The sequence below is a fragment of the Roseibium sp. MMSF_3412 genome (assembly GCF_030733265.1).
In the GTDB taxonomy this organism is placed as follows: Bacteria; Pseudomonadota; Alphaproteobacteria; order Rhizobiales; family Stappiaceae; genus Roseibium.
In genome coordinates this window covers 518082-559401 of the sequence record NZ_JASHJI010000002.1, presented here as the reverse complement: position 1 = coordinate 559401, position 41320 = coordinate 518082, and the positions used below count along the sequence as shown (strand labels likewise).

40 protein-coding genes and 1 pseudogene (1 of these 41 running past the window's edge) are annotated in these 41320 nt (G+C 59.9%); 9 read left to right on the top strand and 32 right to left on the bottom strand.

Annotated elements, in window-relative coordinates; genetic code table 11:
• Positions 1-131 (bottom strand): annotated as a pseudogene (locus RBB49_RS06215) (LacI family transcriptional regulator); the annotation flags it as partial.
• Positions 132-303: 172 nt separating this feature from the next.
• Between RBB49_RS06215 and RBB49_RS06210 the strand changes: the two are divergent.
• Positions 304-1311, top strand: a complete 1008-nt coding sequence (locus RBB49_RS06210) for a LacI family DNA-binding transcriptional regulator (RefSeq protein WP_306141834.1) — start codon at positions 304-306, stop codon at positions 1309-1311.
• Between the two features lie 19 nt (positions 1312-1330).
• On the opposite strand, the gene RBB49_RS06205 is transcribed toward RBB49_RS06210, so the two are convergent.
• The 3 genes from RBB49_RS06205 to RBB49_RS06195 all read right to left on the bottom strand — a co-directional run bounded on the left by RBB49_RS06205 (position 1331) and on the right by RBB49_RS06195 (position 4574).
• The gene (locus RBB49_RS06205) at positions 1331-2470 is read right to left on the bottom strand and encodes a Gfo/Idh/MocA family protein (protein ID WP_306141833.1); all 1140 of its coding nucleotides are present in this window, start codon (positions 2468-2470) and stop codon (positions 1331-1333) included.
• Positions 2467-3369, bottom strand: coding sequence for a TIM barrel protein (locus RBB49_RS06200; protein WP_306141832.1), 903 nt, complete (start codon positions 3367-3369; stop codon positions 2467-2469). The genes RBB49_RS06205 and RBB49_RS06200 overlap by 4 nt, the downstream gene beginning before the upstream one ends.
• Before the next feature lie 68 nt (positions 3370-3437).
• Positions 3438-4574, bottom strand: coding sequence for a Gfo/Idh/MocA family protein (locus tag RBB49_RS06195; protein WP_306141831.1), 1137 nt, complete (start codon positions 4572-4574; stop codon positions 3438-3440).
• A 103-nt stretch (positions 4575-4677) separates the two neighbouring features.
• Here RBB49_RS06195 and iolD point away from each other — a divergent pair, with 103 nt between their 5' ends.
• Genes iolD through RBB49_RS06175 form a run of 4 tightly spaced genes read left to right on the top strand, consistent with a single transcriptional unit; the run spans position 4678 to position 9220 of the window.
• Positions 4678-6558 carry a 3D-(3,5/4)-trihydroxycyclohexane-1,2-dione acylhydrolase (decyclizing) gene (iolD, locus tag RBB49_RS06190; protein WP_306141830.1) on the top strand — a complete coding sequence of 627 codons (1881 nt, stop codon included), beginning with the start codon at positions 4678-4680 and terminating at the stop codon, positions 6556-6558.
• A gap of 2 nt (positions 6559-6560) precedes the next feature.
• A complete protein-coding gene (gene iolC / locus RBB49_RS06185) occupies positions 6561-7535 on the top strand; it encodes a 5-dehydro-2-deoxygluconokinase (RefSeq protein WP_306141829.1) in 975 nt (324 codons plus the stop codon).
• A gap of 12 nt (positions 7536-7547) precedes the next feature.
• Positions 7548-8390, top strand: a complete 843-nt coding sequence (locus tag RBB49_RS06180) for a 5-deoxy-glucuronate isomerase (RefSeq protein WP_306141828.1) — start codon at positions 7548-7550, stop codon at positions 8388-8390.
• On the top strand, positions 8387-9220 hold the full coding sequence (locus RBB49_RS06175) for a class II fructose-bisphosphate aldolase (protein WP_306141827.1): 834 nt from the start codon (positions 8387-8389) through the stop codon (positions 9218-9220). The genes RBB49_RS06180 and RBB49_RS06175 overlap by 4 nt, the downstream gene beginning before the upstream one ends.
• A 13-nt stretch (positions 9221-9233) precedes the next feature.
• Here the strand turns inward: RBB49_RS06175 and RBB49_RS06170 are convergent, their stop codons facing one another.
• From RBB49_RS06170 to RBB49_RS06105, 14 genes are all read right to left on the bottom strand, one after another.
• On the bottom strand, positions 9234-9629 hold the full coding sequence (locus tag RBB49_RS06170; RefSeq protein ID WP_306141826.1) for a RidA family protein: 396 nt from the start codon (positions 9627-9629) through the stop codon (positions 9234-9236).
• A 24-nt stretch (positions 9630-9653) separates the two neighbouring features.
• Complete coding sequence (locus RBB49_RS06165; protein ID WP_306141825.1) at positions 9654-10340, bottom strand: ABC transporter ATP-binding protein; 687 nt, start codon at positions 10338-10340, stop codon at positions 9654-9656.
• Positions 10337-11086, bottom strand: a complete 750-nt coding sequence (locus tag RBB49_RS06160; protein WP_306141824.1) for an ABC transporter ATP-binding protein — start codon at positions 11084-11086, stop codon at positions 10337-10339. The genes RBB49_RS06165 and RBB49_RS06160 overlap by 4 nt, the downstream gene beginning before the upstream one ends.
• On the bottom strand, positions 11079-12062 hold the full coding sequence (locus tag RBB49_RS06155; RefSeq protein WP_306141823.1) for a branched-chain amino acid ABC transporter permease: 984 nt from the start codon (positions 12060-12062) through the stop codon (positions 11079-11081). Before RBB49_RS06155 ends, RBB49_RS06160 begins: the two co-directional genes overlap by 8 nt.
• The gene (locus RBB49_RS06150; protein ID WP_306141822.1) at positions 12059-12979 is read right to left on the bottom strand and encodes a branched-chain amino acid ABC transporter permease; all 921 of its coding nucleotides are present in this window, start codon (positions 12977-12979) and stop codon (positions 12059-12061) included. The genes RBB49_RS06155 and RBB49_RS06150 overlap by 4 nt, the downstream gene beginning before the upstream one ends.
• 59 nt (positions 12980-13038) lie before the next feature.
• Positions 13039-14175: an ABC transporter substrate-binding protein gene (locus tag RBB49_RS06145; RefSeq protein ID WP_306141821.1), complete on the bottom strand. Its 1137-nt coding sequence runs from the start codon at positions 14173-14175 to the stop codon at positions 13039-13041.
• Between the two features lie 136 nt (positions 14176-14311).
• On the bottom strand, positions 14312-15940 hold the full coding sequence (locus RBB49_RS06140; protein WP_306141820.1) for an AMP-binding protein: 1629 nt from the start codon (positions 15938-15940) through the stop codon (positions 14312-14314).
• Between the two features lie 110 nt (positions 15941-16050).
• A complete protein-coding gene (locus tag RBB49_RS06135) occupies positions 16051-16503 on the bottom strand; it encodes a cupin domain-containing protein (RefSeq protein WP_306141819.1) in 453 nt (150 codons plus the stop codon).
• A gap of 27 nt (positions 16504-16530) precedes the next feature.
• Positions 16531-17676, bottom strand: coding sequence for an acyl-CoA dehydrogenase family protein (locus tag RBB49_RS06130; RefSeq protein ID WP_306141818.1), 1146 nt, complete (start codon positions 17674-17676; stop codon positions 16531-16533).
• Complete coding sequence (locus tag RBB49_RS06125; RefSeq protein ID WP_306141817.1) at positions 17676-18476, bottom strand: enoyl-CoA hydratase family protein; 801 nt, start codon at positions 18474-18476, stop codon at positions 17676-17678. The genes RBB49_RS06130 and RBB49_RS06125 overlap by 1 nt, the downstream gene beginning before the upstream one ends.
• Positions 18469-18939: a MarR family winged helix-turn-helix transcriptional regulator gene (locus RBB49_RS06120; RefSeq protein WP_306141816.1), complete on the bottom strand. Its 471-nt coding sequence runs from the start codon at positions 18937-18939 to the stop codon at positions 18469-18471. Before RBB49_RS06120 ends, RBB49_RS06125 begins: the two co-directional genes overlap by 8 nt.
• The gene (locus RBB49_RS06115; RefSeq protein WP_306141815.1) at positions 18936-19679 is read right to left on the bottom strand and encodes an SDR family NAD(P)-dependent oxidoreductase; all 744 of its coding nucleotides are present in this window, start codon (positions 19677-19679) and stop codon (positions 18936-18938) included. The genes RBB49_RS06120 and RBB49_RS06115 overlap by 4 nt, the downstream gene beginning before the upstream one ends.
• A complete protein-coding gene (locus RBB49_RS06110) occupies positions 19676-21973 on the bottom strand; it encodes a bifunctional salicylyl-CoA 5-hydroxylase/oxidoreductase (RefSeq protein WP_306141814.1) in 2298 nt (765 codons plus the stop codon). The genes RBB49_RS06115 and RBB49_RS06110 overlap by 4 nt, the downstream gene beginning before the upstream one ends.
• A gap of 142 nt (positions 21974-22115) precedes the next feature.
• Complete coding sequence (locus RBB49_RS06105; protein WP_306141813.1) at positions 22116-23021, bottom strand: LysR substrate-binding domain-containing protein; 906 nt, start codon at positions 23019-23021, stop codon at positions 22116-22118.
• A 104-nt stretch (positions 23022-23125) separates the two neighbouring features.
• Between RBB49_RS06105 and RBB49_RS06100 the strand changes: the two genes are divergently transcribed.
• Both RBB49_RS06100 and RBB49_RS06095 read left to right on the top strand, forming a co-directional pair.
• Positions 23126-24187 carry a saccharopine dehydrogenase family protein gene (locus RBB49_RS06100; protein WP_306141844.1) on the top strand — a complete coding sequence of 354 codons (1062 nt, stop codon included), beginning with the start codon at positions 23126-23128 and terminating at the stop codon, positions 24185-24187.
• A gap of 21 nt (positions 24188-24208) precedes the next feature.
• The gene (locus tag RBB49_RS06095; protein ID WP_306141812.1) at positions 24209-25708 is read left to right on the top strand and encodes an aldehyde dehydrogenase family protein; all 1500 of its coding nucleotides are present in this window, start codon (positions 24209-24211) and stop codon (positions 25706-25708) included.
• A gap of 56 nt (positions 25709-25764) precedes the next feature.
• Here RBB49_RS06095 and RBB49_RS06090 read toward each other — a convergent pair whose 3' ends face one another.
• The 13 genes from RBB49_RS06090 to RBB49_RS06030 form a co-directional block, all read right to left on the bottom strand.
• A complete protein-coding gene (locus RBB49_RS06090; RefSeq protein WP_306141811.1) occupies positions 25765-26178 on the bottom strand; it encodes a hypothetical protein in 414 nt (137 codons plus the stop codon).
• Positions 26179-26260: 82 nt separating this feature from the next.
• Complete coding sequence (locus RBB49_RS06085; protein WP_306141810.1) at positions 26261-26746, bottom strand: hypothetical protein; 486 nt, start codon at positions 26744-26746, stop codon at positions 26261-26263.
• Between the two features lie 23 nt (positions 26747-26769).
• The gene (locus RBB49_RS06080; protein WP_306141809.1) at positions 26770-27975 is read right to left on the bottom strand and encodes a hypothetical protein; all 1206 of its coding nucleotides are present in this window, start codon (positions 27973-27975) and stop codon (positions 26770-26772) included.
• 157 nt (positions 27976-28132) lie between these two features.
• Positions 28133-28894 (bottom strand): TfuA-like protein, encoded by a 762-nt coding sequence (locus RBB49_RS06075; protein WP_306141808.1) that lies wholly within the window; start codon positions 28892-28894, stop codon positions 28133-28135.
• Positions 28891-30045, bottom strand: a complete 1155-nt coding sequence (locus RBB49_RS06070) for a YcaO-like family protein (RefSeq protein WP_306141807.1) — start codon at positions 30043-30045, stop codon at positions 28891-28893. Before RBB49_RS06070 ends, RBB49_RS06075 begins: the two co-directional genes overlap by 4 nt.
• Complete coding sequence (locus tag RBB49_RS06065) at positions 30042-33191, bottom strand: AAA family ATPase (protein ID WP_306141805.1); 3150 nt, start codon at positions 33189-33191, stop codon at positions 30042-30044. Before RBB49_RS06065 ends, RBB49_RS06070 begins: the two co-directional genes overlap by 4 nt.
• A 627-nt stretch (positions 33192-33818) precedes the next feature.
• On the bottom strand, positions 33819-34748 hold the full coding sequence (locus tag RBB49_RS06060) for an alpha/beta fold hydrolase (protein WP_306141804.1): 930 nt from the start codon (positions 34746-34748) through the stop codon (positions 33819-33821).
• Between the two features lie 32 nt (positions 34749-34780).
• A complete protein-coding gene (locus RBB49_RS06055) occupies positions 34781-35671 on the bottom strand; it encodes an NmrA family NAD(P)-binding protein (protein WP_306141803.1) in 891 nt (296 codons plus the stop codon).
• 28 nt (positions 35672-35699) lie between these two features.
• On the bottom strand, positions 35700-36644 hold the full coding sequence (locus RBB49_RS06050) for a pyridoxamine 5'-phosphate oxidase family protein (protein WP_306141802.1): 945 nt from the start codon (positions 36642-36644) through the stop codon (positions 35700-35702).
• A 23-nt stretch (positions 36645-36667) separates the two neighbouring features.
• On the bottom strand, positions 36668-37066 hold the full coding sequence (locus RBB49_RS06045) for a nuclear transport factor 2 family protein (RefSeq protein ID WP_306141801.1): 399 nt from the start codon (positions 37064-37066) through the stop codon (positions 36668-36670).
• Between the two features lie 39 nt (positions 37067-37105).
• Positions 37106-37543: a hypothetical protein gene (locus RBB49_RS06040; protein ID WP_306141800.1), complete on the bottom strand. Its 438-nt coding sequence runs from the start codon at positions 37541-37543 to the stop codon at positions 37106-37108.
• Positions 37544-37553: 10 nt separating this feature from the next.
• Entirely contained in the window at positions 37554-37949 is a 396-nt protein-coding gene (locus tag RBB49_RS06035; protein ID WP_306141799.1) for a nuclear transport factor 2 family protein, read from the bottom strand.
• Positions 37946-38257, bottom strand: a complete 312-nt coding sequence (locus tag RBB49_RS06030) for a hypothetical protein (protein WP_306141798.1) — start codon at positions 38255-38257, stop codon at positions 37946-37948. Before RBB49_RS06030 ends, RBB49_RS06035 begins: the two co-directional genes overlap by 4 nt.
• A 105-nt stretch (positions 38258-38362) precedes the next feature.
• Here RBB49_RS06030 and RBB49_RS06025 point away from each other — a divergent pair, with 105 nt between their 5' ends.
• A complete protein-coding gene (locus RBB49_RS06025) occupies positions 38363-39259 on the top strand; it encodes a LysR family transcriptional regulator (protein ID WP_306141797.1) in 897 nt (298 codons plus the stop codon).
• A gap of 129 nt (positions 39260-39388) precedes the next feature.
• Here RBB49_RS06025 and RBB49_RS06020 read toward each other — a convergent pair whose 3' ends face one another.
• Positions 39389-40714 (bottom strand): adenylate/guanylate cyclase domain-containing protein, encoded by a 1326-nt coding sequence (locus RBB49_RS06020; RefSeq protein WP_306141796.1) that lies wholly within the window; start codon positions 40712-40714, stop codon positions 39389-39391.
• Positions 40715-41105: 391 nt separating this feature from the next.
• On the opposite strand from RBB49_RS06020, the gene RBB49_RS06015 reads away from it, so the two are divergent.
• A protein-coding gene (locus tag RBB49_RS06015) for a D-alanyl-D-alanine carboxypeptidase/D-alanyl-D-alanine-endopeptidase (protein ID WP_306141795.1) crosses the window boundary here: on the top strand, positions 41106-41320 show its 5' portion. 973 nt of this gene lie beyond the right edge of the window; 215 of the gene's 1188 nt are visible here — the first part of the coding sequence; it begins with the start codon at positions 41106-41108; its stop codon lies beyond the right edge, outside the window.

Below are 41320 nucleotides of genomic sequence, written 5' to 3'. Positions count from 1 at the left end.
CCGTTCTTAACAACTGACCAGAACGCATCATTCGCCTGACCATGTGACACAACAATGATGTCCGTCGCAAATGCGGGCGAAGACACTGCCAGAGCACCTGCCACGAGGGCACTTTTCACGATATTCTTCATGTAATTCCTCCCAAGTTCTCGGCTCGACGTCACACTTTCTCCAAAGCGGGACGTGCCTGTTGTCAAACAATCACAATCTCAAAAACTTTGCAACCGGTTGCAAAAAAATTGACGCATCAGGTCATTCGTGTAGGTTCGATGCTCAGATGAACGATCTGGTTGGACAAAGGGCTTGGCGGTAACACTCAAGGAAGTCGCGGAACTGGCGGGGGTTTCCCGTTCTGCTGTGTCCCGAACCTTCACCGACGGCGCCAGCGTGTCGGCGCGTACGCGGGAAAAGGTGGAGAAGGCGGCCAAGACGCTCGGATACAAACCATCCCTGATTGCCCGAAGCCTTGCGACAAACAGGACCAAACTGATCGGGCTCGTTGCGAACAATTTTCAGAACCCCGCGTTTCTCGACGTGTTCGACCTGTTCACCAGCGAATTGCAGAAACGCGAACTCAGACCGCTTCTCGTCAATCTGTCGGCGGAAACTTCGCCCAAAAAGGTCGTCGAACTGCTGCGTCAATACAGCGTCGACGGTGTCATCGTCGCCACGTCCACCCTGCCGACAAGTTTCGCGATCGCCTTCCAGACGGCGGGTATCCCGGTCATCCACACATTCGGCAAGTTCCAGGCGAATGCCAATGTGCATGTCGTCGGGATCGACAATGACTATTGCGGCGCCATGGCGGCGCGGACGTTCTCGGAGCGCGGGTACAGCACCGTCGCCCTGCTCGGAGGGCCGGAGACCGCGACATCCACCCAGGACCGGTCCGCCGGGTTTCAGCGCACGGCCGCCGAGCTCGGATTGAAGGTCGCGAAGGTCTGCTTCGCGGAGAACTACACCTACAAGGCCGGGCGGGATGCGATGCGGGACGTGCTTAAGGATCCGGAGGTCGAAGCGGTATTCTGCGGTGACGACCTCATCTGCATGGGCGCCATGGATGCTGCCCGCGACGCGGGAAAATCCATACCGGAAGATATCGGTTTCCTGGGCTTCAACGATATCGGCATGGCCGGCTGGGACGCTTATGCACTCACCACCATCAGGCAGCCTATCCGTGACATCATCATGAGTTCCGTCGAACTGGTCGTCGGCATGGTGGAAAATCCGGGCCGGAGCCCGGAAATCCGTCTGTTTCCCTGCTCGGTAATCGAGCGCGGTTCCTTGCGGCCGCTACCGGAAGCCGGCTAGCCGCGCAGGAGACCGCCTGTCAGAGCCCGACCCAGGCTCCTTTCGAGCTGGCCGAGCGAGCGGCAGCCTCGATTGCCCGCATGGACCACAATCCGTCGGTTGCCGTCGGGAAATCCAGCGCGAGCGGATCGGGTTCCTCACCGCGTTGTTCCGCCCGAAGGACATCGGCGAGATCGTGATAGATGTTGGCGAACGCCACCGGCATGCCTTCCGCATGTCCGATCGGTATCCGGGAGGCCCGGACGGCCTGGGGAGACAGGGACGCATCCCCGCGCTCCAGAACCTGGGTGCGGCCATTCAAGGGTGTCCAGTGCAACTGCTCGGGATGCTGCTGCTGCCAGGACAGGCCGCCCTTTTCACCGAAGACCTGCAGGGTCAGGCCGTGCATGCGCCCGACCGCAATGGCGCTGGTCCAGAGCCGGCAAAGGGCGCCGTCGGACAAACGGATGTTGATCATGGCATCGTCTTCCAGCTGCCTGTCCCCGACCATGGAGGCGAAATCCGCCGACAGCTCGGCGGGTGTCTGTCCTGAGACGAAACAGGCCATGTGGAAGGCATGTATGCCGGCATCGGCAAACACGGCCGACGTTCCGGCCTGAGCCGGATCGTAGCGCCAGCGTATCCTCGGATTGTCGGCCTCGTCCGCATCGGCGTGAAAGCCATGGGCAAACTCCGCCTTGATGAGCCGCACCTTGCCGAGTTCACCCCCGTCGATCATCGCCTTCATCTGGCGCACAAGCGGATAGCCGCTGTAGCCGTAATTGACCGCGCAGATGCGACCTGTTCGCTTCGATACCGCCACGATATCTTCGGCTTCCGCGGCGGTCATAGTCAGTGGTTTTTCGCACAAAACGTGAAAGCCGGCTTCCAGAAAGGCGCGCGAGATCTCGTAATGGGTCGCATTGGGGGTTGCGACCGTGACCAGATCAAGCCGATCCGGCCGGGCGCGTTCGGCTTCGAGCATTTCCCGCCAGTTGCCGTAGGCGCGATCGTCGGCGATGCCAAGCTCCGTGGCAAAGGCCTTGCCGCGCGCCGGATCAATGTCCAGCGCGCCGGCTGTCAGGTGAAAATGTCCGTCGAGCGCTGCGCTGATACGGTGGGCCGGGCCGATCTGGGAGCCCTGTCCGCCGCCGATCATGCCCCATCTGAGTTTGCTCATGCTGCGACCTCAAATCCTATGGAATGGAGAAAACTACGGTTTTCACGGGCGTCGTCCAGCGGCGACTGCGCCTTTTCGGGGTCGCAGTCCTGCTCAACCGTGCACCAACCTTCAAAACCGGAGGCCTCCAGCTTCGCCTTGACGGCCGGAAAATCAACCGACCCCTTGCCGAGATTGCAGAAGATTCCGTCGCCGCAAGCATCGTAGAAATCCGTGCGGTTGGCGACGGTACGGGCGCGGACATCCGGGTCTATATCCTTGAAATGCATATAGGAAATCCGATCCATGTGGCGATCCATGAAGGCCAGCGGATCGAAGTCGGCATAGAGGCTGTGGCCGGTGTCGAGACAGATCTTCAAAAGGCTTTCATCAACTTCCTGCAGCAGGCGCTCGACTTCGTCCTCGAAGTCCATGAAGCCGCCGGCATGGGGGTGGATAGCCGTGATCAGGCCGTACTCTTCCGTGCCCATCCTGGCGATGTCCCGGATCTTGGCGCAGTAGCCGCTCCATTCGGAAGCGGACATCTGCTCGGCCTCCGCCGGGCGTCCCGCAGTCGGCGCGCGGCGCGGCGAGATGCTGTCGATCAGGACAAGGTGCCTGGCACCGTGGGCCTTGAGTGCCTCGCAGGTGCGCACGGACCCGTCCTTGACATCGTCCCATTTGGCGGGCTCGTGAAAGGGGCGGAACACCACGCCGCCGATCAGTTCCAGATCCCGTTCGGCGAGCGCGTCGCCAAGCTCGGCAGGGTCTTCGGGCATGAAGCCGACCGGGCCGAGTTCGATGCCCTTGTAACCGGCATCCCGGCATTGATCGAGCACCGTCAGCCAGGGCGGATTGCGCGGATCATCTGCGAATTCAACGCCCCAGGAACAGGGTGCGTTTCCGATCTTGATTGTCATGTGATGCATCCAGAAAAGACAGTCCGGTTCTTAGGGTGCGGCGTCATAAATGAGACCGTACCCCAGACCTAGACGTCGTCGAGTTTGATCCAGTTTTTGGATTCGTGCGATTGCCAGGCTGCTTCAACAACCTGATTTACATAAAGGCCGTCCTCGAAGGCTGGCCAGATAGTCTGTCCTGTTTCAATGGCTGTCAGAAAATCCTTGGCCTCAATGATGATCTGGTCCTGATAGCCGGTTCCGTGTCCCGCACCCAGGCAGAAATTGACATAGTCGGGATGATGCGGACCGGTCAGGATCTTGCGGAACCCTTCCCGGGACGGGTTCTGCCCGCCTTCATAGAGCCAGAGCGCGTTCTGATCTTCCTGGTCGAAGCGGATGGCGCCTTTTGTTCCGAAGATCTCGTAGGCATAGCCCATCTTTCTGCCCCAGGCGGTGCGGCTGATATAGAGCGAACCGAGCGCGCCGGAGGCAAAGCGGCACATGATCTGGGCCTGGTCGTCGTTGGTGACCGGAACCATGCCGTTCTCGGAAGGGCGCTCCTTCACGACCGTGTCGATCTCGGCCAGCAGGCGATCGATCGGACCGGCAAGTGCCTGGGAACCATTGATGATGTGGGGCGCGAGGTCGCCCATGTTGCCGTTGGCGCGTCCCTGGGCACGCCATGTCCCCGGCAGATCCGGGTCGGCGAAAAAGTCTTCGGTGTGTTCACCGCGAAGATAGGTGACGTCGCCGATCTCGCCGGCTTCGATAATCTCGCGTGCTAGCTGGGAGGCGGGCGTTCTGATGTAGTTGAACCCGACCATGTTGATGCAGCCGGATACCCTGGCTGCCGCCGTCATGTCCCGGCTCTGCTGCAGGTTTTCGCCAAGCGGTTTCTCACAGAAAACCGGCTTGCCAAGCTCGAACGCCGCCGTTGCGATCTCCAGATGGGTTTTCTGGGGAGATGCAATCACGATCGCTTCTACCTTCGGGTCCTGCACGAGCACGCGCCAGTCGGCGGTCGACCGTTTGAAATCGAGTTCGCGCGCCTTGTCGGCGGCACCGTCCGGTGTGGTCGTACAGACCATTTCAAGGACGGGCCGCAGCCGTGTGTCGAACACGGCGCCCACGGCGTGCATGGCGACGGCATGGGCTTTTCCCATGTAGCCGCCCCCGACGATGCCGATGCCAATCTCGCGCGTTTCCATTCGTTTTTGATCCATTTTTGCAACCGCTTGCAAAACAGCTAAACACCCATTAGCTTTCACAGTCAAGAGCCCCTCGGGGCGCAGACAAAAAATCCGTTTCGGGAGGTTAAAGAGGCCCATGGTCCAGAAAACGGTGCGCCTGACGATGGCGCAGGCTCTTGTACGCTATCTGGCTGCACAATACGTCGAAATCGACGGGCGGAAGTTGCGGTTCTGTGCCGGCGGATTCGGCATTTTCGGGCATGGCAACGTGACCTGCCTCGGCGAAGCGCTTTACGAGCACAGGCAAGAGCTGCCGCTGTGGCGCGGACAGAACGAACAGTCCATGGCGATGGCCGCCGTCGGCTATGCCAAGCAGCAGCTGCGCCGCCGTTTCATGTTCGCAACCTCTTCGGCGGGACCTGGAACAACCAACCTGCTGACCTCGGCGGGGATCGCGCACACCAACCGCCTGCCGCTGCTGATGCTGGCTGGCGACGCTTTCGTCACGCGCCTGCCGGACCCGGTGCTGCAGCAGGTTGAGCATCCGTCCAATCCGGGTCTTTCGGTCAATGACGCCTTCAAGAGCGTGACCCGTTTCTGGGACCGCATCACGCACCCGGCACAGCTGCTGCAGTCGCTCCCGGCGGCAATCAATACACTCATCGATCCGGCCGATTGCGGCCCGGTGTTCCTCGGGCTGCCGCAGGACGTGCAGGGATGGGCCTATGACTATCCGGAGCAGTTCTTCGCGGAAAAGACGCACCACCTCCGGCGGCAACTCCCCGACACGCGGGAACTCGCTGCCGCGGCGGAAGCGCTCAAGAGCGCGGAACGCCCGCTGATCATTGCAGGTGGCGGTGTGCAGTATTCACAGGCAACAGCCGAGATGCAGGAATTTGCGCGCAAGCACAGTATTCCCGTTGTTGAAACGATTGCCGGGCGGGCCAACTTCGTTCATGACGACGCACTGAACTGCGGCCCGGTCGGTGTCACCGGGTCGAACTCGGCCAACAATCTGGCGAAGGAAGCCGACGTCATCCTTGCCGTTGGAACGCGTCTTCAGGACTTCACCACCGGGTCATGGACGGCGTTCGCGGCAGATGCCCGGATCGTTTCGGTCAATGTCGGACGGCACGATGCGGCCAAACACATGTCGCTGCCGGTCGTAGGAGATGCGAAACTGTCGCTTCCGGTGCTCTCCGAGGCGCTTGGTTCCTTTGCGGCGCCGGGAATTTGGGTTGAGCAGGCCGCCAGAGAACGCGCGGACTGGGCGGCCTATGTCGACGAAAACACTTCCCCGGTGACAAAGGACGGCAGCAACCGGCCGATGTCCTATGCCCAGGTTATCGGTGCGGTCAACGACGTCTGCGACCCGGACGACCGCGTCGTTGCGGCGGCAGGCGGGCTGCCGGCGGAAGTCACCGCCAACTGGCGCACGAAATCCCTCGGCAGCGTCGACGTCGAGTTCGGCTTTTCCTGCATGGGTTACGAGATATCCGGAGGCTGGGGCGCAAGGCTCGGTCACATGGAAGACCATCCGGACAAGGACACGATCATCTTTGTCGGAGACGGCTCCTACATGCTGCTCAATTCCGACATCTACTCCTCGGTGCTCTCCGGTGCGAAGATGATCGTCGTCGTCTGCGACAATGGCGGCTTCGCGGTGATCAACAAGCTGCAGAACAACACCGGCAACGAATCCTACAACAACCTCATTGCCGACTGTAAGCTGGCGGTCGAACCATTTGCCGTCGACTTCGAGGCGCATGCGCGCGCCATGGGAGCGAACGCGGAAACGGTCTACTCGATCAGCGAACTCAAGGAAGCATTCGGACGCGCCAAGCAGTCCGACCGAACCTATGTCATTTCCCTGAAAGTGGATGCCTTCGAAGGCTGGACACAGGAAGGCCATACGTGGTGGGAAGTCGGCACACCCGAAGTCTCCAACAGTGAACGGGTGCGCAAGGCGCACGTGGACTGGGAAGCCGGGCGCGCTCCGCAGAGAAAAGGCGTCTGACCGTGTCAGCCTACCTGAACGAGAAGTCGAGGTTTCTGGTGCTCGGGCGCGCGGGGATGGATTTTTACGCCGATCCGCCGGGCACAGAAGCAGAGCATGCCACGCAGTTCACCACCGCGCTTGGCGGGTCGTCCGGAAACATTGCCGCGGGGATCGCTCGGCATGGTCTTTCCGTCGATCTGCTGACCTGCGTTTCCGACGATTCCATTGGCCGGTTCGTTCTGAACCAGCTGAAGCATTACCGGATCGGAACCGATCATGTGCGCGTCCTGAGCGGCGAATCCCGCACCTCTCTCGCCGTCACCGAAACCCGGATCGAAAACACGCAGAACACGCTTTACCGCAACAATGCCTCGGACCTTCTGATGAGTGTCGATCAGGTGCTCTCAGTTCCGTTTGCTGACTACGAAGCGCTGATCGTCACAGGCACGGCGCTTGCCGGCAATCCGTCGCGCGAGGCAACCTTGCGCGCGCTGGAACATGCGCGCCGGGCAGGTGCGCTGGTCGTGATCGATCTGGACTACAGACCCTATTCCTGGCCAAGCGCGCTTGAGGCTGCCGAGATCTATCGCGCCGCGATCGAAACGGCGGATTTTGTTGTTGGAAACGATGACGAGTTTGCGGTCGTTGCCAACGGGACTCATGAAGACGGGCAGAAGCTTGCGAGCGGGCTCGGAACGGGTGACAAGGTCATCGTCTACAAGCTCGGTGAGCGCGGTTCCGTCGTCTATTCGGCCGAAGGAAGTTTCGAAACGGGCATTTTCCCCGTTGAAGCCATCAAGCCAATGGGCGCAGGTGATGCCTTCATGGCTTCGTTCATGGCGTCGCTTGCAACCCGGCATTCGCTGAAGGAGGCCGTTCTGAGGGGATCGGCTGCAGCGGCGATGGTGGTATCGAAATTCGGCTGTGCGCCAGCCATGCCGACACCAGCCGAGCTTGAAACCTTTCTTTCCAATCACTCAGCCCCACAGTCCTGAGGAGATAACTCCATGCACTTTCCTCCCTATGACAATGAGAACAAGGCCATAATCGACGTCGAGGACAGCCGGGTTCCGCTCAACTATTTCAACATCGTCAAGCTGAGCCGGGGGCAGGCCTTCGAATATGCCGTGCCCGGATATGAGACCGCGATCGTACCGGCGACCGGCAGCGTTGATGTGGAAGTTGAAGGGGTCGCATTTTCCGCGCTCGGAAACCGTGGGGCCGATGTCTGGGACGGCGAGCCGGAAGGCGCCTACGTGCCGAGCGGTGCCAAGGCGCGTATGGTGTGCGTGAGCGATGAGGCGGAGGTCTTCATTGCCGGGGCCAAATACGACAAGGTGCTTGAGCCGTTCGACGTGCGCGCGAGCGACATCGATCTTGTCCAGTACGGATCGGACGACACCAAGACACACCGGAAGATCAAGCATATCCTCGGAACCAAGTATCACGACAAGGTCGGGCGTCTGCTTGTCTCGGAGCTGTTCACGGTCGGGCAGGGCGGATGGTCGGGCTTTCCTCCGCACAAGCACGACACGGACCGGATCCCGGAAGAAAGCCGGCACGACGAAACCTACAATTTCCGCTTCCGCCCGAAAAAGGGCTTCGGCATGCAACTGGTGCAGCGCGAGGACGGCGAAGTGGGCGACGCCTACCATATCGTCGACGGCTCGACGATCGTGCTGGACAAGGGCTATCACCCCTGCGTGGTCGCGCCGGGTTACGAGATGTATTACTTCACCATTCTCGGCGGTTTGTCGCAGCGCTCCCTGGTGCAGTACTTTCAGCCCGACCACGCCTGGCAGATCGAGACCATTCCCGGCATCAAGGACATGATAGCGAAGTTCAAATGACCGCTGCGACGCTCGCCGAGGTTCTCAAACCTGCTCTCAGCGAAGGCTACGCGCTTGCCGGGCTCGTGGTGCTCGGATGGGAAGACGCGGTTGCCTTCGTCGAAGCCGCCGATGAGGCCGGGTGTCCGGTCATTCTCCAGGCGGGTCCCGGATGCCGCACGCATACGCCGGTCCCGGTGATCGGCAGGATGATGCGCCACCTTGCCGATCAGGCTAGCGTTCCGGTGGTCTGCCACCTCGATCACGGCTACACGATCAATGAGTGCCGGGAGGGGATCGATCACGGGTTTACTTCCGTGATGTTCGACGGCTCCAAACTGCCGATATCCGAGAACATCGAATTGACGGCGGGGCTCGTTCGCGAAGCACACGCGGCCAACGTCTCGGTCGAAGGCGAGGTCGGCTATGTGGGCTATGCCGAGGGCGCGGCGTCGGCCTTCACCGATCCGGAAGAAGTGGCGCGGTTCGACCGGGAGAGCGGTGCGGATGCGATCGCGGTGTCGGTCGGCAACGTCCATTTGCAGACAGAAAAGACTGACGGCATCGACTTTGATGCGGTCAGGGCGATCGAAGAGGTGACGTCGAAGCCGCTCGTCCTGCATGGCGGCAGCGGAATTCTGCCTGAAGTCCGCCGGCGGCTGGCGCGCGAAACGCGGGTGTGCAAGTTCAATCTGGGAACCGAGTTGCGGCAGACATTCGGCCGGGCGCTCAGGCAAACGCTTGCGGACCGGCCCGAGGTGTTTGACCGGCTGGCGATCCTGAAATCGACCATGCCGGCAATGCGGGACAGTGTCTCAGATATCCTGAAAACAATCACGCTCAGGGATTAAGCATCAATTCCGTTCAGTCGAGCTGGGCGGTTGCCTCGATCTCGATCAGGGCCTCGTCCTCGATCAGGCCGGCGACGATCACGACGGACATGGCCGGAAAGTGACGCCCGAAGACCCGTCTGTAGGCCTGGCCGACGTCTTTCTGACGCGCCAGGTATTCGCGCTTGTCCGTGATGAACCACGTCAGGCGCACAATGTCCGTCACCTCGCCGCCGGCTTCAGTGACGATCTCGGCGATGTTTTTGAGCGTCTGTTCCATCTGGCCGATGAAATCGTGCGTTTCGAACACCTGGTCCCTGTTCCAGCCGATCTGACCGCCGATGTGCAATGTCCGGCCCTTGGTCAGCATACCATTTGCGTATCCCTTGGCAGGTGCCCAACCTTCTGGCTGAATGTGTTTCGATGGCATGGCTTCAGACTTTCCTTGGATGTTTCAGACGCCGATATAGGTGGTTGTTATGTCGTCGGTGAGTTCATGGATCGTGCCGTCCCAGACGGACTTGCCCCGTTCCAGAATTGTGGCGCTGTCGCAGACGTCGCGGAGTTCGCGGATCGACTTGTCGATGACGAGGATCGAAAGACCGGTTTCCGCCTTCAGCTTGCGGATCACGGACCAGATTTCCTGGCGGATGATCGGGGCCAGACCTTCCGTTGCCTCGTCCAGGATGAGCAGCCTTGGATTTGTCATCAGGGCGCGGCCGATGGCCAGCATCTGCTGTTCGCCACCTGACAGCGAGGAGGCGTTCTGGTTGCGCCGTTCACCGAGCCTCGGGAACATCTCCACGACCCGTTCAAAGGTCCAGTCGCCCGGCCGGGCTGCCGCGATCAGGTTTTCATGAACCGTCAGATTGCCGAAGCAGCGGCGGCCTTCGGGAACGAGACCGAGACCCAGACGGGCGGCGCGATGGCTGGGAAGCCGTGTCAGGTCCGTGCCGTTGAAAGTGAGCGTGCCGTTCGCGGCAAGCATGCGGCAGATGCATTTCACCGTCGTGCTCTTGCCCATGCCGTTGCGTCCAAGGAGCGCGCGAACCTCGCCCTCGCCGATGCTGAGATCGACACCGAACAGGGCCTGGCTGGCGCCGTAGGACGCCGTGACGTTGGAGGTGGTCAAAAGGCTCATGCATCTTCTCCGAGATAGGCTTCCCGAACGGCGGCATCTGCGCGGATTTCCTCGACGGTCCCGGTGGCAATGACTTCGCCATAGACAAGAACGCTGATCCTGTCGGCAAGGGCGAATACCGCATCCATGTCGTGTTCGACAAGGAGGATGGGTGCCTCGGCACGCAGTTCATCCAGAAACCCGGTCAGGCGCTTGGAGCCTTCCGAGCCCATGCCGGCCATCGGTTCGTCCATGACGAAGGCCCTGGGCTGTTTCGTCAGGGCCACGGCGACTTCCAGCTGGCGGCGCTGGCCGTGACTGAGTTCCGCGGTCCGGGTGAGGGCGTGATCCTGCAGACCGACGCGGTGCAGGGCCTCCTCGGCCCTGGTGCGAAGATCCTTGTCCTTCAGAACGTCGCCCCAGAACCGCCAAGGATTCGCCGTAGCGCCAAGCGCACCGAGAACCGCGTTCTGCAGAACCGTGTCTTCCATCGCCAGCGAGGAAATCTGGAACGTGCGTCCGAGCCCCAGTTGTGCGCGCTCGCGCGTCGCCAGCCCCGTGACGTCTTCGCCGCGCAGATAAACGGCCCCGGAATCCGGTTTCAGCGTTCCGCAGATCTGACCGATCAGGGTGGTTTTGCCGGCTCCGTTCGGCCCGATGATGGCGTGGATTTCCCCGACCTTCAGGTCGAGCGATATGTTCCGGCTGGCGCGCAGGGCGCCGAAGCTCTTGCAGATATCGCGGGTTTGGAGAACCGGGTCAGTCATGAACGGCCTCCTTCCCGGAGGCAAGTCCGATCAGGCCGCCCCGGCCAAAGAGCACGATCAGCAGAAGCAGGATGCCGAGATAGATGTGCCAGTAGTCGCTGAGGCCGCCGAGCCAGTGTTCGAGCGCGACAAAGGCGAGCGCGCCGACGACCGGTCCATAGAGACGTCCGACACCGCCCAGGATGAGGAAGATCATGATTTCGCCGCTGGTCTGCCAGCTGAACATGGTTGGGCTGACGAAGCGGTTGAGATCTGCAAAAAGCGCTCCGGCGAGGCCTGTGATGGCACCGGATATGACAAAGGCAACGAGCTTCAGCCGGGTCGGGTCGAGACCGACTGTTTCCACGCGGACGGGGGCTTGCCGTGCGGCGTTGAGGGCGAGCCCGAACGGGGACTTCGACAATCTCCAGGTGAACAGCAGCACGAGGCACAGGATCACGAAGCACAGGCCGTAGAACTGGATCGGCGCGAGTGTGTTCAGGCCGGGGAAGCCGTTGCGTACATAGATCGACAATCCGTCTTCGCCGCCATATTCCGCCCAGGAAATTGTGAAGAAGAAGAACATCTGTCCGAAGGCCAGCGTGATCATGATGAAATAGACGCCAGCCGTTCTGAGCGACAGGGCACCGATGACCAGCGCTGCGAGCGAGGACACGAGGACGGCGACCAGCCAGATGATGGGCATCGACTTCGTGCCGTCGATCAGGACCGGCCACTCGGCCAAGGCCGTGTAGGTCTGCGCGTGGTAGGCGAGAATGCCCATCGCGTAGCCGCCGATACCGAAAAAGACGGCATGGCCGAGGCTGACGAGCCCTCCGATGCCGAGGGCGATGTTGAGCCCGATCGCGGCGATTGCGAAGATCGCGGCGCGGGTCATCAGCGTGATCGTGAACGGTTCGTCCGCAAACAGCGCCCAGGCCGGAATGAGAACAAAAAGCCCGAGCGTCAGCGCATTCAGATAGGTTTCCCGGATCATGCGCGCGCTCCGAACAGGCCTGCAGGGCGCAGGATCAGAACCGCTGCCATGAGAATATAGATCGCCATGGAAGCGAGCGAGGAGCCGACGGATGTCGCCGTGGAGGGGTCGAGGAAAAGCTTCAGTGCCTCAGGCAGGAAAATGCCGCCGAGCGTGTCTGTCAGTCCGACGAGAACAGCTCCGACAAGTGCGCCCTTGATCGAACCGATGCCGCCAATGACGATGACGACAAAGGCCAGGATGAGCACCGGCTCGCCCATGCCGACCTGGACCGACTGGATCGCCCCGACCAAGGCTCCGGCGAGACCTGCAAGCGCCGCGCCGAGCGCGAAGACGATGGTGTAGAGCCTGGCGATATCGATGCCGAGTGCGGCTATCATTTCCCGGTCGTTTTCACCGGCCCTGATCTGGATGCCGAGGCGGGTCCTGGAAATGAGCATGTAAAGTCCGAGAGCGACCAGAAGACCGATGACGATCAGCGTCAGCCGGTAAAGCGGATACTCGATGCCACCGGGAAGGGTCACGGGGCCGGAGAGAAAATCCGGCACATCGAGGAACAGAGGGAACGATCCGAAAACCCATCTGGTGCCTTCGGAGAAGATCAGGATCAGCGCGAAGGTTGCCAGCACCTGGTCGAGATGGTCCTTGTCGTAAAGCCTGCGAATGACCACGAGTTCCACGAGCGCGCCAGCAGCGGCAGCGCCGGCCAGAGCGGCAACAAGACCCAGCAGAAACGATCCGGTTGCGGCAGCAACGGCTGCCGCGCAAAAGGCCCCGATCATGTAGAGCGAGCCATGCGCAAGATTGATCAGGCCCATGACGCCGAAGATCAACGTCAGGCCGGCCGCCATCAAAAAGAGCATGATGCCGAATTGCAGGCCGTTCAGAACCTGCTCTATGAGCAATAGAAATGACATGAAAACACAGCCCCCATACCGCCCCGGCTCAAGGCCGGGACGGCATTGTTGGAGATCACTTACATGCTGCAATCGCCTGCATAGGCGTCGGCATGATCGGTGAGCGCGGCTGCGAGGATCTTGTTGGTGAAGACGTCACCTTCCTTGATGACCTCGCGGACATAGATGTCCTGAACCGGGTGGTGGTTCGGACCGAACTTGAAGTCGCCGCGCGTTGAAGCGAAGTCGGCTTCCTTCAGGGCCGCGCGGAAGGCATCTGCGTCCTTGACGTCAGCCTTGGCCATTGCCGAGAGCAGGAGGTTCGCCGTGTCGAAACCTTGCGAAGCGTAAAGGGACGGCAAGCGGCCATACTCGGCCTGGAACGCTTCGACAAAGGCCTTGTTGGTCGGGTTGTCGATGTCCTTGTTCCACTGGCTGGTGTTCTTCACGCCAAGCGCGGCATCGCCGACAGCCTGAAGGATGCCCTGGTCGAAGGAGAATGCCGGGCCAACCACCGGAAGATCGATGCCGCTGTCCGCATATTGCTTGAGGAAGGAAATCCCCATGCCACCGGGCAGGAAGAAGAAGACACTGTCCGCGCCGGACGCCCGGATCTGGGCCAACTCCGCAGCGTAGTCCGTCTGGCCGAGCTTGGTGTAGAGTTCACCGGCCAGCTCTCCGTCATAGAAACGCTTGTAGCCTGTCAGGGCGTCCTTTCCTGCCGGATAGTTGGGCGCGAGAATGAAGCTGTTCTTGTAGCCGGTGTCCTTGGCGTAGGCACCGGCGGCCTCATGCAGGTTGTCGTTCTGCCAGGCGACATTGAAATAGTTCGGGTGGCATCCCTTGCCGGCGAGTGCAGACGGTCCGGCATTCGGCGACAGGTAGAATTTGCCTTGTGCGGTCACGGACGGGACAACGGCCATGGCGAGGTTCGACCAGATGATGCCGGTGAGAACGTCGACCTTTTCCGACTGCACCATCTTGTCGGCGAGCTGGACGGCAATGTCCGGCTTGCGCTGGTCGTCTTCCACGATCACTTCAAGGTCCGGACTGCCTGCCTGTTTCACGGCCAGCAGAAAGCCGTCACGTACGTCAATTCCGAGGCCGGCACCGCCCCCGGAAAGGGTTGTGATCATGCCGACCTTCACAGGCTCGGCGTGAGCCCCCGTGATACCGATGGCGAGAGCGGCGGCGGCCGCCAAAGTTACCATTTTCATTGCTTGCTCCTGTTGGTCTTTCGACCGCTGTTACCTAGTTTCTGGATCTCCGGCGTTCTCCAAGACGTGCCGGAGCTTGGGGTTTTGTTGTTTTTTGCTTCGTCCGCGCACCCCATTGGCGGATGAACTTTCGCGCCTACGAGTCCTGTCGCAAGCGGAAGCGCTGAATTTTTCCTGTTTCCGTTTTCGGCAGCGTCTCGGTGAAGACGACCGAGCGCGGGTACTTGTAAGGCGCGATCGTTGCCTTGACGTGGTCCTGCAAGGCCTTCTTCGTCGCTTCGTCAGGATTCGTTCCCGCGGTCAAGACGACATGCGCCTCGACGATGGAACCGCGTTCTGAATCCGCGACGCCAATTACGGCACATTCCTGAACCTGCGGATGCGCGAGCAAGGCGGCTTCCACCTCCGGACCGGCAATGTTGTAGCCGGATGAAATGATCATGTCGTCGTTGCGTGCGGCAAAATGCAGGTGGCCGTCCTCGCTCATGGAGAAGCTGTCCCCGGTGATGTTCCAGCCGTTCCGGACATAATCGCGCTGCCGGTCATCGGCCAGGTAGCGGCACCCGGTGGGGCCGCGTACCGCAAGGCGTCCGACATCGCCGGGCGCCACCGGTTCCCCATCCGCCCCGATGATCTTGACTTCGTACCCGGTCACGGGTTTGCCGGTGCAGGCGGGCTTGTGATCGCTAAAGCGGTTGGAGACGAAAATGTGCAGCATCTCCGTTGCACCGATCCCGTCCAGCATCGGCTTGCCGGTCTTTTCCATCCAGGCGTCATAGACGGGAGCGGGCAGTGTTTCTCCCGCAGACACTGCTGCCCGCAGCGAGGACAGGTCCGCGCCTTCCTCCATCGCCTGAAGCATCACGCGGTAAGCGGTCGGCGCGGTGAAGCAGACCGTTGCTTTGTATTTCTGGATGATCTCGATCATGTTGGGCGGCGTTGCGCTTTCCAGAAGGGTTGCCGCTGCACCGAACCTGAGCGGAAACACCGCCAGCCCGCCAAGGCCGAACGTGAAGGCAAGCGGCGGCGAGCCAACGAAAACATCGTCAGGTGTCACGCCGAGCACTTCGTTTGCGTAGCCGTCAGCGATGATCAGAAGATCGCGGTGGAAATGCATCGTCGCCTTCGGCGTGCCCGTGGAGCCGGAGGTAAAGCCGAGCAGGGCAACATCGTCACGGCCGGTCGCGACCGCGTCGTAAAGCACGGGCTTTTCCAGGGCGAGCCTGTCCAGTTCGGCATCGTGGTTGGACGTGCCGTCAAAGCCGATCACCTTTTTCAGGAAGGTGGAGGTCTTGGCGCAGGCGACAAGCTCGTCCATCAGCCGCGTGTCACACAGCGCGAATTCAACTTCCGCCTTGTCGACAATCTTGGACAGTTCGCCCGCACGGAGCATCGGCATGGTGTTGACGACAACGGCGCCTGCCTTGGTCGCGGCCAGCCAGCAGGCGACCATCGCCGGGTTGTTTGCCGACCGGATCAGCACGCGATTGCCTGGCTTCACGCCGAGATCTTCTGTCAACGCGTGCGCAAGGCGATTGGTCCAGTCAGCGAGTTCCTTGTAGGTCCGGCGGCGGCCGTTTCCGATCAGGGCGGTGTGGTCTCCGAACCCTTTCTCGACCATCCTGTCCGTCAGTTCGACAGCGGCGTTGAGGGTTTCAGGATAGTCGAACCCGTCCAGCAGGAAGTCCGGCCACTGGTCCGCAGGCGGAAGATTGTCGCGTGCAAAGGTGTCCACATGCGCGGAGGGCGAGAGTGTGCCAGCCATGATCGACATCTTCCCCTTTTGTTAAACGGAACGCAGAGCATTCCGGCGTCTGACTTCGTCAGTCAAGATGCTCTAACGCTCTTGAAAATACGAGTTATTTTCCTTCCGGACTACTCATTGGCTTCCGGTGGCAGGAAATCGACATCGTGCTCCGCCGAGACGCGCACCACCGCTTCCACGTCCGTCATTTCGTGCAGCTCGTCGAACAGTTCCTTCAGTCTGCCGGCGGGTGAAACCCAGAAGAGCGCCCGGCAGGGACTGTCGGATTTGTTGAAGTAACCATGCGGGACGCCCATGGGCATGCGCACAAGATCGCCGGCCCGCGCCTTGACCCATTCCCCGTCGAGCTTCAGGTCGAGTTCGCCTTCCTGCACCAGAATAAACTCGTCCTGGGTGGGATGAACGTGGACCGGCACAAACTGGCCCGGCTCGGAATTGGTCTCGAATGCAAAGGTCGACTCGCACCAGGCCTTTGGGTAGTAGGTCTGCCCCAGGATGTTGAGCGTTACGCCGTCGAAGCCTTCGCCGTCCCGGGTGATGCCGCCGTCAAGTTCCTTGGTCATGGTCATTCCTTCCCTTCTGGTTGGCCGTCAGAGGCTCTGCAGCGTCTGGCGCGCGATGATGATCTTCTGAACGTCTGATGCGCCTTCATATATGCGCAGTGCCCGGATTTCGCGGTAGAGCTTTTCAACGGTCGTTCCGCTGCGGACACCGTCGCCGCCGTGAAGCTGAACGGCCTTGTCGATCACCTGTTGTGCCTGATCCGTGGAAAACAGTTTGGCCATGGCCGCTTCGCGCGTGACGCGCGGCGCGCCGCTGTCCTTTGCCCAGGCGGCGCGGTAGATGAGGAGCGCCGCAGCGTCGATGTCGAGGGCCATGTCCGCTATGTGCCCTTGAACAAGTTGCAGATCGAAAAGCGGTGCGCCCTGTATTTTCCGTGTCGTGACACGCCGGAGGGCTTCGTCGAGTGCGCGCCGAGCAAAGCCAAGCGCGGCGGCGGCGACCGTCGAGCGGAAGATATCGAGCACCGACATGGCGACCTTGAACCCCGCTCCCGGTGCGCCGATCATGCTGGACCCGGGAACCCGGCAATCGGTGAAACGCAGCGTCGCCAGTGGGTGAGGAGCAATCGTTTCGAGACGTTCGACAACCTCGAAGCCGCCTGCGTCCGGGGTGACGATGAAGGCGGAGAGACCCTTTGCGCCGGGCGCTTCGCCTGTGCGGGCAAAAAGCGTATAGACATCGGCAATGCCGCCGTTGGAGATCCAGGTCTTTTCACCGTTGAGGATGAAGTCGTTGCCGTCTGCCGTCGCTGTCATCGTCGAGTTGGCGACGTCCGACCCGGACTGCGGTTCGGTCAGCGCGAAGGCGGAAATCGCCGCGCCGCTGCGCGATTGCGGCAGCCAGTGTTGCTTTTGCGCGTCGGTGCCGAAGAGCGAAATCGCACCGGTGCCGAGCCCCTGCATCGCGAACGCGAAATCGGCCAGCCCGTCATGGCGCGCAAGCGTTTCGCGGATCAGGCAGAGGCTGCGAACATCAAGCAGGCCGTCCGGAGAACCGGTGTGCGTCAGAAACCCCGCCTGACCGAGATCGGCGACCAGCTTCCGGCAGACCGCATCCGTGTCTTGGTGGTCGAGATTACCGAGATTGGCGACGGCCCATGCTTCCAGCTCGTCGGCCAGTGCGCGGTGACGATCGTCAAAAAAAGGCCAGCTGAGGAATGTCCTGTCTGCCATCAGTCGCCCTCGAAAACCGGTTTTTCCCTGGCCGCAAAGGCCTCGTAGGCCCTGCGGAAATCGTTGCCCTGCATGCAGATGGCCTGCGCCTGGGCCTCGGCTTCGATTGCCTGTTCCAGGCTCATCGACCATTCCTGCGCCAGCATCGTCTTGGTCATGGAATTGGCAAAGGTCGGGCCGGCGGCGATCCGCTCCGCGAGGCCGACTGCAGCGTTCTCAAGCTCCGCCGCTTCAACAACGGCGTTGAAGAACCCCCAGGCGTGACCCTCATCGGCTTTCATGGACCGCCCGAGATAAAGAAGTTCTGCCGCCCGTCCCTGACCGATGATCCTCGGCAGCATGGCGCATGCGCCCATGTCGCAGCCGGCAAGGCCAACGCGGTTGAACAGGAAGGCGACCTTGGCTTCGGGTGTGGCAATGCGCAGGTCGGACGCCATCGCCATGATCGCGCCCGCACCGGCGCAGATCCCGTCGACGGCCGCAATGACCGGCTTGCCGCATCCGAGCATGGCCTTGACCAGATCGCCGGTCATGCGCGTGAATGCCAGCAGCTCCTTCATGCTCATGCGGGTGAGCGGACCGATGATGTCATGGACGTCGCCTCCCGAACTGAAATTGCCTCCGTTGGGGAGGATAACCACAGCGTGGACGTCGTCGGCGTAGTGCAGGTCCCGGAACCAGTCGCGCAGTTCAGCATAGCTTTCGAATGTGAGCGGGTTCTTGCGTTCCGGCCGATCCAGCGCGATCCGCGCGATCCCGTCCGAAATCTCGCATCGGAAATGTTGCACGTCACTACGCATCCGCTCGCTCCTGTTCAGTGCTCTGGGCCAGAACCCTCTCCAGTTTATCCGACAGCGTTTCCAGGTCTTCATCCGTCAGGCCATCGAGCAGGGAATTTATCCAGCTTTCGTGGCGGCTGGCGAGGTTTTCGAATTCCGCTTCGCCCTTTTGCGTCAAACGCGCGACCTGGGCGCGCTTGTCACCGGGAACGGCGACACGCTGCGCCAGACCCTCTTCTGTCAGCTTGTCGACGATGCCGGTCACGTTGCCGTTGGACACCCGGAGGAAGGTGGAGAGGTCACTCATCTTCAGTCCATCGGGAAACCGGGCCAGTGCCGACATGACGTCAAAGCGCGGCAGCGTCGTGTTGTGTCCGTCGCGCAGCCTGCGCCGGATCTCGGCCTCGATCCCGTTCGAGGCTTTCAGGAGCTTCAGCCACACCCTCAGGCGCGCCTTGGAGAGTGTTTCCGATTGACCGGTCATAGCTCGCCCCCCGACAGGCTCAGGGCCTGTCCGTTGACTGACCGGGCGCCGTCGGAGCAGAGCCAGTCCGCCATCTCCGCAATTTCGTCCGGCTGGATGAAACGGCCTTGCGGGTTGTCGGCCTTCAACGTCGCTTCCGCAGTCTCGCGGTCAAGCCCGGTCTTTTCCATGATATTGCCGATCGAGCGTTCCAGCATCGGGGTTTCGACGAAACCCGGGCAGATGGCGTTGACCGTGATCCCTGTTTTTGCAAGTTCCTTCGCCAAGGAACGCGTCAGGCCGACAACGGCATGCTTTGCCGCACAATAGGCGCTGACATAGGGATAGCCCCTGAGACCGGCCGTGGAGGCAATCGCGATCATGCGTCCCCATCCAGAGCTTTTCATGTCGGCCAGCGCAGCCTGCCACACGTTGGCGGTGCCGAGCAGGTTGACGGAGAGCATGCTTTGCATGAGTTCCGGCGAGGTCTTCGAAAACGGCATGCTTTCAGCAGCACCGGCATTTGCAATGACGACACTCACCGGGCCGGCGCTCTTGCGTGCCGCTGCAAAGGCGGTCGCCACGGCCCCGGCATCGGTCACGTCGCACAGCTGGTAGGGAAGGGATTGCGCCGCCAGACTTGCCTCCGTCCGGCCCAAGATTGTGACGGCTGCTCCCTTTTGGGCAAGCAGCGCGGCACAGGCAGCACCCACGCCACTGCCACCACCGGTGACGACAATATGTTTGCCGGTCACACTCATGCGCGCAGGATCTCCGCGTCCCGGTCGGCCAGCCTCCAGGCCTGATCGCGACCGGCGAGATAGGGCAGCGGCCAGTCCGTGGCGTTCCTGTCGCCGATGCGGCTCGCCTCGTGCAAGGTCCAGTAGGGATCGGCCAGATGCGGACGGCCCACCGCGACAAGGTCGGCACGCCCGGCCATCAGGATGGAGTTGGCGTGATCGGCCTCGAAGATGTTCCCGACGGCCATGGTCTGGAGCCCGCCCTCGTTCCTGATCTGGTCGGAAAACGGTGTCTGGAACATGCGGCCATAAACCGGTTTTGCATCCGGTGTTGTCTGGCCGGCGGACACGTCGATGAGATCCGCACCGGCAGCGCGGAACATCCTGGCGATTTCAACCGCATCCTCCGGCGTCACACCTTCGCTGCCGACCCAGTCATTTGCCGAAATGCGCACAGACATCGGTTTTTCTTCCGGCCATACCTCCCGCATGGCCCTGAACACCTCCAGGGGCCAGCGCATGCGGTTTTCCAGCGCGCCGCCATATTCATCCGTGCGGACATTCGAAACCGGCGAGATGAAGGAGGAAAGAAGATAGCCATGCGCGGCATGAAGTTCGGTCATGTCGAAACCCGCGCGTTCGGCCATTTCGGCAGAGCGGACGAACTGGGCCTTTATTTCCGCCATTTCGGCCCGGGTGATTTCGCGCGGGGTCGCATTGTTCGCGGACCAGGGGATTGCCGAGGCGGAAACAATGTCCCAGTTGCCGTCGGCAAGCGGTGCATCCATTTCCTGCCAGCCCAGCTGGGTTGAACCCTTGCGGCCGGAGTGACCGATCTGACAACAGATTTTCGCGTCCGTCTCGTCGTGGACGAAGTCGGTCAGACGCTTCCACGCGGTCTCATGCTCGGGCGCGTAAAGACCCGGACATCCGGGCGTGATGCGGCCCTCGGCGCTGACGCATGTCATCTCGACATAGACAAGACCCGCACCGCCCTTGGCGCGTTCGCCATAGTGGATCAAGTGCCAGTCGGTCGGGGCACCGTCGACGGCCTTGTATTGCGCCATCGGCGAGACCACGATCCGGTTTTTCAGCGGCATCTCGCGCAGCTTGAACGGCGCGAACATCGGCGCGCGCACCGGTGCGTTCGGCGATGCGCCGGACCGGTCCATGAACCATCTTTCCGCAGATTCAAGCCATTTCGGATCGCGCAGGCGAAGGTTTTCGTGACTGATCCTTTGAGACCGGGTGAGCAGGTTGTAGTTGAACTGAACAGGATCCTGATCGAGATAGCGCTCCACATTCTCGAACCACTCAAGCGAGTTTCTGGCTGCCGATTGCAGTCTCAGAACTTCCAGCCGCCGCTCTTCCTGATAGCGCTCAAAGGCCGTTTCCATGTCCGCTTCGCTGTGAAGATAGTCGGCAAGCGCGATCGCGCTGTCGAAGGCAAGCCGTGACCCGGAGCCGATCGAAAAATGCCCGGTTGCAGCCGCATCGCCCATCAGGACGATGTTCTTGTGGTACCACTTCTCGCAGATCACACGCGGGAAATTCATCCAGACGGCGGAGCCGCGCAAGTGGGCGGCGTTGGACATGAGATCGTGGCCGCCGAGATACTTCTCAAAGATACTGCGGCAGGTTTCGACCGTCTCTTCCTTGGACATGTCGGCAAAGCCCCAGCCGTCCCATGTCGGCTGAAGACACTCGACAATGAACGTCGCGGTGTTGTCGTCGAACTGGTAGACATGGGCCCAGATCCAGCCGTGTTCGGTTTTCTCGAAAATGAACGTGAAAGCGTCGTCGAATTTCTGGTGTGTGCCAAGCCAGATGAACTTGCACAAACGCGTGTCGATGTCCGGTTTGAAGACATCCTCGTATTCGGTGCGAACCCTGGAATTGATGCCGTCGCAGGCAACCACGAGATCGTAGTCTTTGCGGAATGTTTCCGCGTCTTCGAACTCGGTTTCGAAGCGCATTTCGACACCGAGTTCCCGGGCCCGTTCCTGCAGCAGGATGAGCATCTGCTTGCGGCCGATCCCGGCAAAACCATGACCGCCGGAGACGGTCCGGACACCGTTATGCTCAACGGCGATATCGTCCCAGTACGCAAAGTGATCCCGGATCGCCTTGGTGCTGACAGGATCGTTGCCTTCCATCCGGCTGAGGGCGTCATCCGAGAGCACGACGCCCCATCCGAACGTATCGTTGGCGCGGTTCCGCTCCAGCACGACAACGTCGTGCGACGGGTCGCGCAGTTTCATGGATATCGCGAAATAGAGACCGGCCGGCCCACCGCCCAAACACGCAATCTTCATCAGATCCTCCAGATGACGACAGCCCCATCAGTTTCATCAGCGAACCACGTTTCGGAAATTACTTCAAGTCTAAAATTTCAAACTTAAAATAAATTCACTCCTGGCATCGAAAGCGGCATGAGTTCCGGATAACGGAGGCTGCTCAGGCGGGTTTGACCCTGCGGCTCACCTGGCGCCGTATCCAGGTCAGGAACTCGGCGGCAGGTGGGCTGATCCTGCCCGGAGGCGTCGCCAGATAGTAGTTGTGCTCAGAATTGTCCTGCACGGATGCCAGGCTGACCAGGGTTCCCGATGCGAGTTCTGACTCGATCAGATAGGTCGGCAGTATCGCTGCGCCCATACCGTTTGCGGCTGCGGCGATCACCAGCGAAAACCTGTCGAAATAGCTGCCGACCTGGACGTGGGCAGCCGTACCGGGCACCGACTGCTGAAAGACTTTCCAGAGGTGTGAGCGCGATGTCATGTGCAGCAGCGGCAGCTTCAAAATGTCTGATTTTTCCTGTACCGGGCTGGCTTCGAGCAGCGCCGGAGATGCGACAACGATTAGATCTTCCGGACACAGGGGGCTGAGCTTTGCGCCCGGCCAGTCATTGGCTCCGAAGTGGATCGCCACGTCGATGCCTTCCTCGACAAGGTCGAAAGGTTCCGAGCGGCTGTGAACCATCAGGTCCAGGTTCGGGCGAAGTTCCTTGAAATGCTTCAGCCGGGGCACGAGCCAGCGGGTTGCGAAGGAGGGCAGGGCCGCAATGGTCAGCAGTTCCTGGGTTCCGCCCGCAGCGACGGCCTGGCTGATTGTGCGCCTGAGCCGAGACAGATCGGAGAAAACGCCCTCTGCAAGCGATTTGCCGGCCTGTGTCAGGCGGATACCGCGCCCTTCCCTGCGGAACAGCGGTGCGCCGATCTGATCCTCCAGTTCCTTGACCTGACGGCTGACACCACTTTGCGTCAGGCCGAGTTCTTCAGCTGCGGCAGTAAAACTCTGATGCTTTGCCGCCGCCTCAAAGCAGCGCAAAACCGAGATACTGGGGATCGGAAAGTCGCGTTCCATGGTGCCGCCAATCTATGAGTTATAGTCATGAATATAACTATTTTTCAGGTGTTATTGTGCAGGTCAAGGGCGGTTATCCTGTGACCTGTCACTCTCGGGGGATATTGCAGATGGACAAGATAGCTGTTCTGGGCCTGGGCAAGGTCGGCGCGCTGGCAGGTGAACTCCTTCACGACAGCGGTTTCGATGTGACCGGCTTCGATACGCACGCCAGTGCCGATCTGCCGTTCGAAACGCGGCATGTCGACGTCAGCAATCTGGATGCGCTTCGTGATGCACTCTCCGGCTCGCATGCCGTTCTTTCCTGCCTGCCCTATTTCCTGAATGTCGGTGTTGCCAGCACGGCGCACGAACTCGGCCTTCATTATTTCGACCTGACCGAAGACGTGCCGACAACCAAGGCGATCATGGAACTTGCCAAGTCCTCGAAAGGGTTGATGGCGCCGCAATGCGGGCTTGCGCCCGGGTTCGTCGGAATTGTCGGGGCAAGTCTGATCGAGGAATTCGAGACATGCCGGTCCTGCCGGATGCGGGTTGGAGCGCTGCCGCAGAATCCGACCGGACTGATGGGCTATTCCTTCAACTGGTCTCCCGAGGGTGTGGTCAACGAATACCTCAACGATTGTGAGGTTCTTGAAGACGGCGAAATCAAATGGGTTTCACCGATGGAGTGGATCGAGAAGATCGTCATCGGCGGTATCGAACTGGAAGCGTTCACCACCTCCGGTGGTCTCGGTACAATGTGCGAGACCTACAAGTCGCGTGTGCCGAACATGGACTACAAGACCATGCGCTATCCGGGACATGTGCAACTGATGAACTTCTTCTTCCACGAACTTCTGATGCGCGACAGGCGCAAGGAAGCAGGCGAGATCCTGGTGAACGCGAAGCCGCCGGTGAGCGATGACATTGTCTATATCCACGTCGCCGCCGAAGGCGAAGAGAACGGACGCACCGGACGCAAGGAGTTCGTCAGAGGTCTGAAACCGTTGGAGATCGCCGGGCGGGAGCGGACCGCCATTGCCTGGACGACGGCGTCTTCGGTCGTCGCCATCATTGAAATGGTCAGAGACGGGACATTGCCTTCTCAAGGCTTCCTCAGACAGGAAGACGTTCCGCTGGATGCCTTCCTGAAAACAAAGAACGGCGCGCGCTACAGCAGCTGACGCCCTATAGGAGAAACAGTCATGGAGCACGCAGAGGTTCTGCGCGCGCTCGGTTTTGCCGAGCGCGACCTTACGGGCGGCAGCCTGACGGTCGTGTCGCCGATCGACGGGGCTACGGTTGCGGCGATTGCCGAAACACCGCCTGCCGAGATGTCGGACGTGATCGCACGGTCAAAAGCGGCCTTCGAAAGCTGGCGGACGCTGCCTGCGCCGCGGCGCGGTGAGCTTGTGCGCCTTCTGGGAGAGGAACTGCGCGCGGCGAAAGAGGATCTCGGCGCGCTCGTTACCATGGAAGCCGGCAAGATCACGTCGGAAGGTCTTGGCGAAGTCCAGGAAATGATCGACATCTGCGATTTTGCCGTCGGATTGTCGCGCCAGCTTTACGGTCTTACCATCGCTTCGGAACGGCCAGGTCACAAGATGTCGGAAACCTGGCATCCCATGGGGCCATGCGGCGTGATCACGGCGTTCAATTTTCCGGTCGCGGTATGGTCATGGAACACTGCGCTCGCCCTTATTTGCGGCAATCCGGTCATCTGGAAACCGTCCGAAAAAACGCCGCTGACCGCGCTCGCCTGCAAGCGCATCTTCGAGAAGGCAATTGCCCGGTTCGGCGATGATGCGCCGGAAGATCTGATGCAGGTGGTTATCGGCGGTTCCGACATCGGCGAGGCGCTGGTGACGTCGAAGGACGTGCCGATCCTGTCCGCAACAGGCTCCACCCGCATGGGCAGTATTGTCGGGCCCAAGGTCGCTGCTCGCTGGGGCCGTCCGATCCTGGAACTTGGCGGCAACAACGCCATGATCGTTGCCCCGTCGGCGGACCTGGAAATGGCCGTCCGCGCGATCGTCTTTTCAGCGGTCGGCACCGCCGGTCAACGTTGTACGTCGCTGCGCCGACTGATTGTGCACACGTCGATCAAGGACGACCTTGTTGCCAGGCTGGTGAAGGCGTATGGCAGTCTGCCGATCGGTGATCCGCGCGCGGAGGGAACGCTCATCGGTCCCCTGATCGACAAGGCCTCGCTCGACGCAATGCAAGGCGCGCTCGACAAGGCGCGCGCGCAAGGCGGTACCGTGCATGGCGGAGCGCCGGTTTCAGGCGGTGTGCCGGGCGGTGCCTATATTGCGCCTGCCTTGGTTGAAATGCCGGCTCAGACAGAGACAGTAAAAACCGAGACGTTCGCTCCGATCCTTTACGTGATGGCGTACGAGCACCTGGAGGACGCGATCGCGCTGCAGAACGATGTTCCGCAGGGGCTGTCATCGTGCATCTTCACGCTCAACATGCGCGAAGCCGAGACGTTCCTGTCGGCAACCGGGTCCGATTGCGGCATCGCCAATGTCAACATCGGACCGTCGGGGGCCGAGATTGGCGGCGCATTCGGCGGCGAGAAGGAAACGGGCGGCGGCCGCGAATCCGGGTCGGATGCCTGGAAAGGCTATATGCGCCGTCAGACCTCAACGGTGAACTACTCAGCCGAGCTGCCGCTGGCGCAAGGCGTGAAGTTCGATTTCTGAGAAACGAAAAGGCCCGCCGGAAGGCGGGCCTATCTTCTCAGCGGCTGCGGAACGCCCTAACAGGGTTGCTCGTAATCGTAGAAGAAGAGAACCCTCAGAAAGCCGCCGTCCACGCCGTGCTTGTCCGGTTCGAGTTTGACCGTCATCTGGAAATCCTGTTCCACCCGGAAAGGCTCGGGCACCGCGACCCGGGCCTCGTAGTGCCCGTCCTTGAAATCAAGCAGGAGGTCGGTTACCGGTGTCACGTTTCCTGCCTTGTTGTCGTTAAGACCGAACGTCTTGATAACGACATGCTTGCTTCCGTCAACTTTCGTTTGCGGAATGTAGACAAATCCGACCCCGACGACATTCATGATGCCGGGCACCAGGGCGGATGCCTTGATTTCGACCGCCTTGATATCGTCGATCACAAATTCGCCGGGCTCGTAGGGCGCGCACTGATCGAGCTTAACGGTTTGGGGTTCTGCCATCTGCTTGTCCTTGATTGGGTTACCCTTGGAGATCGCAGCCGGTTTGCTTTCAACAATCCGGCGGGTCAATTCGCGCCTGTTGTCAGGAATTCAGACGGCCGGACCTGTGCGCCATCTGCATGTTCGCGGCATAGGAATTCGGCGACCGCCGGCCCGGCAGATTCGCTTCAAGTATGAGCGTTTCAAGCAGCCCGTCTTCAATAGAAATTTCTGCCGTGCGAGTCAGCTTGTTCATGCGCCAGAACTTGAGTGGCCGGTCCTTGGGGACATAGTTGCCGGGAAGGTCTTCGCCATCTCCTGAAACAACCATGATTTTCGGTTTGGGCAGGTCATACTGCCTGCCTTCGTAAATGTAGGCCCTGATAAGTGCGATCTGACGGCCGGGTGCGGACAGAAGCTGTATCGAGATGCGGCTCGCCTGGTCTCCGCCCGTATCGATCTTCACATCCGCCGCGATTTCGTTCTTGATCCAGGAAATGTTCATGCCGACCAATATGATTTCGGCGGGATCGTAATAGGGATCCGGCTGGATCGTCGGGAATTGCCCGTTGGAAGTGTCGTCACTCATCTCTAAGTCCCCCTTCAAGTTTTTCAGGTGCGAACGACGATTTCCCGCCATTCCAGGTTTTCCATCAGAATGTCACCGGCGAACGGCGCGCCCATTTCATCGAACTGATCCGCAATTGCTGCGCCTGCGACCGCATAGTTCAGCGTATTCGGGTCCAGGGTGCTCCAGGACCTTGCGATCGCCGAGCCCAGAAGGTCGCGCGCGTTCTCCAGCGTCGATTTCAACAAAAAGGATCGGGCCGCGTAGGCTTCGGCGAAGCGTTTGCCGATCAGTTCTATTTCGTGGTGATCAAGCTCAAAGAGCCGGTCGTGGCTGACTTCCCGTGGAAGGTCGACCAGACCCCGCTCGACCGCGTCGCGGTGATAAAGCTCGACAAGCGTATCGAAAATCGCGCCGGTAAACGGTTTTGACAGATCATGCACCGCGTCGCTGACCGTACTCATCTTGCGGTCATTGCTTGCCGTGCGGATCTGTTTGTCTCCCGCAAGCTCCGCGATCCGGTTGAGTTCGTTCATGGTCAGAAGGTTGGCGTTCGTCGATCTGAGCAGGCGATCCAGAACGCTGTCGAAATGCAGCAGCGAAATCAGGGCGATCAGATCGGAGACGCTTTCGTGATAGCCGAAATACTGCCTGCTTGCCGTGCTTGTCGGCGTGCCCATTTCGGCGAAGATGAGAGCATGGCCGAATTCATGGGCAATCACATCGAAGTTCAGGGCATAGGGGTAGGCGTTTTCCCGGTCGCCGCGCTCGATACCCAACTCGATGTAGCCGTAGCCGGACTGGGCGTTGTGCCAGTTGACCTGCGGAATGATCTCCAGGCGCTCGTAGGTTTGCGCGAAGTGCCAGATGACCTCGTGACCGAGATAGCTTTCCCAGATATCGAGCACGCGTCTGAGCGTGGCAAAGACGTGGGCGCAGACAAATTCGCGGCTGTTCGGATCAAGGTGATCGAAATGGCCGTCCGGCCCGGCCTCTGCCGGGGGGAAACTGTCGCCGACAAAGGGTGGCTGGTAGGGGTATTCGTAAACGGGTTTTTCAAACAGCGGATCGACGACATACATGCGCCGGTCGGCCGGTCCCGCCTTGATCTCGCCGGGCGGTGTGCTGATCCAGACCGTTTCAGGTTTTTCGTAACCGGCGACGTGCGGCACCTGTGGGTAGATGAGGAAGCGCGTTCCCAGACTTCCGGTCTTGGGCGAGACTGACTGCTGGTCCACATAGATACTCAAATCGGCCTCGGGAAGACGGTTGTAAATCCATCCGGTTGGAGTGTTGAAGTCGGGTGCGGAACTCGTATGGTGTTTCTTTTATTTCCTTGGAACGACAGGACTATTTTCGATCTCTCGCCAGCACAGGCTTTTTACTCTAGGTAATTTTTATAGGCTGTCAATGAACGTCAAGCGTGTGTATCGGGAAACCGCTTTCCGCCAGATCGTGGAGGAACGCGTCCGTAAAGACAAATTCACCGGCAGATGACGGGGCAGGCCAGTCGTCATGCTGCTGGCGCGCGCGCAACTCATTGAGCAGGTTCAACGCGTCCTGTTTTTTTTGCGACCGACCCGAACGGCGAATGCCCGCAACGACATCGGCACGGTCCTGCGGCGGGAGACCATCGGCGATCTTCGTGAACGTTCGTTCGGTGTAGTGGAGATCCTGCGCCCGTAGCAGAAGCTCGTGGGCGATCCCGGCGGAGACTGTGCCGCTCCGGCGAGCGCGCTTGATGCCCTGCCTGAGATCGACAAGCGCTTCGGTGAGCGACCCGGCACCAAGTTCCGGCGGTGCGTGAAGGACGGCGACCGCGTCGTCCGGAAGAAGGGGAAAGCGCCGAAGCCACCTGAAGATCAGACCACGGCCATGCATGCCGCAGGTCCAGAGTTCGGCTGCCCTCAACGCTCCCATGCTCGCCGCGCCAAAGACGATCGCACCTCTGGAGATGGCCCAGAGGATTTCCTTGTGCCGGACTGCCGGCACGCCCTGAAAGAACCCGTCGATAAGCGCGATAACGCAGGGGCCGTGCCGCAGCACCGCCGCAACGATGTCGCCCTGTGCTGCTGGAGGGGACAGATGTGCCTGGAGATCTTCGGGAAATTCCGAGGCAATGACGCTCGGCCCGGCAAAAACGATCACGGGAAGTGCGCGGGTTTTCACGGGTCAGTCTCCCCGCGCGCGAGCGTGACAATACGGGCGACATGAAGCGGGATATCGCTATCGGCAAGAAGAGGGACCGCGATTGCCTGAAAGCCTTCCGATTGAATCCTTCTGGCGAGTGCTTCCGGTTCCGCCTCCGGCGGCGTATCGATTTCGGGGGCGGCCCTGCCGGAAATCTTGCGCATTTGCGCGCGTTCGAAATCGACAAGTTCCTGATCGATCCGCTTCGGATAGAACTGCCGCGTGATGTCTTCCCGGCCCCCCGCGATGACGGATGCTCTCGTCTGAACTGCTTCCAGTAGCGCCGCGATCGCGGCCTCGGCATAGGTCATGCGGCAGGCAAAACCATCGGCGTGAAACGGCAGCGTTGTGGCCGTGTTTTGTTCATCCAGCAATCGCGCCCAGATGACAGGCAGGCCGCCGGCGCGCGGACAATCGTAGATCGCGCAGAGCAGGCCGGACCGCTGCAAATGATCGACAAGGCTGTTCAGCTTCTCGTCTGCCAGCGTTTCGACCTTCAGCCTCTGCTTTTCGAAAAAGCCATGAATTCCCATGGCCCGGGCGGTGCCCAGTCTTTCCAGCGTCTCGAACAGACCTTGCATAAGTGCCTCGCACCGGGTCGCACCGCCTCCGAGCCCGGTGGTCGTTCTGACGAAAGGGGAGGCTGCGTGAGGCGAGCCGGGCGTGAAGTCCGTGCTTACAAGAGCAGCGGGAACGCGTGTTGGTGCGCCGTTGACCAGATCGGTTCCGGTCAGGAAGGGAAGGGGGGCGCCGATCCAGTCTTCAGGCAGGTCCGGCAAGAGATGGTGGGCGAGTTTTTCCGCTGCCACCGAACCATAGACGGATCCGGCGGGGATCGTGTCTTCGGCATCTGCGGTTACGTTTTCAGCCGCCGCCGTTTCGAGTGCTTCCACGATGGCCGACACTGCGGCCTCGGCAATAGTGAAACCCTTGCCCTGATTGACAGCATTCGATCTCGCCAGAGGCCGCACGGCCTGCACGACGGGAATGCCGACCCGGTCGAGCCCGGTTATGTCGGCCAGCCGCGTGATGCCGAACGAGCCCAGATGTTTCTGCAAACGGTTCAGAAATGCGTCAGCCCCGTAAAGCCGGCTCATTCCCCGGGCGCGCGAACCTTCCGGCGTTGTCACTTCAACAAGCCTGCGAGCAGGCTGAGAGCACGGTCTCGCTCCAGACCGCTCTCCAGGTCGGCCAGAAGGTCGCCGAGCCGGTCACCCAGTTCCGGCCCCTTGCCATGGTCGGGAAGCAGCACAGCCCGGTCAGTCAAGGTCCGAAGCAGGAGCACGGTCGCGTTCTGCTGGCCGGCGATTTCTTCCGCCCTGGCCAGATCCAATTCGACCTGCTGTTCCTTGAAATCGGACGCACTGCGCAGCCTCGCCCGGCGCCGGTAGAGTTCCGCCAGCCAGAACGCATGTCCGGCGGTCTCGGCGCGTTCGATCGCCGAACTGACCAGGGCGATGCCGTCGGCATGCCGCCCGAGTTGCCCATCGAGTTCTGCCGCCATTTCCAGATAGACCGGAAAGTCCTCTTCCGTGCCGATTTCCTGCTGGATCGACAGGCCTTGCGCCAGAATGTCCCGGCCCCTTGCCGGATCGCCGGCCATGCCGTTTGCCCAGCCGCCGAAAATCAGGCTTTTCGCTTCCAGGGATTTGAGATCATGTTCGGTCGCAGTGTCGCGCATGTTCCGCGCGAACCGCGCAACCTGGTCGATGTCGCCCCTGTAGCGATGCAGCATGATGCCGATATCGAGCGCGTGACAGGTGCTGCCGACATGATCGATGTGCCGGGCCCAGTCTTCCGCCGCATCCATGTGTTGAAGCGCGGTTTCGGTCTGTCCCATGAACCAGGAAGACAAGGCCTTTTCACCAAGCCCGCACACCTTTGCGTCATGGCCGCCATAGCGGGTCCGGTGGTCGAGCGCCTCGTCTTCGCTGTACAGCTCGAGACCCTTTGAAATCGCGTGAATGCAGTCGGCATGCTGACCCGTATTGAATGCGGTTGCCCATCGGCAGTGAAGGGCCTGCAGCTCGACTTCCTTGTTGTTGGAACCGGCAAGGTCGGCAAGCAGCACTTCTGCGCGTTCGCGTTGCGCCTGGAAATTCGGGGCTGTAAACCACCAGCCCCAATAGAGCGGGAAGCCGCTGGATCTGTCGGTGTCCGGGTTATCGTGCAAAAGCTCCACACCGCGCTGGTAGAGCTTGGAGGCTTCAGGCGAACCGGCGCCGTCCAGCATTGCCACCACCGGGCCCAGCAGCTTCACGATCTCAAGTTCGTGCGCGCCGGCCGCCGGCTTGTCCTTCAGCCTGGCCGTAAGTTCACCGGCACGCGTCAGAAGCGTGCGCGCTTCCTGAAGGGCCGATTGCGAAGACGCTGTCCGGGCGGCGTCGATGTAGTGACCGATCGCCTCGGTGCGCAATTGCGCCTGCTCGGCGTGCGCTGCGAGTTCCGCACTGGTGAACGTCTCGCCGAGTTCGGTATCCTCGGTGACGATCCTGTATAGCGCAGAGTGAAGCGAGCGTTTGTTCGACCGCAGCAAGCCCGCGTAGGCGGCCTGTTGCACCAGCACGTGCCGGAAGCGGTAGGAGGTTTCGAGTTCGCTTGCCTGCTGCTCGATGAAGCCGCCGGCGACCAGCTCGTTCAGACTTTCCTCGGCACCGGCCGGTTTGCCGGTTGTCGACAGCAGTGCAACGAGCGTCAGAACGTTGAAACTGCGACCGATCACGCTGGCGGCCTGGGCCACGAATTTCGATGGACCGAGAGCGGCAAGACGGGCGGCCAGCAGGTCCTGCAGGCTGGCGGTTTCATCGGATTCGAACAGTTTCTCCCACATGCCTTCGTCCAGCGCGTCATCCGCGTTCCGGTCCAGGACAAAACGGGTCAGTTCCTCGGCAAAGAGCGGAACACCGTCGCATCGGGCAACAATGGCATCGATGAGTTTTTCCGGCAGATGTGTCGCGCCGGCGAGATTCTCGATCAGCGCAACGATACTCTCGGAGCCGAGGCGGGTCAGGCCCAGTGCACAGAAGTTCCCGGCAGCCACCCAGTCTTCAGCGGGCGCATTTCTCGACGTGACGATGACAAAGACGGGCGCGTTTCTTACCCGCTCCACCAGTTGCGTGACGACCTCGAGCGTCTGGCTGTCTGCCCAGTGCAGATCCTCGATTTTCATCACGCATGGTTTTGCACTCGCGATTGCCATGACCGCATCGACAAGGGTTGCAACGGCGGAATGCGCGTCGTCCGAGACGTCTGCTTCCTTGTCCTGCAGGCCTGGTGAGAACGGCGCAATCAGAAATGCCAGCTCTTCAAAGAACGCGTCGGGATGCTCGCCCGGAAGCGACAGGGCGTTTCTGATCGCATCGGCCGTGGGCGCGTCGAAATCGAACGCGGCGTCGTACCTTTGAAGAACCGTGCGAAGGCTCCGGACGATCGGGTAGTAAGGTGTTTCCTGGCTCGTCGGTTCGCATTGAAAGTCGAGGACGTGGGCCTGATCCTCACGGCCGCCTTCAACGACCTGGTGGCAAAGTCTCGACTTGCCGATGCCCGGCTCGCCGTGGATGAAGAGAAACTGGCCGTTTCCGTCCAGCGCCTGCTGCCATTGCGCCTTTGCCCCGGCTAGCTCCGTTTGCCGTGCCACGAACGGCTGTTCGTTGTTGCGCAATGTTTCGAAGCGGTCGACCGTCTTGCGGCGGCCAAGCGGTTGCCAGAGGGCGTGCGGTTCGTTGAAGCCTTTGAGTTCATGAGCGCCGAGGCTTTCGTAGTGAAACAGCCTGCGTGTCGCCTTGTAGGTCGCGTTCGAGACGGCGACGGTGCCGACATTCGCCTGTCCCTGGATCCTGGCGGCCAGCGTCGGTGCAATGCCGATGATCTCGTCGCGGGTTGCCAGCGCGCCGCTGCCGGCCTGACCGGCAACCGCCGAACCGGTGGCAATCCCGACCCTGATCCTGACCGGAACGTCAAAGTCTTCCGCGGCCCTGGCGCATTCGTTGAGGATCGCCAGGCCGGCCAGAACGGCCTGAAGCGGGGCGTCCTCGCTGGCCACCGGATATCCGAAATAGGCCGATCCGCCGTCGCCCATCAAGAGGTCGAGATGACCGCCATTGGCGGCAATGGCGCGGTGCGCCGCCTGGTGGACCGCCTGCTGGATTTCCCGGAAATCCTCGACATCCATGGTGTTGACCATGGTTGTCGAGCCGACCATGTCGTAAAACAGCGCCGTGATCTGGCGGCGTTCACCTTTCTCGATATCGAGGTCTATCGACATGTTCCGTGTCATTCCCAACTTCGAGCGGAGCCACCGTTGCGGTGCGGTTCTGCCTGTATTTTCAATACTTCACACATCAACGCGGGTTGAGCCAAGCCCAATCCCGGTCGCAAAGTAAAAATAGATGCCCTAACGGACAGTTTAGCAGACAGAAGCCAAACCAAAACATAACACTTTGTTAGATATGCGATTATCGCTGATTTGAGCCCGGTTCCGCTGCGGCGCGTACAAGATTTCGAGCGGACTGCCGGCCTGTGCGGCGAGAGACCTTTGAAAAAATGTCAGATTGGAAGTTTGCGCGCAGTTGGCCGGCGACGGTTTCTCAGCCCACATGCAGTGAAAAGAAGGCTTATGGAAAGCAACACGTTATTGAAGAAAACACCGGGTGTGTTCCGGTGGGTCCATCATCAGCGGTCAAACCATGCAGCTAATCTGGCTTAAGTCCGATGTCAGCACGGACTGCCATTGAACCGATCGGTGACGAACGACCGCAAAGCGCTCCCGTTTTGGTCGTTTGATGCTTCAACGCCTAATACCAAAAGCAGACCTTCAAAACGGTGAAGGCAAATGACCGAGATGCGGACAAAGCCGCCCTTGGCTCTAAACAGATCAAGGGCGGCTTTGGATAAAAACATGAGACTATCTGATGTCACGTTCCGCAAGGAATGACCGGATTTCCGTGGCAATCTCAGCACCGTTTTCTTCCAGCGGCCAATGGCCAGTATCGTAGAGTACGATCTTGGCGTCTTCCGCGTCCCTGGCATAGGCTTCAGCGCCAGCCTCCGTGAAGAAGGCGTCGTTCCTACCCCATGTAACAAGAACCGGCGGCTGGTGCTCGCGAAGATATTCCTGCCAGGCCGGGTAGGCTTCGATGCTGCTTTTGTAATCCTCGAAGAGGTTTAGGTGCATTTCGTGCTGACCCGGACGCTGCATCCGCTCGATATCCAAGAGCCAGTTGTCCGGATTAATGGCATCTGGATTGCGTGTGCCGTGGATATACTGCCACTGCAAAGCCGATGCGGAGAACGCGTTTGCGATGATATTCTGTTCCAGCTCGGGAGTGCGGTTCTGCCAGAGTGCTTCCAACATGCCGGACGCGTCCGCAGACACGCCTTCAACGTAAGCATTGCCGTTCTGAACCAAGAGTGCAGTGACGCGCTCAGGGTGCTCAGTTGCAATTCGGAAGCCCACTGGTGCGCCATAATCATGCAGAACCAGTGCATATTCCGTCAGGCCGCGCTGCTCCAGGAATGTGTCAACGACATCGGCAAGATTGTCGAAGGTGTAGTCGAACTCTTCCGGGGCCGGGAAGTCGCTTGCACCAAATCCGGGGTAGTCAGGCGCAATCACATAATAGTCTTCCGACAGATCTTCGATGAGGTTTCTGTACTGGTGTGATGAACTCGGAAAACCATGAAACATCACGATTGTCGGGTTAGACCTGTCACCGGCTTCACGGAAGAAGATTTTCAGATCGTCTATGGTCTCGTATCCATACCGGGTTTCGGCAGAAGCAATACCGGGTATGAGCAATGATAAAAACAGGGCGGCTATCGTTAAAAGTCTCATTGTTATTCTCCATGTCGATATATCTGGGGGCTTTAGGCGGAAAGAATTGCTTTGTGCTCGGCCGACCAATCCTCAAGAGAGGTCTGGGTCAGACCAAAACGCTGCTCGATGTCGCTTGCATCAGTGACAAAGCCGGGTTGGAAGGGCGCGGCATCCGCTTGGATCGCGCCGTACATGCCGCCAACAATTCCAGCCACACGCTCACCGGCCCCTTTGGCAAGATAGGCCTGGAACTCAGGCGCGGGCATCGTCTCAAAGGTCAGGGACTTGCCAAGCGCCTCGCCGAGAATCCGGGCGAGGTCATTGCCATCGAGCCCCGCTGGACCGCCCAAAGGCAAAACTGCGTTTGGAAGCTCGCCCTGCAGCGCCTTGTCGGCAACGCGGCCAAAGTCCTTCGCTGCCACCCACTGCATTTTGAAATCAACTGGTGTTGGGTAGGCCAGCTTCCCGTCGTTGAGCCCTGCAAGGGTCCAGGGCCCAAATAGGTTTTCCATATAGGTGATCGGCGTCAGGCCGAGGAAGGAAAACTCGTTAGCGCGCAGTTGCCGCAAGATGACAGCGCCAGCATCCGTCTCTGATGTTTCATCCATGATAGGGCCGCCGGTGTTCCAGACGACGCGGGTGATACCGGCTTCCTTGGCGGCATTCAGTGAGTTCAAACCGTAGGTGATGCCGAGCTCTTCGGAGTCTCTGAAGAGCGGGACAAGCAGGAAGATGGCGTCACAGCCCTGGCTCGCCTTCACAAGGCTATCCTGATTGCTCATCTCACCGATGACAGTTTCTGCGCCTTGTGCTGCCCAATCGGCGGCGTTTTCTTCAGTCCGGCACAGTACGCGGACGGTGTGACCGGCGTTGATCAGCTCTTTTGTGCCGGCATTCATCTGAGCGCCATTTGCGCCGTAAACTAGGATTGTCTGTTTCATGGGAGGAACCTCTTTTTTTGGGGGTCGATCAGCTCGACAAATCAGGGTTATGGGGAGAGGCTTCGCGCAGCTGCCAACGCAGCGAGAGTGCGCCGGGCGTGCGTTTCACGGCCTTTGGGAAAATACGCAGCAGGCGGAGTGCTGCGGTATGTTTGGCAACCTCGTCGGCGTCAGAGATGATCTCGGCCGTTCCGGTGATGTGCAGCAGATCGCCGGTCTCAAAGTCGATGAACAGCAGCTCGGTCAGCGGATTGACCAGAAGGTTGCCAAGCGTGTTGAAGAGATTGTTGCCGCGATAGTCAGGCACAGTAAGCCGTCCCGCGTCGTCAATCTCGATGAACCCGGGCTGGCCCCCGCGGTGGTTCATATCAGCGCCTTCATAAACGGCGTCTGCACCGCCGAAATAGGTGCTTGCGATAAAGAACGTGTCCGCACTCGCGATCAGCTTCAGATCGCTCTCTGAGGGCACTCGTCCATGTTGCGGCTCCGTCTTCGAAGCAGCGCGAAACGGCGCTGAAAGCTCACGAATGCTGATGTATTTCGGACAATTGCCGTAGCTCTGCGCCACACGGATGTCTACATAGGCATCCGTTGCGGCCGCAATTCGCCCGTGCATCCGATTACGGCGGCGATTGGACAGGTCAATCCCAAGAACGCCCATAGCGTCACCAATAGAGACGGACCCAAGCACATTGCTCGCATCGGATTGTTCAAGATCGACCCGCGGCGTCTTGTCATCCGGGGTCGAGAGGAAACCTTGATTACCGGTCACAATGAAGGCGCGCGGTTGGCCATCTCTATCGGCGATGCTGAGGAAGACATATTCAAGGCCAGCAAAGAACGCGCGGTTCTGGTCAATGAGATGGTGCCGCATGATGCGGTCACTCAGCATCTCATTGCGCTCAAACACGTCGATTTCATCTTGAAGGCGGACCTCGCCTTCATGGAAATGGTTGGAAGTCTTGCTGGCCATGACGAACGTCCTCTCGATGTGCCTCAGTCAGCGATGACCGGCGGGCCGTAGGGGCAGTCGATCAGGTAGCCCCAGCCACCATTTTCGAGTTTCTTGGCAACTTCCGTGGATTCACCTTCCGCCATCACGGACCCGTCAGGCGCAACAACGCTCCATTTTGCGCGCAGCATGGCGGTGTCGCCTGTGATGACTTCGCTGATTACTTGGCTGTTGATCTTGGGACGGATGTCCAGCATCTCCTTGAAGCCTTCGCGCACGCCTTCAATACCGGTTTTTGGGGGCTGGTCGGGCGGGAAGAACATCACGCATTCAGGGTGGAACATGGAGACGATGCCTTCGAGATCGCCTTCCTGAAGGTAGGCGCTCACGCAATCGGCAATGTCTCTAGGGCGCCTGGCGATATGTTGGGTCGTGACAGTCATGTATTATCTCTCTTGTTGATGAGTGAGTGTGGCAGGGGCTTAGAAATCGAAGGAACCGGCGGTACGGACCTCTTCCGGCAGCCAGGTCTCATGGATGTGCAGCCACTTGAGGGGCGACCCCATATCGATCACGGCGCTGGTGACGCGGGCATTGTTCGAGGGATGCGAGGTTGTGGCCCCGATCTGCCATTCGGTGTAGTTCGCCAAAACAACAGTGCCGATCTGGCGGCGAATGGTGACGTCACGAATTTGGATTTTGAAATCCTTGTTCGTGCCGTAGCGTCGTTCGAACATGGCCTTAAGTCCGGAGCCGCCTGCGACATGCCCTTCCGGGGGAATGAAAACCACGTCAGGATCGAACCGGGACAACAGCCTTGGCTCTAATTGATCACGGTCGATTGTTCCGTTGAACCAGGCCACGAAGAACTCGTGAATATCAACGATCTCGTGGCGGACTTCTTCCAGAAGGGTGCTCATGTCGGAATCCTCAAGCTGCGTCGCGGTGGTCGTTGTTGTCGACGTCGAGGATCAGCTTCCAGGAGCCGTCTTCATGGCGGCGATAGCAAAGGGTCAGACGACCTTCGCCGCCGCCCTGCTGACCGGATTCCTTGCTGGTGAAGGCCACAGTGAAACGGCCAATCATCATGGCCATGTCGCCATAAACGCGGATGTGTTCGATGTCGTAGGTGGACTTGAAGGTGTTGGCGTCGATGCGCGGGCCGTATTTGTCGCGCACAGCCTGAATGCCAACGGTCGTTTGCTGGCGCTCGTTGCAGATCACGACCTCAGGGTCGCAGGTTGCAATCATGCGCTCCAGATCGCCGCTGTCGAGGCCCTGAAGCCATTCATTCACGGCGTGTTTTACATCATCGATATCGCTCATTTTGTCTCTCCTTGAGAAGTTGGTTCGGTGAACCATTGGCCGACGATCACATCTTCGATTTCAGCCAGATACGCCTGCGTTGCTGGCCGCTTTGAGAATTGCGCTGTCACCTGCTTGGCACTCTCAACGTCGGGGTAGGTGTAGACTTCAGTGAAAAGGGTCGGCCGCTCTTCGTCTGTGGTCACGAAGGTCTTCCAGGAGGTGATTCCGTCGAGGGACAGATAATCGTCTCTGGCGCGTTCGCGGATGGGAGCAACGCGATCCGCGTCTTTCATTTTGAGAACGAATATCTCGGTAATCTCTGGCATCGGCCGACCCTTTTCGCTGAAGTTTTCTGTTGATCTTGAAAATAGGGAGTTACTATTGTAAGATTAATACCGAACAATCTTACAATCCGTTAGGAATATCTAACAATGCAGCGCAACCAACTCAGCGACATGACGGTGTTTGTCGAAGTCGCCCGCGCCAACGGCTTTCGGGCTGCGGCGGAAAACCTGAAACTCAAAGCAGGGTCTGTAAGTGAGGCGGTGCAACGCTTTGAAGAGCGTCTGGGTGTTCGGCTATTCGAACGGTCAACACGATCTGTGGCGCTGACACCGATTGGCGAACGTCTTTATGAGCGCAGTCTGCCAGCGATCAACGATCTGGAAGCTGCTGTTATGGATCTTGATGAACAGAAAGATTCCGTGAATGGAACGCTGCGCTTGACCGCTCCTTACCCTGCTGGCCCCTCTTTCCTTGACGCTTTGGTTGCCGAATTCGCGTGTCGGTATCCGGATGTGAAGGTTGATCTCATCTACGATGACCAAAAGGTTGATCTCGTTGAAGCACAGATTGATGCAGCGATCCGTTCGCACACATTGTTGGAACCGGACAGTCATGCAGTACCGGTTGGGCCTAATCTCCACATGGCAATTGTCGCCTCAGAAACCTATCTGAATTCAAAAGGCATCCCAAGTAAGCCCGAGGACATAGTTGGCCACGACGGCATCTGCTTTGCCATAGGATCAGCCGACCGCCTCGCTCCTTGGGAGTTCGAAGGGCCGGACGGGCGCTACAGCGTCACACCGCGACCGCGAATGATGGTTAATGACCTGCGGTCGATGCTGACCTATGCCGAAGCAGGCCTGGGACTAGCGTATCTCTATGCGGATGTAGCGGCTCCATTGATTGAAGAAGGTCGGCTTTTTGAAGTGATGAAAGGCCAAGTGCCCCCGCTCCCACGATACTCGCTCAACTATCGCAGCAAGAAACACATGACCCGCCGTCTGCGCGCATTTATCGATCTAGCGAAAGAAATCAGCAGATAAGAGCCGCCATTGGTGTGTCGCGCAGCATCCGGAACTCTGGGCTCGGAGCGGACCTTCGCTGCACAAGGAACCAGCGACCGCTTTGGGCCACCAAACGGACATATGGTCCAAACCTGCGCGCGACGTCATCTACGCCAAGCTGTAGATGTCCACAGGCTCGCTGACGCCCCTCACATCAACCTGGCCGACTTTTGAGAGCCCGCTCTCATTTGCCCCTTCAGCCGTTGTCCCGGAAACCAGGATCGATGTTCCCCGCTCCTTGTTCAGCGCTTCAAGGCGCGAGGCGAGATTGACCGGTTCACCATAGACGGTGTAGGCAACCCGGCCCCCACCACCGACATTTCCGGCAATCACGGGTCCGGTGCTGACACCCACCCGGATTTCCAACCTTTCGCCTGCAAACGTGGTCGATTGCACCAGCTTTAACAGATCGGTCGCAGCATCGATTGCGCGTCGCCTGTGCTCCGGATCTTCTGCGGGCACGTTGAACGTGGCAAGCATGGCATCGCCGATAAACTGGGTCACGACCCCGTTATGCGTGCCGATTACCTCGGAGGCGGCTTCGAAGTAGGCGTTGAACGTATCAACAATCGCCTGGGCTCCCTTGGTCTCGGTCAGCGCCGTGAAACCCACCACATCCGCTATGAGAACTGTCGCTTCGCGTTCCACCGGGGCGAGTGCCCCTTCATGCCGGATCATGGAATCGGCAACCGCTTTGGGGACAAAGCGACCGAACAACTGCGAAATCGCGGCAACGCCCCGTTCGGCCTCCAGTTGACGAAGAACAACGCCGCGCGCCCGTCGCATGACGATGGCAATCAGCGTTGCCACGACGAAGAAGATCGTAGCCTCCTGCATCCGCGTGCCCGAGGCCGCGAAATCCACGTCCAGAAAGACGGCGAGAAACTCTTCCGGCGTCGGGTTCAAGGGGATATCACCCCATTCCAAAATCCGCTCCATACCCGAGCGAATGTAGAGAAATGCCGCCATCCATCCGGCCGCGCCCGCCACACCCGACCAGAAAACAAGGCCCGGTGAGAAACTGAAAGCGGCAACCGCCAGGATGAGAAAATAGAAGGGGAACACCTGAAACCGGAAGATCATCACCTGCGGAACCTGACTTATCGGCTCGGCGGGCAGGAAGGCCACTGCCGCACTCAGCAAGAAAATGTCGATGGTGATGAAGACGTATTTCACCCAGGGCCGGTCAATGGACGATCCGATGATGCGGAAATGAAGCAGCCCGAGCGCTACGAACAGCGAACCGCCCAGGATGAAGTCCGGCGCCCGCTCAGCACCACGGGTAAGTGCCATAAAGGCCGCAACGAACACGACCGTAATGATCCTGCCCTTGATGGCCAACTTCAATCCTGCCTGCTCGGCAGCGTAGAACATCTGGTCGGATTCTGTCTTTTTGGCGTCGCTGCTCATGACCCGAAGCATGACCGTCATCATCCAAATTTCAAATCACAAAGTGACTGGGAAAACCGGCTTGCATTGCATCTTGCCGTGTTGGTTTCCCGCCCAGGTTTCAAGTTCAGCGCACCGCGCACAAGGTCTTCCATGGGCTCTGACCAGATGTTAGCGCACCAAAAACATGCGATGGCTTTGTGCACTCAAATCGGAAATTCGCCGCGTTGACGCTTGAGCCCGAACGCCGACATTCAATGCGAACACAACGAAATCACCAGATGGACGGGAAGAGGACCTTCACCGCAATCGTCCCATACCGCTCAGATTTGACATGTTTCATATGGAGTATTCACAAGCAGTCGAAGTTCCGGTTGAATTGCGAGTCCGTATCCTTTTCTACCGGCCGCCGGAACAGCGGCTGACTGGAGCCTTCATGCGCCTGCTTTCCTTCGCCCTTGCCGTTGTTCTTTTTTGTGCGCCCGCGTTGGCCGGCATCAAGGAAAAGGTCGCCGGCATTGCACCGTCGGGTGTCGTGCTGGTGCTGGATGGCGAGGGCAATGAGCTGGTGGCGCAAAACGCTGGGAAGTCCTTTGTCCCTGCGTCCGTCGCCAAGATCGTCACCGCATGGCTGGCGATGGAGGTTCTGGG

What these genes read in the sequence shown, in the direction of transcription:
- RBB49_RS06205 (WP_306141833.1), bottom strand. Translation starts at nt 2,470, where the DNA reads ATGAGCAAACTCAGATGGGGCATGATCGGCGGCGGACAGGGCTCCCAG.
- RBB49_RS06200 (WP_306141832.1), bottom strand. Translation starts at nt 3,369, where the DNA reads ATGACAATCAAGATCGGAAACGCACCCTGTTCCTGGGGCGTTGAATTC.
- RBB49_RS06195 (WP_306141831.1), bottom strand. Translation starts at nt 4,574, where the DNA reads ATGGATCAAAAACGAATGGAAACGCGCGAGATTGGCATCGGCATCGTC.
- iolD (WP_306141830.1), top strand. Translation starts at nt 4,678, where the DNA reads ATGGTCCAGAAAACGGTGCGCCTGACGATGGCGCAGGCTCTTGTACGC.
- RBB49_RS06180 (WP_306141828.1), top strand. Translation starts at nt 7,548, where the DNA reads ATGCACTTTCCTCCCTATGACAATGAGAACAAGGCCATAATCGACGTC.
- RBB49_RS06175 (WP_306141827.1), top strand. Translation starts at nt 8,387, where the DNA reads ATGACCGCTGCGACGCTCGCCGAGGTTCTCAAACCTGCTCTCAGCGAA.
- RBB49_RS06170 (WP_306141826.1), bottom strand. Translation starts at nt 9,629, where the DNA reads ATGCCATCGAAACACATTCAGCCAGAAGGTTGGGCACCTGCCAAGGGA.
- RBB49_RS06165 (WP_306141825.1), bottom strand. Translation starts at nt 10,340, where the DNA reads ATGAGCCTTTTGACCACCTCCAACGTCACGGCGTCCTACGGCGCCAGC.
- RBB49_RS06160 (WP_306141824.1), bottom strand. Translation starts at nt 11,086, where the DNA reads ATGACTGACCCGGTTCTCCAAACCCGCGATATCTGCAAGAGCTTCGGC.
- RBB49_RS06155 (WP_306141823.1), bottom strand. Translation starts at nt 12,062, where the DNA reads ATGATCCGGGAAACCTATCTGAATGCGCTGACGCTCGGGCTTTTTGTT.
- RBB49_RS06150 (WP_306141822.1), bottom strand. Translation starts at nt 12,979, where the DNA reads ATGTCATTTCTATTGCTCATAGAGCAGGTTCTGAACGGCCTGCAATTC.
- RBB49_RS06145 (WP_306141821.1), bottom strand. Translation starts at nt 14,175, where the DNA reads ATGAAAATGGTAACTTTGGCGGCCGCCGCCGCTCTCGCCATCGGTATC.
- RBB49_RS06140 (WP_306141820.1), bottom strand. Translation starts at nt 15,940, where the DNA reads ATGGCTGGCACACTCTCGCCCTCCGCGCATGTGGACACCTTTGCACGC.
- RBB49_RS06135 (WP_306141819.1), bottom strand. Translation starts at nt 16,503, where the DNA reads ATGACCAAGGAACTTGACGGCGGCATCACCCGGGACGGCGAAGGCTTC.
- RBB49_RS06130 (WP_306141818.1), bottom strand. Translation starts at nt 17,676, where the DNA reads ATGGCAGACAGGACATTCCTCAGCTGGCCTTTTTTTGACGATCGTCAC.
- RBB49_RS06125 (WP_306141817.1), bottom strand. Translation starts at nt 18,476, where the DNA reads ATGCGTAGTGACGTGCAACATTTCCGATGCGAGATTTCGGACGGGATC.
- RBB49_RS06120 (WP_306141816.1), bottom strand. Translation starts at nt 18,939, where the DNA reads ATGACCGGTCAATCGGAAACACTCTCCAAGGCGCGCCTGAGGGTGTGG.
- RBB49_RS06115 (WP_306141815.1), bottom strand. Translation starts at nt 19,679, where the DNA reads ATGAGTGTGACCGGCAAACATATTGTCGTCACCGGTGGTGGCAGTGGC.
- RBB49_RS06110 (WP_306141814.1), bottom strand. Translation starts at nt 21,973, where the DNA reads ATGAAGATTGCGTGTTTGGGCGGTGGGCCGGCCGGTCTCTATTTCGCG.
- RBB49_RS06105 (WP_306141813.1), bottom strand. Translation starts at nt 23,021, where the DNA reads ATGGAACGCGACTTTCCGATCCCCAGTATCTCGGTTTTGCGCTGCTTT.
- RBB49_RS06095 (WP_306141812.1), top strand. Translation starts at nt 24,209, where the DNA reads ATGGAGCACGCAGAGGTTCTGCGCGCGCTCGGTTTTGCCGAGCGCGAC.
- RBB49_RS06090 (WP_306141811.1), bottom strand. Translation starts at nt 26,178, where the DNA reads ATGGCAGAACCCCAAACCGTTAAGCTCGATCAGTGCGCGCCCTACGAG.
- RBB49_RS06085 (WP_306141810.1), bottom strand. Translation starts at nt 26,746, where the DNA reads ATGAGTGACGACACTTCCAACGGGCAATTCCCGACGATCCAGCCGGAT.
- RBB49_RS06065 (WP_306141805.1), bottom strand. Translation starts at nt 33,191, where the DNA reads ATGACACGGAACATGTCGATAGACCTCGATATCGAGAAAGGTGAACGC.
- RBB49_RS06060 (WP_306141804.1), bottom strand. Translation starts at nt 34,748, where the DNA reads ATGAGACTTTTAACGATAGCCGCCCTGTTTTTATCATTGCTCATACCC.
- RBB49_RS06055 (WP_306141803.1), bottom strand. Translation starts at nt 35,671, where the DNA reads ATGAAACAGACAATCCTAGTTTACGGCGCAAATGGCGCTCAGATGAAT.
- RBB49_RS06050 (WP_306141802.1), bottom strand. Translation starts at nt 36,644, where the DNA reads ATGGCCAGCAAGACTTCCAACCATTTCCATGAAGGCGAGGTCCGCCTT.
- RBB49_RS06045 (WP_306141801.1), bottom strand. Translation starts at nt 37,066, where the DNA reads ATGACTGTCACGACCCAACATATCGCCAGGCGCCCTAGAGACATTGCC.
- RBB49_RS06040 (WP_306141800.1), bottom strand. Translation starts at nt 37,543, where the DNA reads ATGAGCACCCTTCTGGAAGAAGTCCGCCACGAGATCGTTGATATTCAC.
- RBB49_RS06035 (WP_306141799.1), bottom strand. Translation starts at nt 37,949, where the DNA reads ATGAGCGATATCGATGATGTAAAACACGCCGTGAATGAATGGCTTCAG.
- RBB49_RS06030 (WP_306141798.1), bottom strand. Translation starts at nt 38,257, where the DNA reads ATGCCAGAGATTACCGAGATATTCGTTCTCAAAATGAAAGACGCGGAT.
- RBB49_RS06025 (WP_306141797.1), top strand. Translation starts at nt 38,363, where the DNA reads ATGCAGCGCAACCAACTCAGCGACATGACGGTGTTTGTCGAAGTCGCC.
- RBB49_RS06020 (WP_306141796.1), bottom strand. Translation starts at nt 40,714, where the DNA reads ATGATGACGGTCATGCTTCGGGTCATGAGCAGCGACGCCAAAAAGACA.